The organism is Salipiger pentaromativorans, from assembly GCF_024721115.1.
GTDB lineage: Bacteria > Pseudomonadota > Alphaproteobacteria > Rhodobacterales > Rhodobacteraceae > Salipiger > Salipiger pentaromativorans.
Genome location: NZ_JAMDHK010000022.1, coordinates 1 through 55,579, shown reverse-complemented (window position 1 = coordinate 55,579; position 55,579 = coordinate 1). Strand labels below are relative to the sequence as shown.

At 66.8% G+C, this 55,579-nt stretch carries 53 protein-coding genes and 1 riboswitch (1 of these 54 cut by a window edge); of the genes, 32 read left to right on the top strand and 21 right to left on the bottom strand.

Features of this window, described 5'->3' with window-relative positions:
• Positions 1-527, top strand: the final stretch of a protein-coding gene (locus M4578_RS23400) for a D-alanyl-D-alanine carboxypeptidase family protein (RefSeq protein WP_258095577.1). It extends 901 nt beyond the left edge of the window; the window shows 527 of its 1,428 coding nt (coding positions 902-1,428); the start codon falls outside the window, past its left edge; its stop codon occupies positions 525-527.
• A 100-nt stretch (positions 528-627) separates the two neighbouring features.
• Here the strand turns inward: M4578_RS23400 and hemC are convergent, their stop codons facing one another.
• Positions 628-1,587, bottom strand: coding sequence for a hydroxymethylbilane synthase (gene hemC / locus M4578_RS23395; RefSeq protein WP_258095556.1), 960 nt, complete (start codon positions 1,585-1,587; stop codon positions 628-630).
• Between the two features lie 89 nt (positions 1,588-1,676).
• On the opposite strand from hemC, the gene hemE reads away from it, so the two are divergent.
• Complete coding sequence (gene hemE / locus M4578_RS23390; protein ID WP_258095555.1) at positions 1,677-2,708, top strand: uroporphyrinogen decarboxylase; 1,032 nt, start codon at positions 1,677-1,679, stop codon at positions 2,706-2,708.
• A 51-nt stretch (positions 2,709-2,759) separates the two neighbouring features.
• Here hemE and M4578_RS23385 read toward each other — a convergent pair whose 3' ends face one another.
• The gene (locus M4578_RS23385) at positions 2,760-4,247 is read right to left on the bottom strand and encodes a phospholipase D family protein (RefSeq protein WP_258095554.1); all 1,488 of its coding nucleotides are present in this window, start codon (positions 4,245-4,247) and stop codon (positions 2,760-2,762) included.
• Positions 4,248-4,257: 10 nt separating this feature from the next.
• Positions 4,258-5,805 (bottom strand): murein biosynthesis integral membrane protein MurJ, encoded by a 1,548-nt coding sequence (gene murJ / locus M4578_RS23380; protein ID WP_258095553.1) that lies wholly within the window; start codon positions 5,803-5,805, stop codon positions 4,258-4,260.
• 429 nt (positions 5,806-6,234) lie between these two features.
• Between murJ and M4578_RS23375 the strand changes: the two genes are divergently transcribed.
• On the top strand, positions 6,235-8,868 hold the full coding sequence (locus M4578_RS23375) for a Hint domain-containing protein (protein ID WP_258095552.1): 2,634 nt from the start codon (positions 6,235-6,237) through the stop codon (positions 8,866-8,868).
• Positions 8,869-8,884: 16 nt separating this feature from the next.
• On the opposite strand, the gene M4578_RS23370 is transcribed toward M4578_RS23375, so the two are convergent.
• Positions 8,885-11,632, bottom strand: coding sequence for a [protein-PII] uridylyltransferase (locus M4578_RS23370; protein ID WP_258095551.1), 2,748 nt, complete (start codon positions 11,630-11,632; stop codon positions 8,885-8,887).
• A gap of 19 nt (positions 11,633-11,651) precedes the next feature.
• Positions 11,652-12,848, bottom strand: coding sequence for a penicillin-binding protein activator (locus M4578_RS23365; protein WP_258095550.1), 1,197 nt, complete (start codon positions 12,846-12,848; stop codon positions 11,652-11,654).
• A gap of 89 nt (positions 12,849-12,937) precedes the next feature.
• On the opposite strand from M4578_RS23365, the gene rsmI reads away from it, so the two are divergent.
• From rsmI to M4578_RS23345, 4 genes are all read left to right on the top strand, one after another.
• Positions 12,938-13,813 carry a 16S rRNA (cytidine(1402)-2'-O)-methyltransferase gene (gene rsmI / locus M4578_RS23360; RefSeq protein ID WP_258095549.1) on the top strand — a complete coding sequence of 292 codons (876 nt, stop codon included), beginning with the start codon at positions 12,938-12,940 and terminating at the stop codon, positions 13,811-13,813.
• A gap of 15 nt (positions 13,814-13,828) precedes the next feature.
• Complete coding sequence (locus M4578_RS23355) at positions 13,829-14,272, top strand: YraN family protein (RefSeq protein WP_420854827.1); 444 nt, start codon at positions 13,829-13,831, stop codon at positions 14,270-14,272.
• A gap of 62 nt (positions 14,273-14,334) precedes the next feature.
• The gene (gene gshB / locus M4578_RS23350) at positions 14,335-15,270 is read left to right on the top strand and encodes a glutathione synthase (RefSeq protein WP_258095548.1); all 936 of its coding nucleotides are present in this window, start codon (positions 14,335-14,337) and stop codon (positions 15,268-15,270) included.
• Positions 15,267-16,166 (top strand): alpha/beta hydrolase, encoded by a 900-nt coding sequence (locus tag M4578_RS23345; protein WP_258095547.1) that lies wholly within the window; start codon positions 15,267-15,269, stop codon positions 16,164-16,166. Before gshB ends, M4578_RS23345 begins: the two co-directional genes overlap by 4 nt.
• On the opposite strand, the gene M4578_RS23340 is transcribed toward M4578_RS23345, so the two are convergent.
• Positions 16,136-17,650: a YifB family Mg chelatase-like AAA ATPase gene (locus M4578_RS23340; RefSeq protein WP_258095575.1), complete on the bottom strand. Its 1,515-nt coding sequence runs from the start codon at positions 17,648-17,650 to the stop codon at positions 16,136-16,138. The two genes, M4578_RS23345 and M4578_RS23340, sit on opposite strands and share 31 nt — an antisense overlap.
• A 167-nt stretch (positions 17,651-17,817) precedes the next feature.
• On the bottom strand, positions 17,818-18,684 hold the full coding sequence (locus M4578_RS23335) for a glutathione S-transferase (RefSeq protein ID WP_258095546.1): 867 nt from the start codon (positions 18,682-18,684) through the stop codon (positions 17,818-17,820).
• Positions 18,685-18,922: 238 nt separating this feature from the next.
• On the opposite strand from M4578_RS23335, the gene M4578_RS23330 reads away from it, so the two are divergent.
• The 9 genes from M4578_RS23330 to M4578_RS23290 all read left to right on the top strand — a co-directional run bounded on the left by M4578_RS23330 (position 18,923) and on the right by M4578_RS23290 (position 27,748).
• Positions 18,923-19,801 (top strand): RNA polymerase factor sigma-32, encoded by an 879-nt coding sequence (locus tag M4578_RS23330; RefSeq protein WP_258095545.1) that lies wholly within the window; start codon positions 18,923-18,925, stop codon positions 19,799-19,801.
• Entirely contained in the window at positions 19,798-20,616 is an 819-nt protein-coding gene (locus tag M4578_RS23325) for a ChaN family lipoprotein (RefSeq protein ID WP_258095544.1), read from the top strand. The genes M4578_RS23330 and M4578_RS23325 overlap by 4 nt, the downstream gene beginning before the upstream one ends.
• Before the next feature lie 58 nt (positions 20,617-20,674).
• Positions 20,675-21,874 carry a bifunctional phosphopantothenoylcysteine decarboxylase/phosphopantothenate--cysteine ligase CoaBC gene (gene coaBC, locus M4578_RS23320; protein WP_258095543.1) on the top strand — a complete coding sequence of 400 codons (1,200 nt, stop codon included), beginning with the start codon at positions 20,675-20,677 and terminating at the stop codon, positions 21,872-21,874.
• 61 nt (positions 21,875-21,935) lie between these two features.
• Entirely contained in the window at positions 21,936-22,373 is a 438-nt protein-coding gene (dut, locus tag M4578_RS23315; protein ID WP_258095574.1) for a dUTP diphosphatase, read from the top strand.
• Positions 22,373-23,410 (top strand): HesA/MoeB/ThiF family protein, encoded by a 1,038-nt coding sequence (locus tag M4578_RS23310; protein ID WP_258095542.1) that lies wholly within the window; start codon positions 22,373-22,375, stop codon positions 23,408-23,410. The genes dut and M4578_RS23310 overlap by 1 nt, the downstream gene beginning before the upstream one ends.
• Before the next feature lie 61 nt (positions 23,411-23,471).
• Complete coding sequence (locus M4578_RS23305) at positions 23,472-24,260, top strand: transporter substrate-binding domain-containing protein (protein ID WP_258095541.1); 789 nt, start codon at positions 23,472-23,474, stop codon at positions 24,258-24,260.
• A gap of 49 nt (positions 24,261-24,309) precedes the next feature.
• A complete protein-coding gene (locus tag M4578_RS23300) occupies positions 24,310-25,104 on the top strand; it encodes an amino acid ABC transporter permease (protein ID WP_258095540.1) in 795 nt (264 codons plus the stop codon).
• 29 nt (positions 25,105-25,133) lie between these two features.
• Entirely contained in the window at positions 25,134-25,628 is a 495-nt protein-coding gene (locus M4578_RS23295) for a cell wall hydrolase (protein WP_258095539.1), read from the top strand.
• A gap of 98 nt (positions 25,629-25,726) precedes the next feature.
• Positions 25,727-27,748: a M3 family metallopeptidase gene (locus M4578_RS23290; protein WP_258095538.1), complete on the top strand. Its 2,022-nt coding sequence runs from the start codon at positions 25,727-25,729 to the stop codon at positions 27,746-27,748.
• 6 nt (positions 27,749-27,754) lie between these two features.
• Here the strand turns inward: M4578_RS23290 and M4578_RS23285 are convergent, their stop codons facing one another.
• The gene (locus tag M4578_RS23285) at positions 27,755-28,747 is read right to left on the bottom strand and encodes a TraB/GumN family protein (RefSeq protein ID WP_258095537.1); all 993 of its coding nucleotides are present in this window, start codon (positions 28,745-28,747) and stop codon (positions 27,755-27,757) included.
• Between the two features lie 83 nt (positions 28,748-28,830).
• Here M4578_RS23285 and M4578_RS23280 point away from each other — a divergent pair, with 83 nt between their 5' ends.
• The gene (locus M4578_RS23280) at positions 28,831-29,490 is read left to right on the top strand and encodes a DUF2161 domain-containing phosphodiesterase (protein ID WP_258095536.1); all 660 of its coding nucleotides are present in this window, start codon (positions 28,831-28,833) and stop codon (positions 29,488-29,490) included.
• A gap of 1 nt (position 29,491) precedes the next feature.
• On the opposite strand, the gene M4578_RS23275 is transcribed toward M4578_RS23280, so the two are convergent.
• Positions 29,492-30,472 (bottom strand): DMT family transporter, encoded by a 981-nt coding sequence (locus tag M4578_RS23275; protein WP_258095535.1) that lies wholly within the window; start codon positions 30,470-30,472, stop codon positions 29,492-29,494.
• 275 nt (positions 30,473-30,747) lie between these two features.
• On the opposite strand from M4578_RS23275, the gene M4578_RS23270 reads away from it, so the two are divergent.
• The 7 genes from M4578_RS23270 (at position 30,748) to M4578_RS23240 (ending at position 39,123) form a co-directional block, all read left to right on the top strand.
• The gene (locus M4578_RS23270; protein WP_258095534.1) at positions 30,748-31,041 is read left to right on the top strand and encodes a co-chaperone GroES; all 294 of its coding nucleotides are present in this window, start codon (positions 30,748-30,750) and stop codon (positions 31,039-31,041) included.
• A 72-nt stretch (positions 31,042-31,113) separates the two neighbouring features.
• Entirely contained in the window at positions 31,114-32,754 is a 1,641-nt protein-coding gene (gene groL, locus M4578_RS23265) for a chaperonin GroEL (protein ID WP_258095533.1), read from the top strand.
• Between the two features lie 221 nt (positions 32,755-32,975).
• Positions 32,976-33,605 carry a ribonuclease HII gene (locus tag M4578_RS23260; protein ID WP_258095532.1) on the top strand — a complete coding sequence of 210 codons (630 nt, stop codon included), beginning with the start codon at positions 32,976-32,978 and terminating at the stop codon, positions 33,603-33,605.
• 90 nt (positions 33,606-33,695) lie between these two features.
• Positions 33,696-34,808 carry a site-specific DNA-methyltransferase gene (locus tag M4578_RS23255; protein ID WP_258095531.1) on the top strand — a complete coding sequence of 371 codons (1,113 nt, stop codon included), beginning with the start codon at positions 33,696-33,698 and terminating at the stop codon, positions 34,806-34,808.
• 198 nt (positions 34,809-35,006) lie between these two features.
• A complete protein-coding gene (locus M4578_RS23250; RefSeq protein WP_258095530.1) occupies positions 35,007-36,188 on the top strand; it encodes a hypothetical protein in 1,182 nt (393 codons plus the stop codon).
• A gap of 88 nt (positions 36,189-36,276) precedes the next feature.
• Positions 36,277-37,146 carry a DMT family transporter gene (locus M4578_RS23245; protein WP_258095573.1) on the top strand — a complete coding sequence of 290 codons (870 nt, stop codon included), beginning with the start codon at positions 36,277-36,279 and terminating at the stop codon, positions 37,144-37,146.
• Between the two features lie 105 nt (positions 37,147-37,251).
• A complete protein-coding gene (locus tag M4578_RS23240; RefSeq protein ID WP_258095529.1) occupies positions 37,252-39,123 on the top strand; it encodes a methyl-accepting chemotaxis protein in 1,872 nt (623 codons plus the stop codon).
• Between the two features lie 115 nt (positions 39,124-39,238).
• Here the strand turns inward: M4578_RS23240 and aroC are convergent, their stop codons facing one another.
• Positions 39,239-40,339 (bottom strand): chorismate synthase, encoded by a 1,101-nt coding sequence (aroC, locus tag M4578_RS23235; protein WP_258095528.1) that lies wholly within the window; start codon positions 40,337-40,339, stop codon positions 39,239-39,241.
• A gap of 96 nt (positions 40,340-40,435) precedes the next feature.
• Positions 40,436-40,535, top strand: a riboswitch (TPP riboswitch).
• Between the two features lie 37 nt (positions 40,536-40,572).
• On the opposite strand from aroC, the gene thiB reads away from it, so the two are divergent.
• Genes thiB through M4578_RS23220 form a run of 3 tightly spaced genes read left to right on the top strand, consistent with a single transcriptional unit; the run spans position 40,573 to position 43,785 of the window.
• Complete coding sequence (thiB, locus tag M4578_RS23230) at positions 40,573-41,553, top strand: thiamine ABC transporter substrate binding subunit (protein WP_258095527.1); 981 nt, start codon at positions 40,573-40,575, stop codon at positions 41,551-41,553.
• The gene (locus tag M4578_RS23225) at positions 41,529-43,100 is read left to right on the top strand and encodes an ABC transporter permease family protein (RefSeq protein ID WP_258095526.1); all 1,572 of its coding nucleotides are present in this window, start codon (positions 41,529-41,531) and stop codon (positions 43,098-43,100) included. The genes thiB and M4578_RS23225 overlap by 25 nt, the downstream gene beginning before the upstream one ends.
• On the top strand, positions 43,087-43,785 hold the full coding sequence (locus tag M4578_RS23220; protein ID WP_258095525.1) for a thiamine ABC transporter ATP-binding protein: 699 nt from the start codon (positions 43,087-43,089) through the stop codon (positions 43,783-43,785). Before M4578_RS23225 ends, M4578_RS23220 begins: the two co-directional genes overlap by 14 nt.
• Before the next feature lie 96 nt (positions 43,786-43,881).
• Here the strand turns inward: M4578_RS23220 and M4578_RS23215 are convergent, their stop codons facing one another.
• Genes M4578_RS23215 through petA form a run of 3 tightly spaced genes read right to left on the bottom strand, consistent with a single transcriptional unit; the run spans position 43,882 to position 46,622 of the window.
• Positions 43,882-44,670, bottom strand: a complete 789-nt coding sequence (locus M4578_RS23215; RefSeq protein WP_258095524.1) for a cytochrome c1 — start codon at positions 44,668-44,670, stop codon at positions 43,882-43,884.
• A 20-nt stretch (positions 44,671-44,690) separates the two neighbouring features.
• Positions 44,691-46,034: a cytochrome b gene (gene petB / locus M4578_RS23210; protein ID WP_258095523.1), complete on the bottom strand. Its 1,344-nt coding sequence runs from the start codon at positions 46,032-46,034 to the stop codon at positions 44,691-44,693.
• A 12-nt stretch (positions 46,035-46,046) separates the two neighbouring features.
• Positions 46,047-46,622, bottom strand: coding sequence for a ubiquinol-cytochrome c reductase iron-sulfur subunit (gene petA / locus M4578_RS23205; RefSeq protein WP_258095522.1), 576 nt, complete (start codon positions 46,620-46,622; stop codon positions 46,047-46,049).
• Positions 46,623-46,843: 221 nt separating this feature from the next.
• Here petA and M4578_RS23200 point away from each other — a divergent pair, with 221 nt between their 5' ends.
• The gene (locus tag M4578_RS23200; RefSeq protein ID WP_258095521.1) at positions 46,844-47,506 is read left to right on the top strand and encodes an outer membrane protein; all 663 of its coding nucleotides are present in this window, start codon (positions 46,844-46,846) and stop codon (positions 47,504-47,506) included.
• Positions 47,507-47,663: 157 nt separating this feature from the next.
• On the opposite strand, the gene M4578_RS23195 is transcribed toward M4578_RS23200, so the two are convergent.
• The 6 genes from M4578_RS23195 to M4578_RS23170 all read right to left on the bottom strand — a co-directional run bounded on the left by M4578_RS23195 (position 47,664) and on the right by M4578_RS23170 (position 51,863).
• Positions 47,664-47,960 carry an alkylphosphonate utilization protein gene (locus tag M4578_RS23195; protein ID WP_258095520.1) on the bottom strand — a complete coding sequence of 99 codons (297 nt, stop codon included), beginning with the start codon at positions 47,958-47,960 and terminating at the stop codon, positions 47,664-47,666.
• 59 nt (positions 47,961-48,019) lie between these two features.
• Positions 48,020-48,775 carry a CDP-diacylglycerol--serine O-phosphatidyltransferase gene (pssA, locus tag M4578_RS23190; protein WP_258095519.1) on the bottom strand — a complete coding sequence of 252 codons (756 nt, stop codon included), beginning with the start codon at positions 48,773-48,775 and terminating at the stop codon, positions 48,020-48,022.
• Positions 48,765-49,445, bottom strand: coding sequence for a phosphatidylserine decarboxylase (locus M4578_RS23185; RefSeq protein ID WP_258095518.1), 681 nt, complete (start codon positions 49,443-49,445; stop codon positions 48,765-48,767). The genes pssA and M4578_RS23185 overlap by 11 nt, the downstream gene beginning before the upstream one ends.
• Before the next feature lie 76 nt (positions 49,446-49,521).
• Positions 49,522-50,127, bottom strand: coding sequence for a glutathione S-transferase (locus M4578_RS23180; protein ID WP_258095517.1), 606 nt, complete (start codon positions 50,125-50,127; stop codon positions 49,522-49,524).
• Positions 50,128-50,229: 102 nt separating this feature from the next.
• Positions 50,230-51,156, bottom strand: coding sequence for a tyrosine recombinase XerC (locus tag M4578_RS23175; protein ID WP_258095516.1), 927 nt, complete (start codon positions 51,154-51,156; stop codon positions 50,230-50,232).
• Positions 51,153-51,863, bottom strand: a complete 711-nt coding sequence (locus M4578_RS23170) for a DUF484 family protein (RefSeq protein WP_258095515.1) — start codon at positions 51,861-51,863, stop codon at positions 51,153-51,155. Before M4578_RS23170 ends, M4578_RS23175 begins: the two co-directional genes overlap by 4 nt.
• Before the next feature lie 213 nt (positions 51,864-52,076).
• Between M4578_RS23170 and M4578_RS23165 the strand changes: the two genes are divergently transcribed.
• Positions 52,077-52,397, top strand: a complete 321-nt coding sequence (locus tag M4578_RS23165) for an antibiotic biosynthesis monooxygenase family protein (protein WP_258095514.1) — start codon at positions 52,077-52,079, stop codon at positions 52,395-52,397.
• A gap of 82 nt (positions 52,398-52,479) precedes the next feature.
• Here M4578_RS23165 and M4578_RS23160 read toward each other — a convergent pair whose 3' ends face one another.
• Positions 52,480-53,175, bottom strand: a complete 696-nt coding sequence (locus tag M4578_RS23160; protein WP_258095513.1) for a winged helix-turn-helix domain-containing protein — start codon at positions 53,173-53,175, stop codon at positions 52,480-52,482.
• A 264-nt stretch (positions 53,176-53,439) separates the two neighbouring features.
• On the opposite strand from M4578_RS23160, the gene M4578_RS23155 reads away from it, so the two are divergent.
• Entirely contained in the window at positions 53,440-53,847 is a 408-nt protein-coding gene (locus M4578_RS23155; RefSeq protein ID WP_258095512.1) for a universal stress protein, read from the top strand.
• A gap of 18 nt (positions 53,848-53,865) precedes the next feature.
• Here the strand turns inward: M4578_RS23155 and M4578_RS23150 are convergent, their stop codons facing one another.
• Complete coding sequence (locus M4578_RS23150) at positions 53,866-54,477, bottom strand: hypothetical protein (protein ID WP_258095511.1); 612 nt, start codon at positions 54,475-54,477, stop codon at positions 53,866-53,868.
• Positions 54,478-54,630: 153 nt separating this feature from the next.
• On the opposite strand from M4578_RS23150, the gene M4578_RS23145 reads away from it, so the two are divergent.
• Together M4578_RS23145 and M4578_RS23140 are read left to right on the top strand one after the other, a co-directional pair.
• Entirely contained in the window at positions 54,631-55,257 is a 627-nt protein-coding gene (locus tag M4578_RS23145) for a hypothetical protein (protein ID WP_258095510.1), read from the top strand.
• 232 nt (positions 55,258-55,489) lie between these two features.
• Positions 55,490-55,579 (top strand): GTP-binding protein (locus tag M4578_RS23140; RefSeq protein WP_258095572.1); only part of this gene is annotated, 90 nt, incomplete at its 3' end.

The following is a 55,579-nucleotide window of genomic DNA, read 5'->3' as shown; positions in this document are numbered from 1 at the left end:
CCAAGGCCCGTCCGGGTGTGTCGGGCACCGAAGTGGCGCCCCTGGTGGCCAAGGTCGAGGAAGACATCGAATCCGTGCTTGCGGTGGTGCAGACCGCCGAGGCCGCCAAAGCCGCAGAGGTCGAAACCGTGGCCGATGCCTCGAACGTGGCGCCGGACGTTTCGGTCAAGCCGGTGCGCCGGCCCAAGGGGATCGTGCTGGCCAGCGCCTCGGCCGCCGCGCCTGTGACGCAGGCCGCGGCGGAACCCGTCGAGGAACAGGAGGTCGTGACCCGTCTGTCCACCTCCGGCGGGCGCCACTGGGGCATCAATGTCGGGCGCTATCCCAGCCGCTATGCCGCCGAGAAGGTGCTGCTGAAGACGGCGCTGATGGAAACCAGCACGCTTGACGGATCGCTGCGCAAGGTGGTGAACCGCAAATCCGGTTTTGACGCCAATTTCATGGGCCTGTCCCGTGAAACCGCCGATCTGGCCTGCCGTCGCCTACAGGCGCGCCAGGTGACCTGTTTCATGATCGGACCGAGCTGACGGAACCAAGACCGCACCGGCGAAAACGCCGGGCGGACCTCCAGAAACCTGCCCCCGGACACCTCGCCGGGGGCTCTTCTTTTTTCAGGTAGGAGAGACGTCAGCCGCGCCAGTCGAAAAAGCCGGGGCCGGCCTTGCCCAGAAGCTCGCGGGCGAGCTGGCGGCCCAGCACCGGGCCATCAGCGATGGCGCCTGAGATCTCGCCGGCATAGGCCGCTGCACCGTCGGGCGAAAGGATCTCGCCGCGCAGGCGCAATCCCGTCCCGTCGAACTCAGCAAGGCCCGCGATCGGGGTTTCGCAGGAGCCGTCCAGCTCTGCCAGAAAGGCGCGTTCGGCGGCAAGCCGGCTGGCGGTGTCGCCGTCGTGGATCCGCGCCAGCATCTGCTGGGCGCGGGCATCGTCGCGGCGGCGTTCGATCCCGATGGCGCCCTGCGCCACCGCCGGCAGCATGTCCTCGGGCGCAATCGGAGTCTTCGGCACGGCGGTCATGTTCATGCGGTTGAGCCCGGCCATGGCAAGGAAGGTGGCGGCGGCCACCCCGTCGGCGAGCTTCTGGAGCCGGGTCTGGAGATTGCCGCGGAACTCCACCACCGTCAGATCGGGCCGGCGATGCAGAAGCTGCGCGCGGCGGCGCAGCGAGGACGTGCCCACCACGGTGCCGACGGGCAAGGCGGCCAGCCCGTCATGACCCGGCGAGATGAAGGCGTCGCGCACGTCTTCGCGCGGCAGGTAGCAGTCGAGGATCAGCCCCTCGGGCTGCAACACCGGCATGTCCTTCATCGAATGCACGGCGATGTCGATGCCGCCGGCGAGAAGCTGCTCTTCGATCTCCTTGGTGAAGAGCCCCTTGTTGCCGATCTCCTTGAGCGGACGGTCGGCGGCGATCATGCTGCGGTCGTCGCCGGTGGTCCGGATCACCACGATCTCGAACGCCTCTTCCGCCAGCCCGAAGGCGGCGGCGAGCCGGTCGCGGGTTTCATGGGCCTGGGCCAGCGCCAGCGGCGAGCCGCGGGTGCCGATTTTCAGCGGCTGGTCGGGGGTCGGGAGCGTGATCGTCATGGGGCGAAGCTTTATGTCGCGGGATTGCTTGTGGCAATGGGGCGTGAATTGACATATTGCCGCCTGCACGACGATTGGGAGGCCGCAATATGACAAAAACCATCCTACGGGCGCTGGCCGGTGAGGTTCTGCCCACCCCGCCGATCTGGATGATGCGGCAGGCCGGGCGCTATCTGCCGGAATATCGCGCGACCCGCGCGGAGGCGGGCGACTTCCTGTCGCTCTGCTACAACCCCGAACTGGCCGCCGAGGTGACGCTTCAGCCGATCCACCGCTACGGCTTCGACGCGGCGATCCTTTTCGCCGACATCCTGCTGCTGCCCCAGGCGCTGGGTCTCGATCTGTGGTTCGCCACGGGCGAGGGGCCGCGCATGTCGACGGTCACCACCGAGGCGGAGTTCGACAAGCTCGGGCAGGGGGACATGATCCACGCCACGTTGTCGCCGATCTACGAGACGATCCGCATCCTCAGGCGAGAGCTGCCCTCCGAGACCACGCTGATCGGGTTCGCGGGGGCGCCCTGGACCGTGGCGACCTATATGATCGCCGGGCGCGGCACCAAGGATCAGGGGCCGGCGCATGGGCTCAAGGCCGAGAACAGGCCGGTCTTCGAGAAGATCATCGAACGGCTGACCGAGACGACGATCGAATATCTCTCGGCGCAGGTCGAGGCGGGCGCCGAGGTGGTCAAGCTGTTCGATAGCTGGGCGGGCTCGCTGAAGGGCGAGGATTTCACCCGCTACGCGCTGGAGCCGGCCCGGATCATCACGCAGGAGCTGAAGGCACGGCATCCGGGACTGCCGGTGATCCTTTTCCCGCGCCAGGCGGGGCAGGGCTATATCGGCTTCCACGAGGCCACCGGCGCCGATTGCGTCGCGGTGGATGACAGCGTGACGCCGGAATGGGCGGCGGCCAATGTGCAGGTCTCGGGCTGTGTGCAGGGCAACCTCGCCTCGTCGCATATGGTAACGGGCGGCGACGCGCTGGTGGCCGAGACGCGGCGGGTGGTGAAAGCCTTCTCCAACGGGCCGCATATCTTCAATCTCGGCCACGGCATCACCCCGGACGCGGATCCGGAGAATGTCCAGCGCATGATCGACACGGTGCGCGCGGGCGTCTGAGCGCTTTGGGCCGGTACTGGCCCGAGCGGATACGCGCAGGCCCCAGGGGGTTCAGAACATGTCCGCCGGCAGGATCGGCAGGAAGCGCGAGAACCGCCGCGCCTTCGCCACGGGGTAGGGCAGGGCAAAGCCCTCGCGCTCTTCCGGCGGCTTAGCGGCATTGGCAAGCGCCGCCTGACGCCAGCTCCGCGCCTGCACCGTGCTCTGCACATCGAGGCGTGGCCCTAGCCATTTCCGGGCCAGCCGCTCGCGCAGGGCCTGCACGTCGGCGGGGCGGCGGAAGAGGACCGAGGCCTCGGTGTCCCAGCGCAGCGAGCGCCCGTTGAGATTCGCCGACCCGACCATCCCCACCCGGTCATCGACCAGGATCACCTTGGAATGCACATAGATCGGCCCGGCCCCGAGAATGTCCGGGGCTCCGGGCTTGGCGGGGCGGGTCTGGCCGGGCGAGATCAGCGCCAGCCGGTTGCCATAGGCATGCCGAAGCCGTGCAACCGCGTCGGTTTGCAGCGCGTGGCCATGGCGGGCGTCCCAGCCGATGTCGCTGTTGAACAGCACCCGCTCGGCGGCGGGCGGCAGGACCATCACCAGTTGCAGATCGGTGCGGCGCGCGGCGGCCCTTGTGAGGGCGTCGACAACGGGACGGTGCCGCAGGAACTGGGTTTCGATGTAGAGATGCCGCTCGGCAGCGCCGATCATTGCGATCAGCGCTGTCTCGTGATCCCGGACCTGCGCCCTCGGAGCAAGCCGCGCGGCGCCGCGGCAGGGGGCCGAGACGGTGCGGATCAGCCGCAGATCGGCGGGGGGCTGCGGACGGACGCGGGTGTCCATCGGCGTGGCGGTGCCGCTCAGCGCGCGGGTGCCGCAGGACAGTGCGGAGTTCCAGGTTTCCGCGAAATGCAGCCGCAGCGCGGCGGCGAAATCCGCATCCTCCACCTGCATCGAGACATCGTGCCAGGTGTCCTCCGGCGGGCGGTCATGCGCGGGCGTGTCGAAGCGGCGCTCGTTGACGTCGAGCCCGCCGATGATGCAGCGCGTGCCATCGGCGACGGCGAATTTCTGGTGCAGCGTGACCGGGCGCAGCCGCACCGGCCCGCTGAGCAATGCCCGCTGCACCGGGGTGAGCAGGGTGGGTTTCTGGGCGTTCAGATGCCGCAGGTTCTCGGCGATCCGCCGCCGCATGGCCAGGCGCCAGAGCGGCCCGGCGATCTGCCCGTGCGGCGCGCAAAGCACCTGCGCGTCGCCCCGCATCGCGTCGGTGAAACCGCTGGCCGAGGCCCAGGCGAGCCGATGCAGATCCGAAGTGAAGACCGGGTCGAAATCCGACAGGATCAGCCGCAGCCGGACACCCTTGCGTGCGACGAAGGCGAGCAGATCGGCCCAGGTGGCAAGGCCGCGGTCGGTCAGGTCGGGGCTGCGCAGGCGGGTCTTGGGCTCCAGGATCCGGAACGACATGACCAGTTCGCCGCGCGCGGTTGCGGCAAGGCGCTCGAGGGCCGGAAAGCCCTCGGCGGCAGTGATGAGCGGGGTCAGCGCCATCGGCCTACGATCAGCCGCGTTTGCGGCGCAGGGCGTCGCGGAACTCGGCGAGGCGGAAGGCGCCCAGACCCTGCCCGGCCAGCCCGTAGGAGACCAGGCCCGCGATCAGCAGCAGCAGCAGGGCGGGGTAGCGCCAGTAACTCATGCCAAGGAACGGCGCGAGCAGCAGATAGGTTCCCCACAGGACCGCGCCCATAAGCAGCGATGCGGCGCAGATGCGCCAGATCCGCCGCCGGAACCGGTCGTCGAAGCGGGCGGTGTCGCCGATGGCGCGGCCGCCGATGGCGAGCATCGCCACCATCACCCAGCCCGCGACCGAGGTCGCCACCGCCGGCGCGATCCAGCCCAGCACCGGCACCAGCCCCACCGCCAGCGCGGCGTTCACGATCATCGACCAGACCGCGTAGCGAAACGGGGTGCGGGTGTCTTCGCGGGCGAAGAACAGCGGTTGCAGCACCTTTTGCAGCACGAAGGCGGGCAGCCCCAGACCGTAGAGCGCCACCGCCGCCGCAATCGCGGCGCTGTCGTCGGCACCAGTGGCGCCGCGTTCGAACAGCACCGAGACCATGGGCAGCGGGATCACCACAAGCGCGACCGCGGCGGGCACGGTCAACGCCAGGGCCATCTCGCCCGCGCGGGAAAACGCGTGGCGCGCGCCATCGCCGTCCTCGGCCTTGAGCCGGCGCGAGAGATCGGGCAGCAGCACGATCCCGACGGCGATTCCGACCACGCCCAGCGGCAGTTGATAAAGCCGGTCGGCGGCATAGAGCCAGCCCACCGCCTTGTCGAATTGCGAGGCGACCTGCTGGCCCACCAGCAGGTTGATCTGCATGACGCCGCCGGCCAGCGCCGCGGGCACGGCAACGCGCACCAGCCGGCGCATGTCGGGGGTCAGACGCGGGCGGCCGGGGCGCACGCGGATGCCGGCGCGCCCGGCGGCGGTCCAGACCAGCGCAAGCTGCGCCACACCGGCCAGCGGGATGGTCCAGATCAGCCACAGAATGACCTCTTCGCCCAGCCAGGCGCCGATGGACATGGCCAGGATGACGAAGATGTTCAGCAGCACCGGCGCGGCGGCGGCGGCGGCGAAATGCCCGGTGGCGTTGAGCGCGCCGGAAAACAGCGCGGCCAGCGAGACGAAGAGGATATAGGGAAAGATGATCCGCCCATAGGCCACGGTCAGCGGAAAGCGGGCATCGTCGGTAAAGCCTTCGGCGGTGGCCCAGACCAGCGCCGGCATGAAGATCAGCGCCAGCGCGGTGAGGATCATCAGCACGAAACCGAGCCCGCTCAGCGCGTCTCGGGCAAAGACGAGCGGATCTTCCTCGCCTTCGTATTTCTTCGAGAAGATCGGCACGAAGGCGGCGTTGAACGCGCCTTCGGCAAAGAAGCGGCGGAACATGTTCGGCAGGCGGAAGGCGGCGACGAAGGCATCCATCACCGGGCCCGGGCCGATATAGGCCAGAATGAAGATCTCGCGCACGACACCGAGAACGCGGCTGGCCAGCGTCCAGAATCCGACGGTGACGATGCCGGAGATAAGGCGGATGGGTTTCATGTCTGCTCGGCCCTTTGCGCCCTGTGGGCTCTGGCAGCAGTAGACTATCGCAGGGAGAGGCGGAAGAGGGCAGATCGGGGCGTCGGGCGGGCCTGTGCCACTTGCCGTTTCCGGCGCGGCCTGGCCCGGCTGGCGGCCCTTTGCGGGGCGATCCCGGAGGGGCGCCGGGGGCGTTCCTTATTTTGGCCTTATTTTGAGCGCATCGAGGTGGGACAGTCCGGTTCGAGACGTAGAAAATAAGGTCGGCCGCGCTTTCGGCGCAGGATCGACCACCGAGGTAGTAGAGTAGGGTGGCAGACATGAATGAATTGACGGGGGGAGTCCCTCTGCGGGTCATTGCCGTGCGGGTGCATGGCAGATCTCGTGCGATGGCGGTCGCGATGATGCCGATCCGGCGGGAGGGCAGTTTTTCGGACGTGAGGGGCTGACATGGCAACCTCGTTCGATGTTTTCTACCTGGGGACGGTTTCCTCGCTCGATCCGACCGAGGGCAACAGCAGCGCCGAGAACGCCAGCTCGATCGTCGGGACGACATTCGGCGGCACGACCGACCCGCTTCACGACCATATCCAGGCGTTCTCTGCCGGAAGCTATTCGGGGGGCGACAGCAGCAGCTACGACAGCAACAACCAGTTCTCCAACGATACGTTCAGGATCGACGGCGGGTCGCTGCACACCTTCGACACGCTGGTCGAATACAACGCCACAATCACCTATGTGGACGGCAGCACGGCGACGATCACCGCGCTGGTCATGCAGGACACCAGCGGCAACCTCTATCTGGTGCCCGAGACGTCCTACAACGCCGACCAGGCAGCGCTTCAGGCCGGGCCGATCCAGTCTCTGACCCTCGATAGCGTCAGCATCGACACGGCGAACATGTCGGCGAACCGCTACGCGCCCGATTATGTCAATGTCGTCGGCGGCACCACGGGCGACGACAGCATGGGCGTCGGCTATACCGATGCCGATGGTGACCAGATCACCAGCGGCGCGGATGTGATCGACGCCGGCGAAGGCGCGGATACGGTCAGTGCCGGCTCTGGCAACGATACGGTCTATGGCGGTGGCGGCAACGACGTGATCGACGCCGGGACCGGCAACGATCTGGTCGTGGGCGGCGAGGGCGACGATACCGTCATGCTCTCCAATTCCTGGGGCGATGACACCGTCTACGGCGACGAAACCGACGGGACGGGCGGCGGCAACAACGACTGGCTCGATTTCAGCGCGGTCACGGCCTCGGTCACGGTCACTTTCAGCGGATCCGAAGACGGCACCGCGACGGATGGCACCAACACCCTGACCTTCGACAATATCGAAGGCATCGTCGGCAGCAGCCGGGGCGACACGATCGACGCCTCCGCCGACGGGTCGGGCCTGTATCTCGCCGGCGGGGCCGGGGCGGATTCGATCACCGGCGGCACGGATGCCGACGAGATCCATGGCGACAGCGGGAACGACAGGATCTTTGCCTCTGGCGGCGCAGATACGATCTGGGGCGGCACCGGAAGCGACTCGCTGCGCGGCGAGGACGGCGACGACAGTTTCATTCTGGAAACCAATTTCGGCAACGACACCATCATCGGCGGGGAGACCGGCGAGACGGCGGGCGATACGCTCGATCTGTCCGCCGGCGCGGATTCGGTCAGCCTGATCTTCAGCGGTGACGAGGCCGGCACGATCACCGACGGCACCTGGACTGCCCGGTTCTGGCAGATCGAGCATATCACCCTCACCGACCAGAACGATTCGATCGACGCTTCGGCCAGCACGGGCGGTGTCGATGTCGATGGCGGCGGGGGGGCGGATACCTTCATCGGCGGCTCGGGGGCCGACACGTTCCAGGCCGGCGACGGTGCCGATATCCTCTGGTCGAACGAGGGCGACGATTCCGTCGATGCCGGCGCGGGGAACGATACGGTCTGGGCCGGGGCCGGGGCGGACACGATCCTCGGGGGCGAGGGCGACGACCTGCTGGGCGGCGACGAGGGGGCCGACAGCCTCTCGGGCGGCGGTGGCAATGACGAGATCTGGGGCGGTCTGGACAACGACACGATCGACGGCGGGCTTGGCGACGATCTGATCGGCGGCGACACGGGCAACGACCTGCTCACCGGCAGCGACGGCAACGACACCTTCAGCTACAGCCCGGGCGACGGCGCCGACACGATCACCGATTTCAACGCGGGCAACACCGGCGGTCTTCTGGATGGCGACCTTGCCAACAACGATTTCATCGACCTGTCGGGGTTCTATGACAGCCTGTCCGAGCTTTACGCCGACCAGCTAGACGACGGGATTCTCAACCAGTCGAACACGACCGACACCGAGGGCCGCTCCACCGATTATTCGGACAACGAACAGTTCGGCACCGGCTCGCTGACCTTCACCGGGGCAAGCGCCGACAGCTCCTTTTACACCAACGAGAATACCGGCGTGACCTGTTTCACCTCGGGCACGCCGATCCTGACCCCGTCGGGCGAGGTGGCGGTCGACAAGCTGCGGGTCGGCGATCTTGTCGCCACCGCGGATCATGGCGCGCAGCCGATCCTGTGGATCGGACGCAGCGACTTCGATGCCGAGGAGCTGGCGCGGTGCCCGAACCTGCGCCCGGTGCTCATCCGAGCCGGGGCGTTCGGGAACCGGCACGACTTGCTGGTTTCGCCGCAGCATTGCATGGCTCTCACGGTTCCCTCGGGCAAAGAGGTCTTTGCGCGGGCCAGCCATCTTGTACTGACGCCCCTGGCCCGCATTGCAAACGGGCGCCGGACGGTAAGCTATTTCCACATCCTGCTGGGCCGTCACGAGGTGCTGTTTGCCGATGGCGCGCGGACCGAGAGCTTCTATCCCGGCCCGCAGGCGCTGGCGGCGATGCCGACCAAGGCGCGCGACCAGCTTTTCGCGGCGCTGTCGGTGTCCCGGTCGCTTCCGATCGAGCGGGCCCTCGGGCGGCGCGCGCGCCCGGTTCTGACGAAACAGGATGTCCTGCGCCATTTGCGGCAGCCGAAGGGGCGCCGCCGGTCGCTCTGGGCTACGCAGCCCTGCGCCATGGCGGCGTGAGGCGGGCCGGAGGGATCTATCCCTTGGCGGCCCGCTCCGTGCCTTCCGCGATGGCGTCGCGCAGGCGTTTCTCCAGCGTCTTCTGCTTCGAGGGGGTGTAGAACTTCAGCCCGAACATGTCCTTCACATAGAAGGTATCGACCACCTGTTCGCCGAAGGTCGCGATGACCGCCGAGGCGATGTAGACGTTGCTTTCGGCCAGCGTGCGCGTCAGGTCGTAGAGCAGGCCGGGACGGTCGCGGGTGTCGACCTCGATGATCGTGTAGATCTCCGACCCTTCGTTGTCGAAGGCGATCGAGGTCGGCACGGTGAAGGCCTTTTCCCGCTTCTTGAGCTTCTGCCGCGAGAAGATCGCCTCGCGCGGCTTGACCTCGCCCATCAGCGTCTTGCGGATCATCTCGCGCAGGCGGGGGATGCGCCGGTCCTCATAGGGCGAGCCGTCGGAATCCTGAATCCAGAAGGCGGCGGTGGCATAACCGTCCTTGGAGGTGAAGGTCCGCGCGTCCACCACGTTGGCGCCGACCAGCGACAGCGCCCCCGCGAGGCGCGAGAAGATGCCCGGATGATCCGACAGCGCGAAACACACTCGGGTGGCGTCGCGTTCTTCGTCCGGGTGGATGTCGATCTTGATCTCGTCGTTCTGGATGTCGCGTAGGAGCTGCGCGAAGACCACCTGCGCGGTGACGTGCAGCCCCTGCCAATAGGGATCGTAATGGCGGCTGGTCTCGGTGCGCAGATCCTTTGGATCCCAATCGGCAAGTGCGTCGCGCAGCGCCTTCTTGGCCTCGGCGCCGCGGTTCTCGCGGTTGAGCGCCTCCATGCCGTCTTCCAGGGCCCGCCGCGTCTGGCGGTAGAGCGCCCGCAGTAAAGCAGCCTTCCAGTTGTTCCAGACGCCCGGGCCCACGCCGCGTATGTCGCAGACCGTGAGCACGGTCAGCAGGTCGAGCCGTTCGACGCTCTGCACCGCCTTGGCGAAGTCGCGCACGGTGCGTGGGTCGGCGATGTCGCGTTTCTGCGCCATATCGGACATCAGCAGGTGATAGCGTACCAGCCATTCCACTGTGGCGCATTCCGTCTTGGTGAGCCCCAGGCGCGGCGACACCTTGCGGGCGATCTTGGCGCCCAGAACCGCGTGATCCTCCTGCCGGCCCTTGCCGATGTCATGCAGCAGCAGCGCCACGTAAAGCACCTTGCGGTTGACGCCTTCCTTGAGGATCGTCGAGGCGACCGGCAGTTCCTCGACCAGATTGCCGTGTTCGATTTCCGACAGGTTGCGGATGCACTGGATGGTGTGCTCGTCCACCGTATAGGCGTGATACATGTTGAACTGCATCATCGCCACGATGGGCTCGAATTCCGGAATAAAGGCGCCGAGTACGCCCAGCTCGTTCATCCGCCGCAGCGAGCGTTCCGGATTGCCGTGCTTGAGCATCAGGTCGAGGAAGATGCGCCGCGCTTCCTTGTCGTTGCGCAGCTCCTCGTCGATGAGGTGTAGGTTCGCCTTGATCAGCCGCATGCCGTCCGGGTGCAGAAGCAACCCGGTGCGCAGCCCCTCCTCGAAGAACCGCAGCAGGTTCAGCTTGTCCGCCAGAAAGCTCTCGTCATCGACGATGGAGAGGCGGTTGTGCACCACCTCGTAGCCGTCCTTCACATGCGGTCCGCGCTTGAACATGCGCATGATCAGCGGGGCGTCCTTCTGGTGCTCGGCTTCCAGCGAGGTCAGGAAGATGCGCGTCAGGTCGCCCACCGCCGTGGCGTGCAGGAAGTAATCCTGCATGAACCATTCCACCGCGCGCCGGCCGCCCTTGTCGGCATAGCCCATGCGCGCGGCAACCTCGACCTGCATGTCGAAGGTCAGTTGCTCCACCGCGCGTCCGGCGGCCAGATGCAGGTGGCAGCGCACCGCCCAGAGGAACTCCTCGGCGCGCATGAAGGTGGTGTATTCCTCGCGCCGGAACACGCCCAGCCGCACCAGTTCCTCGGCATCCTCGGTCTGGTGGATGTATTTGGTGATCCAGTAGAGCGATTGCAGATCGCGCAGCCCGCCCTTGCCCTCCTTCACATTGGGCTCGACCACATAGCGCAGCCCCTGCTTGCGGTGGCGCTGGTCGCGCTCTTCCAGCTTGGCGGCCACGAAAGCGCGTTCCGAGCCCTTGAAGAGATCGGACCAAAGCCGGGTTTCCAGCTCCCGCGCCAGCGGTTCGTGGCCGATGACAAAGCGGTTCTCCAGCATCGCGGTGCGGATCGTATAATCCTCGCCGCCAAGCCGCAGACAATCCTTCACCGTGCGCGAGGCGTGGCCGACCTTCAGCTTCAGATCCCAGAAGATGTAGAGCATCGACTCGATGACGCTCTCGGCCCAGGGGGTGATCTTCCAGGGCGTCAGGAACAGCAGGTCGACATCCGAGAACGGCGCCATCTCGCCGCGCCCGTAGCCGCCGACGGCCATGACGGTCAGGCGTTCGCCTTCGGTGGGGTTGTGCAGCGGGTGCAGGCGCCGGGTCGCCAGCTCGAAGACCAGCCGCACCACGCAATCGGTCAGCCAGGCATAGGCTTCGGTTGTCGGGAAGGCGGCGCGGGGATGCGCGGCGAAGGCCCGGGCGATGGTATCGTGCCCGTCCTTCATTGCCTGCGACAGAATGCGCACGGCGGCTGCGCGCACCTCGGCCTCGGTCTGCGCCTCGGCGGCGGCGTCGAAAAGCGCTGTGCGCAGCGCGGGCAGGTCGAAAATATCCGATGCCGGCGCGATCAGGTCGTCCGGCATCGGGTCTTGTGTCGCTCGCTCAGAAGCCTGCGCCGGAGAAGCTTGAGGGGGCAGGGTCAAGGATCACCATCTGGTTGTTTCGCACGGTTGCGACGGCGAGCCCACGTTCGTTGGTGCCATCGGATTTCAGGCGGAATACACCGCCTGTGCCCTGGAAACCAGCGGATTGCGTGAGCGCCCTTCCGGTGAGAGCGTCGTTGCGGCCCTGTTCGACCAGCGCGCCGATGGCGGCGATGCCGTCAAAGGCCAGCCCCGCCAGCGGGTGCGGCGCGGCGCCATAGGCGTTGCTGTAGCGCGCCGAGAAATTCCGCTGCATGGCCTGGTTGGGCAGGGTGAACCAGGCGCCCTCGGCGCCGGGGTAGCTGAACAGCTCGGGCTTCACGTCCCAGCGGGTGAGGCCGATATACTGCACCTGCGCCGGGTTCAGCCCGTTTTCGGGCATCACCTGAAGCAGGATCGGCATCGCGGCATTGGTCGCGTCGGTGGTGATGAAGACCGAATCGGCACCCGAGGTCGCGGCGACCCGGCCCATGCTTTGCGCGGCGGTGGTCACGCCCTCGATGCTGAGCGGGTAGGGCTGGATTGCCGCCACGCGCACGCCGTTCTGCGATGCGGCCTGCTGGATCGCGGCCTTGCCGAACTGGCCCGGTACGTCGTCGGAATGCAGGATGGCGACGCTGTTGCGGCCCTGGCGATGGGCGTAGCCGAGCAGCCGGTCGGCGGTGTTCACGAAGGTCGGGCCGAGCACGAAGAGATTGCCGCCGGCGATCGACGGGTTGTTGGAGAAGGAGAGCATGTTGACGCCCTCGTCGGCCACCACCTTGCTGGCCTCGACGGCGGCCTCGCCGCGCAGCGGCCCGAGGATGATCTTGGCGCCCTCATCGACGGCGCGCTGGGCCTGGGCCGCGGCAGTCGCCGGCGAACCGGCGGTGTCGTAGACCGCGAGGTCGATGGGCACCCCGCCGAGATCGGCGATGGCGAGCCTTGCGGCGTTTTCCATGTCGCGCGCGATGCTGGCGGCGGCGGGGTCGCTCTGCGGCACCAGAAGCGCCACCCGCACCGGCTTGTTCGGGTCGATCCGTGGCCCGCCGCCGGCAGCCGTGCTGCCGCCCAGATCGGAAATCATGCTGGCGTCGCAAGCGGCTAGCAAACCGGCCGTTGCCACGATGGCAACGGTGCGGAGCGCCTTGCGGGCGCTGGACAAAACGGCGAACATGGTCACGAAACTCCCTCGATGACGGGCACGGGTTCGCTCCCGCGCGGTATTGCGGGCAATCATAGACAAGCGGGGAGGCGGGTCCAGTGATGAATCCGGCCGGGGGCGGATTGACGCCGGGTCTTTACATGGTGGCAGTGCCGATCGGCAATGCCCGCGACATCACGCTTCGCGCGTTGGACATCCTGCGCGATGCAGAGGTGCTGGCGGCGGAAGACACGCGCAGCTTGCGGCGGCTGCTGGAGATCCATGGCGTGCCGCTGGGCGACCGGCCCTGCCTCGCCTATCACGACCACAACGGCGAGAAGATGCGGCCCCGGCTGCTCGAGGCGCTGGCGGCGGGGCGGTCCGTCGCCTATGCCTCCGAGGCGGGGACGCCGATGATCTCGGATCCGGGGTTCGATCTGGTGCGCGCGGCGCGCGAGGCGGGCCATCCGGTGACCACGGCGCCCGGGGCCTCGGCGGTGATCGCCGCGCTGACCATCGCGGGGCTGCCCACGGACCGCTTCCTGTTTGCAGGGTTTCTGCCCAGCACCAGCGCCGCGCGGCGCAAGGCGCTCGAGGAGTTGCGGACGGTGCCGGCGACGCTGGCCTTTTACGAATCGCCGAAACGGCTGGGCGCGATGCTGGCGGATGCCGTCGCGGTGATGGGCGCCGAGCGCCCCGCCGCGATGTGCCGCGAACTGACCAAACGTTTCGAGGAATGCCGAAGCGGCAGTCTTGGCGACCTCGCCGCGCATTATGCGGGCGAGACGCCGAAAGGCGAGGTGGTGGTGCTGATCGGCAAGGGAGATTCGGAAAAAATTAGTGAGTCTGATTTAGACGGTTCCCTGACCGAAGCGCTGAAGACGATGTCGGTGCGCGATGCGGCGGATGCGGTTTCGGGGATGTACGGCGTGAAACGGCGCCCGGTCTACCAGCGTGCGATGGCGCTGGCAAAGGAGCGGGACCGGAACGAGGGATAGGCAAAGGGAGCGGTCATGGCACGGCAACTGGCGTTTGATTTCGAGGGGCCCGTGGTTCAGGCCGAGGTTCCTGAGCGGCGGGTGCCGCAGGAGGATGCGCGCCGTATGCGCGGCGCGCTGGGCTATCGGGCCGGGATTTCCGCAGAGATGCGGGTGGCGCAGGATTACGAGCGGCGGGGCTATGCGGTGGCGCGGCGGCGCTGGCGGGGTCGTGGCGGCGAGATCGACCTGATCCTGCGCGACGGTGCCGGGCTTGTCTTTGTCGAGGTCAAGAAAAGCCGCAGCTTCGACCGTGCTCTCGAACGCCTGTCGTCGCGGCAGGTGTCCCGGCTGATGGTTGCGGCCGAGGAATTTGCCGGCGGCGAGCCCATGGGCTCGCTGACCGAGATGCGGTTCGATGTGGCGCTCATGGATGCGCAGGGCATGATCCGGGTCATCGAGAACGCCTTCGGTCCCTGAGCGGGCATTGCCCTCGGGCGGTCTCTGCGCCATGTATGGCGAAAGACAGCGCGGGAGATCCCATGAAAATCGCCTTTCAGATGGACCCGATCGGTCCGGTCAACATCGACGCCGACAGCACGTTCCGCCTTGCGGAAGAGGCGCAGGCCCGGGGGCACGATCTGTTCTATTACACGCCGGATCACCTGTCTTTCGAAGAGGGGCGGATCACCGCGCGGGGGCATTCGCTGCGGGTGCAGAGGGTGCAGGGGGATCACGCGCAGCTCGGGCCGCTGGAGCTGGTCGATCTGGCCGATTTCGACGTGGTCTGGCTGCGTCAGGACCCGCCCTTCGACATGCATTATATCACCACCACGCATCTGCTCGAGCGGCTGACGCCGGGCACGCTGGTGGTCAACGATCCGTTCTGGGTGCGCAATTCGCCGGAAAAGCTGCTGGTGCTGAACTTTCCCGAGCTGACGCCGCCGACCACCATCGCGCGCGACCTCGAGACCATCCGCGCGTTCAAGGCGCGCCATGGCGACATCATCCTCAAGCCGCTTTACGGTAACGGCGGTGCCGGGGTGTTCCGCCTCGACGAGAACGACCGCAACCTCAGCTCGCTTTACGAGCTGTTCACCGGTTTCTCGCGCGAGCCGCTGATCGTGCAGAAATACCTGCCCGCCGTGACCAAGGGCGACAAGCGGGTGATCCTTGTGGATGGCGAGCCGGTGGGCGCGATCAACCGGGTGCCTGCAGCGGGTGAGGTGCGCTCGAACATGCATGTGGGGGGGCGACCCGAGAAGGTGGAACTGACCGAGCGCGACCGCGAGATCTGCGCCAAGATCGGCCCGGTGCTGCGCGAGAAGGGGCAGGTCTTTGTCGGTATCGACGTGATCGGCGAGTGGCTGACCGAGATCAACGTGACCTCGCCGACCGGCATTCAGGAGCTCGAGCGCTTCGACGGGGTCAATGTGGCCGAAAAGATCTGGCAGGCGGTGGAAGCGCGCCGGGGATGAGCCGGCGGCTTGCCGCGCTGACCGTCTTTCTGCGCCTGTTCGTCAAGCCGCGCCTGGCCCGCCTCGCGGGGCCCGACGTGGCGGCGCGTGATTTCGAGCGGATGGCGGCGCTGGCGCTGCGGGCCCCGCCCTATCTGCGGCGGTTGGAGCGGCCGGGCGGGCTGCACTGGATCAGCGCCGGGCGCTGTCAGGCGGGGCGGGTGATCCTCTATTTCCACGGCGGCGGCTATGTCGCGGGCAGCCCGAGGACCCACCAGGGCATGCTGGGGCGGCTGTCCAAACTCTCGGGGGCCGAGATCTGCGCGCCGGCCTATCCGCTGGTGCAGCAGGCGCCGTTCCCCGCTGCTTTCGAGGCCGCGCAGGCGGCCTGGCGGCAGTGCCGCAGACTGGGCTATGCGCCGGGGCAGATCGTGCTGGGCGGCGATTCCGCCGGCGGCGGGTTGGCGCTGGCGCTTCTGGCCTGGTGCTGCGATCAGCGCGAACCGCCAGCGGCGGCGCTGGCCTTTTCCCCCTGGACCGATCTCGCGATGACCGGCGAGAGCCTGCGCAGCAACCGGAGCGCCGATCCGTTCCTGCCGGTGTCTCGCATCGGCGAGCTTGTGCGCCTGGTGCTGGGCCGCGCCCCGCGCGACGACCCACGGATTTCGCCGCTTTATGCCGATTTTCCCGGCTGCCCGCCGGTGATGATCCAGTTTTCCGAAACCGAGATCCTCGCCGATGATGCGCGGCGCATGGCGGCACGGCTGCGTGCCCAGGGGGCCGAGGTTACGCTGGAGAGCCTGCCCGATGCCCCGCATGCCTGGCCGCTCTACGACGGCTGGATCCCCGAGGCCCGGCAGACGCTGCGGCGGGCAGCGCGCTTCGTTCAGGCGTCCTTTGCCGAGACCAGCCGGTAGCTCAGCGCCTCGGCCACATGTGGACGGCGCAGCGCCTCCTCCCCGGCCAGATCGGCGATGGTGCGCGCGACGCGCAGAATGCGGTGGTAGCCCCGCGCCGAGAGGCCAAAGCGATCGGCGGCCCGCAGCAGCAGGTCGCGGCTTTCGGCGTCGGGTGTGGCGATGTCTTCCAGCAGCCGGCCCTCGGCATCGGCGTTGGTGCGGATCGCGGGGCGGTCGGCAAAGCGCTGGGCCTGACGGTCGCGCGCGGCGGCGACGCGGGCGGCGACGGTGGCAGAGCTGTCGCCCGAGGCGGGCAGGTCGAGATCGGTGAAGGCGACGGGGGGCACCTCGATGCGCAGGTCGAACCGGTCCATCAGAGGGCCCGAGACGCGGCCCAGATAATCCTCTCCGCAGATGGGCGCGCGCGAGCAGGCGCGCGCGGGATCGGTGAGATAGCCGCATTTGCAGGGGTTCGCCGCGGCCACCAGCATGAAGCGGCAGGGATAGGTGATATGCGCGTTGGCGCGCGACACCATCACCTCGCCGGTTTCGACCGGCTGGCGCAGCGTTTCCAGCACGGTGCGGGGAAATTCCGGAAATTCGTCCATGAACAGCACGCCGTTATGGGCGAGGCTCACCTCGCCGGGCTTGGCGCCGCGCCCGCCGCCGATGATCGCGGCCATCGAGGCGGTATGATGCGGTTCACGGAACGGGCGCACGCGCGAAATGCCGCCTTCATCCAGCAGCCCGGCGAGCGAATGGATCATCGAGGTTTCCAGCGCTTCCTGCGCGGTGAGCGGGGGGAGAAGTCCGGGCAGCCGCGCGGCGAGCATGGATTTGCCCGATCCGGGCGTGCCGACCAGCATCAGGTGATGGCGCCCGGCGGCGGCGATTTCCAGCGCGCGCTTGGCGCGTTCCTGCCCCTTGACGTCGCGCAGGTCGCGCAGCGCGGGCGGCGGATGCAGCTCGCCCGGCTCGGAGGGCTGGATGGGCGCGTCGCCGGCGTAATGGCGGACCACATCGACCAGGCTTTGCGCGCCGAGCACGCGGCAGGCGCCGACCCAGGCGGCCTCGGCGCCCGACGCGCGGGGGCAGAGCAGGACGCGCTCTTCCTCGGCGGCGGTCATCGCCGCGGGCAGGGCGCCGGGCACGGGGACCAGCGCCCCGTCGAGCGCGAGCTCCCCCAGCGCCATCGTCTGGGCGATCTCGTCGCGCGGCAGGATGTCCAGCGCCGCCAGCAGGCCAAGCGCGATGGGCAGGTCGAAATGCGAGCCTTCCTTGGGCATGTCGGCGGGGGAGAGGTTGATGGTGATGCGCTTGGACGGCAGGGCGATCGCCATGGCGGTCAGCGCCGCGCGCACCCGTTCGCGCGCCTCCGACACCGCCTTGTCGGGCAGGCCGACGATGGAGAAGCCCGGAACCCCGGCGGTGACGGCGCATTGCACCTCGACCGGGCGCGCCTCGACCCCTTCGAAGGCCACCGTATAGGCATGTGCAACCACGTCCCACCTCATCTCCAGTCTCCGGCGAGACTGCGCGCAGGATGGTTAGGGAAGGGTTAACGGGCGCGTTCGAGATTAAGGAGCCGGACTGCCGCGATTGTCCCCTGCGCCTTGGAGCCGGCGGCTCCAGGCGCGGTTCGGGACGCCTGGAGTATGGGGGCTCGGGGTCAGAGCAGCGCGGTGAAGGCGGGCCAGGCGGTCGGGTCCGCGACGGTCTTGTCGCGGCAATAGGCGTTGCAGAAACCGAAGATGCGGCCGTCGATCTCCATCAGATGGGTGACGGGATCGCCGGAATAAGGGCAGGTCGCGTTTTCGGGCGTGCCGCTGGCGACGGCAAGTGCGGGATGCGGTGCCGGCCCGGGCCAGCCGGTCTTCGGATAATCGCGTTCGTACCAGGGCAGATGCTCGCCATGGGCGATCCCCATCGCGCGCCAGCGGCGGAAGGCCGGATCGGCGAGATGGGCGGTGACATAGGCCTGGGCGGTTTCGCCGACAGCCAGCCCGTAGCCCGCGATTCGCGCGGCAACCGGGGCAAAGACCGCATCCGCCGCGGTATAGGCGCCGAAAAGCCAGGGGCCGGCGGCGCCGTAGCGGTCGCGGGCGAAGCTCCACAGCGTTTCGATGCGGGCGAGATCGGCGCGGGTCCGGTCCGAGGGCTCGAACCCGGTATAGGCCGATTGCAGATTCATCGGGCACTGATCGCGCAGCGCGGCAAAGCTGGAATGCATCTCGGCGGCCATGCTGCGGGCGGCCGCGCGTGCGGCCGGATCGGCGGGCCAATGCCCCGCCTCGGGATGGCGGCTGGCCAGTTCCTCGGCGATGGCGAGGCTGTCCCAGATCACGGCGCCGTCTTCGGTGACAAGGCTCGGCACGGTGCGCGAGGGCGCGATTTCGGCGACCTGTTCGGCGACGGGACCGTCGAGAAAGCTGATACGCCGGATCGCGAAGGGCAGGCCGAAGCGCTCCAGCAGCAGCCAGCCGCGCAGCGACCAGCTTGAATAGGTGTAATCTCCGAGGATCAGTCGATAGTCCATCACGCTCTCCGCAAGATCGGGGTCTTTCAGGGGGTTAGCGTAGTTTCGACCATCAGGGAAATTCCGTTTTGTGGGCGGGCGCATCACCGGATGTCATGAAATCGAGACCGTTTCGGGCCAAGCTCACAAAAAAATGCGCCTCTTGGGGAAACCAATTGTGATCCCGCTGCGTTCTTCACCCGTAGTACTGTGCAAGAAGACGGGGTCCTCCCGTCCACATATCCGATGGGGAGTGCGAATGACATCCGAGTCCTTCAACGACCAGACCCTGTCCCGCAAGGCCATGAAGGCCGAGCTTCTGGATGCGGAAACCGAATTGCAATTGGCCTACGCCTGGCGCGATCACCGCGACGAGGCGGCGCTGCACCGGCTGATCACCGCCTATATGCGGCTGGCGATCTCGATGGCGGCGAAATTCAAACGGTATGGCGCGCCGATGGGCGATCTGATCCAGGAGGCGGGTCTGGGGCTGATGAAGGCCGCGGACAAGTTCGACCCCGATCGCGGGGTGCGCTTTTCCACCTATGCGGTCTGGTGGATCAAAGCGAGCATTCAGGACTATGTGATGCGCAACTGGTCGATGGTGCGGACCGGCTCGACCTCGTCGCAGAAATCGCTGTTCTTCAACATGCGCCGGGTGCAGGCGCGGCTGGAACGCGAGGCCGCCGCCGAGGGCCGGGTTCTGGAGCGCCATGTGCTGCACGCCGCCATCGCCGAAGAAATCGGCGTGCCGCTGGCGGATGTGGAGATGATGGAGGGCCGGCTCTCGGGGTCGGATTTCTCGCTGAACGCGACGCAATCCTCGGAGGATGAGGGGCGGGAATGGATCGACACGCTTGAGGATGAGGGCGAGCACGGGGCGGTGCTGGTCGAGGGCCGGATGGACAATGCGCAGCTGCGTGAATGGCTGCTGGTGGCGCTGACCTCGCTCAACGACCGCGAACGGTTCATCGTGCGCGAGCGCAAGCTGCGGGACGAGACGCGCACGCTGGAGAGTCTGGGGCAGGAGCTGGGGCTTTCGAAGGAGCGGGTCAGGCAGCTCGAGGCGGCGGCCTTCGTGAAAATGCGGAAGTCGCTTGAAGCCCAGTCGCGGGAGGTGCAACAGTTCCTCGCATGATGCGATCCCGCCTGCTTTTTGCCCCGCTCGTTGCCCTGTCTCTCTCTGCTCCCGCGGCTTTTGCCGAAGGGAGCGTTTTCGATGGCGCGCAGGTTCTCTTCCTGGGGGAGACCCACGACAACCCGGCGCATCACGCGCGGCAGGCCGAGCTTGTCCGCGAGCTTCAGCCGGTGGCGCTGGTGTTCGAGATGCTGACCACGGACCAGTCGGCGCAGATCCATCCCGAGCATCTGGCGGATGAGGCGGCGCTCGCAGAGCTGTTGCAGTGGGAAGACAGCGGCTGGCCGGATTTCGCGATGTATTATCCGATCTTCGAGGCCGCACCCGAGGCGGCGATCTTTGGCGCCGCATTGCCGCGCGAAGAGGCGCGGCGGGTGTCGGGTGAGCCGCTGGACAAGGTCTTTGGCGCCAGCGCGGGGTTTTACGGGCTCGACCAGCCGCTGCCGGCGGAAGAGCAGGGCTTGCGCGAAGAGATGCAGATGGCGGCGCATTGCGACGCGCTGCCGGTCGAGATGCTGCCGGTGATGGTGGGCATCCAGCGTCTGCGCGACGCGCGGTTGGCCGAGACCGCGCTCGAGGCGTTGTCGATGCATGGCGCACCGGTGGTGGTGATCACCGGCAATGGTCATGCGCGCACCGATTGGGGGGCGCCGGCGCTGATTGCGCGGGCGGCACCGGAGGTGAAGGTGGTGTCTTTGGGGCAGGGCGAAGCCGGCAAGGGCGCGCCGGACGGATCGTTCGATCTGGTCGAGGAGACAGAGGGGGTCGAGCGCGAGGATCCCTGTGCCGCCTTCCAGAAAACGCCGGGCAATTGAGTTTTTCCCGCCTGCGCCGTAACAGGAGGGGCACAGGGGCAAGGGAAAGGCGCGCGACATGCTGGCCGGCAAACGCATCCTTCTGATCATCGGCGGCGGGATCGCCGCCTACAAGGCGCTGGAGACGATCCGGCGCCTGCGCGAGCGCGGTGCGGCGGTGACCCCGGTGCTGAGCGCGGCTGCGCGGGAATTCGTGACGCCGCTCTCGGTGGGCGCGCTGGCGGGGGAGAGGGTCTATAGCGATCTTTTCGACCTGACCGACGAGGCCGAGATGGGCCATATCCAGCTTTCCCGGGTGGCGGATCTGGTGCTGGTGGCGCCGGCGACGGCGGATCTGATGGCCAAGATGGCACAGGGGCTGGCGGGGGATCTTGCCTCGACGCTGCTGCTGGCCACCGATACGCCGGTGATGATCGCACCGGCGATGAATGTGCGCATGTGGGAGCATCCGGCCACGCAGCGCAATCTCCGGACGCTGATCGGCGACGGGGTGACGGTGGTCGGTCCCGATGCGGGCGACATGGCCTGCGGCGAATACGGGCCGGGGCGGCTGGCGGAGCCCTTGGAGATCGTGGCGGCGGCCGAGCGGGCGCTGAGCGACGGGCCGCTGAAGGGGCGCCGCGTGCTGGTGACCTCGGGCCCCACGCATGAACCCATCGACCCGGTGCGCTATATCGCCAACCGCTCCTCGGGGGCGCAGGGCACGGCGATTGCCGAGGCGCTGCGCGATCTGGGCGCCGAGGTGGTGTTCGTCACCGGGCCGGCGGAAGTGGCGCGGCCCGCGGGGGTCGAGGTGATCGAGGTGGAAAGCGCGCTTGAGATGCGCGCGGCGGTGCTGGGGGCCCTGCCGGTCGAGGCCGGGGTGTTCGCGGCGGCGGTGGCCGACTGGCGGGTGGAAAGCGCCTCGGGCTCGAAGATCAAGAAAGAGGTGGGCAGATTGCCCACCCTACGGTTTACCGAGAACCCCGATATTCTGGCGGAAGTGTCGGCGCTGGCCGAGGACCGGCCCGGGCTGGTGGTGGGCTTTGCCGCCGAGACCGACGATGTGGTGGCCCATGCCACGGCGAAGCGGCTGCGCAAGGGCTGCGACTGGATCCTGGCCAATGACGTGAGCCCGGCGACCGGGATCATGGGCGGATCGGAGAATGCGGTGGTGCTGATTTCCGACGCAGGCGCCGAGGCGTGGCCGCGCATGGGCAAGCGCGCGGTGGCGCAGCGGCTGGCCGAGCGCCTCGCCGCCGCGCTGGGCGCGGGCTGAGAGGGCGGAATTTGCGTATTTGGAAAGAGAAGAAGGGTACGGCGTGGTCACGATAGCTGTCATGTGGGACGAGGGGGCCGACAGGTCTTTGGGGCTGCCGTCCTATGCGACCGACGGGGCGGCGGGGGCCGATCTGCGGGCGAATTTCTCCGATCGCGGCGAGATCGTGCTGGCGCCGGGGGCGCGGGCGCTGGTGCCGACCGGGCTGCGGCTGGCGATCCCCGGGGGCTGGGAGGTGCAGGTGCGGCCGCGCTCGGGGCTGGCGCTGAAACACGGGATCGTGCTGCCCAACAGTCCCGGAACGATCGACAGCGATTATCGCGGCCCGCTGGGGGTGATCGTGATGAATGCCGGGCAGGCGGCGTTTGTGATCGCGCATGGCGACCGGATCGCGCAGATGGTGGCGGCGCCGGTGGCGCGCGCCCGGTTCGACGTGGTCGAGGCCCTGCCGGAGACGGTACGCGGGGCGGGCGGTTTCGGCTCGACGGGGATCGGCTGATGCTGCTGGTGCTGGCGCTGGCGGCGGGGCTCTGGGGGCTCGGGGCGCTCATGGGGGCCTCGCGCATGGCGCGGGCCTATATGCTGGGGCTGCTGTATGTCGCGGTGCTGGCACTGCATGTGGTGTTGCCCGAGGGCCATCCGGCGCGTCTGGCGACCGGCGGCAGCGCGGCGCTCTGGCTGATCGTCGGCGGGTTCGGGGGGCTGGGCGCGGCCTATGCCTTTGTGCTGCGCCGTCTGAAGGCGCGGGCGGAGGCGAAGGCGCCGGTGCAGGCGCCGCCGCCGGGGCGGTTTTCCGGCGCCGAGCTGGAGCGCTATGCGCGCCATATCGTGCTGCGCGAGCTGGGCGGGCCGGGGCAGAAGGCGCTGAAGGAGGCGCGGGTTCTGGTGATCGGCGCCGGCGGGCTGGGCGCGCCGGCGCTGCAATATCTGGCCGCCGCCGGGGTGGGCACCATCGGGGTGATCGACGACGATGTGGTGGAGAACGCCAATCTCCAGCGGCAGGTGATCCACACCGATGCGCGGATCGGCATGCCCAAGGTGTTTTCCGCCCAGGCGGCGATGGAGGCGCAGAACCCCTATGTGACGGTGCGGCCCTATCACCGGCGGCTGGAGGCGGAGGGGGCCGAGGCGCTGTTCGCCGACTACGATCTGATCCTCGACGGGACGGACAATTTCGAGACGCGCTATCTGGCGAACAGGGCCGCCGTGGCGGCGGGCAAGCCGTTGGTCTCGGGGGCGCTGTCGCAATGGGAAGGGCAGCTTTCGGTCTTCGATCCGGCGAAGGGCACGCCCTGCTATCAGTGCCTCTTTCCCGAGGCGCCGGCGCCGGGGCTGGCGCCTTCCTGTGCCGAGGCGGGGGTGCTGGGCCCGCTGCCCGGGGTGGTCGGCGCGATGATGGCGGTGGAGGCGGTGAAGCTCGTCACCGGGGCGGGCCAGCCGCTGCTGGGAGAGATGCTGATCTACGATGCGCTTTGGGGCGAGACGCGGAAGATCGCGCTGAAGCGCCGTGCCGGCTGCCCGGTCTGCGGCGGCTGATCCTTGCGCTTGCGCGGGCGCTGGTCATACTGCCGGAAACCCTGATCCGGAGTCTTTTGTCATGAAACAGTTTTTCCAGAGTGCCGCGCTGCTGCTGCTGGCGGCGACGCCGCTTGCCGCGCAGGATCTGCCCGATCTGGGCGGGCGTGAGGTGGTTGTGGTGACCGAGAACGCCTATCCGCCGCTGCAATTCGTCGATCCCGCCAGCGGTGCGGCGATCGGCTGGGAATACGACGCCATGGCGGAGATCGCCGCGCGGCTGAACATCGCGGTGGTTTACGAGACCATCTCGTGGGATGCGATGATCCCGGCGGTTTCGGAAGGGCAATACGATATCGGCATGACCGGGATCACCATTCGCGAGGACCGCGCGGAGATGGTGGATTTTTCCGATGCCTATATGCGTTCGGAAATGGTGATGCTGGTGCGGGGCGACGAGACCCGTTTCGACGATGCCGCGAGTTTTGCCGCCGATGACGATCTGCTGATCGCCGCCCAGCCGGGGACGACGCCCTTCTACGTGGGGGTCTATGACGTGCTGGACGGCGACGAGGCCAACCCGCGCATCAGGCTGTTCGAGACCTTCGGGGCCGGTGTGCAGGCGCTGAAGACCGGCGATGTGGATCTGGTGCTGACCGACGGGACCGCGGGTGAGGGCTATGTGGCGGCCTCGGAGGGCGGGCTGAAGATCGTGGGCGAGAAGCTCGGGACCGAGGATTTCGGCTTCATCTTCCCGAAGGGCTCGGATCTGGTGGCGCCGGTGAACGCGGCGATTGCGGCGATGCGGGCGGATGGCACGATCGACGCGCTGAACAAGACCTGGTTCCTCGACTACAAGATGGGCGAGTGAGCCCGCGCGCTCGTCAAGCCCGCGCGGGCTTTCCTCGCGGGAGCTCTGTGTGAGCGCGGCACCGGAGCGCGAGTTTCCCTGGTGGCTTGTGGCGGCGGCGGCGCTGGGGCTGGCGAGCTTTGGCGTCGTGCTGGCGGACGAGATGCAGGCGCGCATCCTGTGGACGCTGCTCAAGGGCGTGCAGGTGACCGTCTTCGTCACGCTGGTGGGGTTCGCGCTGGCCTCGGCGCTGGGGATGGGTGTGGCGCTGATGTCGCTTTCGGGCAGCCGACTGCTGCGGCAAAGCGCGCGGTTCTATACCGAGATCGTGCGCGGCGTGCCGATGCTGGTGCTGCTGCTCTATGTGGCCTTCGTGCTGGCGCCGGGGCTGGTGGAGCTGCGGAACTGGCTGCTGGGCTGGCTGGGTGTCGAGCCGGCGCGGGTGCGGGATTTCCCGCTGCTCTGGCGCGCGATCCTGGCGCTGACCATCGGCTACTCGGCCTTTATCGCCGAAGTGTTTCGCGCCGGGCTTCTGGCGGTGGAGGAGGGCCAGATCGAAGCCGCCAAGGCGCTGGGGCTGAACCGGATACAGAGGTTCCGCTTCATCGTGCTGCCGCAGGCGATCCGCACGATCCTGCCGCCGCTGGGCAATGATTTTGTCGCCATGGTGAAGGATTCCAGCCTGGTCTCGGTGCTGGGGGTGCTGGATGTCACGCAGCTTGGCAAGGTTACGGCCGCCGGCAATTTCCGCTATTTCGAAACCTATAACGTGGTGGCGCTGGTCTATCTGACGATGACGGTCACGCTGTCGCTGGGGTTGCGGCGGCTGGAGCGGCACATGAGAGAGCGTCCGGGCGGGCCATGAGCCCGGCAGCAAGAGGAGATCGCAGGGGCATGAGAACGGTACGGTCATGGACGGGGATTGCGGCGTTGCTGGTGGCGGCGGGATGCGCCGCGGCGCCAAGGGCGCAGCGTGTCGATGCGGAGGAGCTGAACTGCATGGCGCGGGCGATGTATTTCGAATCCCACCGCTCGAGCCGGGAGGGAATGATCGCGGTCGGCACCGTGGTGATGAACCGCGTCGACTCCACCGAGTTCCCCGCGACGGTCTGCGGGGTGGTCGGGCAGCGCAATCAGTTCGCCCCGGGGGTGATGAGCCGCGACATGAACAGCCGGAGCCTGCCGCTCGCGCTCGAGGCCGCCGGAGCGGTTTTGCAGGGCGAGCGCCATCCGCAGGTCGAGACGGCGCGCTTCTTCCATGCCGCCAGCTATCGTGCAGGCTATAACAATATGCATTACGTGGCGACCGCCGGTGGCAATGCCTTTTACGAGAAACGCCCGCCCGCGATGGTGACCCAGCCCGTTCCGCTGCCGCCTTCGGGCGGCTGACGCCGCTCCTTCCGGGGGATTTGGCGGGGCCGGAGCGCCGCAGCGGGATTGCGGCGGGCGTCTGCCGGGCATAGCTTTGGGAAAAAGGAGGCTTGTCCATGACCAACCCGCTGCTCGACGATTGGGAGACGCCGTTTCGGATCGCCCCGTTCGGCCGCATCTCCGACGCGGATTTCGCCCCGGCCTTCGAGCTGGCGCTGACCAAGCATCTCGATGAGATCGAGGCGATCGCGGCGAATGCCGCGGCGCCCAGCTTTGCCAATACGATCGAGGCCATGGAGGGCGCGGGCGAGGCGCTGGACAAGGTGCTGTCGGTGTTCTTCTCGGTCGCAGGCGCCGACAGCAATGCAGAGCGGCAGGCGCTGCAACGGGCGTTTTCGCCGAAGCTCGCGGCACACAGCTCGGCGATCTATGCCAACAAGGCGCTGTTCGCACGCATCGCGGATCTGTGGGAGCGGCGCGATGCGCTGGGCCTGTCCGAAGAGGAAGCGCGGGTGCTGTACCTGACCCATCGCGGGTTCGTGCGTGCGGGCGCCGGGCTGGAGGGGGCCGAGGCGGAACGGATGAAAGAGGTGAAGTCGCGGCTGGCGGTGCTGGGCACCGAGTTCACCCAGAACCTGCTGAAAGACGAAGCGGATTGGTTCATGCCTCTCGCGGAAGAGGATCTGGACGGGCTGCCGGAGTTTGTCGTGGACGCGGCCCGTTCGGCGGGCGAGGCACTGGAGCAGGACGGCCCGGTGGTCACCCTGTCGCGCTCGCTGATCGTGCCGTTCCTGCAATTCTCGCCGCGCCGGGATCTGCGGGAAAAGGCGTTCCGTGCCTGGGCGGCACGGGGCGAGAACGGCGGCGAGACCGACAATCGGGGTATTGCCGCCGAGGTCCTGGCGCTGCGCGAGGAACGCGCCAAGCTGCTGGGCTACGAGGATTTCGCCCATTTCAAGCTCGAGACCGAAATGGCGGGCACGCCCGAGCGGGTGCGCGACCTGCTGATGCAGGTCTGGGCGCCGGCGCGCACGCAGGCGCTGCGCGATGCCGAGGAAATGGCCGAGATGCTGCGCGCCGACGGGATCAACGACGCCTTGCAGCCCTGGGACTGGCGCTACTATGCCGAGAAGCGGCGCAAGGCGCTGCACGATCTCGATGAGACGGAACTCAAGCCCTATCTCCAGCTCGACAAGATGATCGAGGCGGCCTTCACCTGTTCCAGCCGGCTGTTCGGGCTGGTATTCGCGCCGCTGGACGTGCCGCTCTACCACCCGGATTGCCGTGCCTGGGAGGTGACGCGGGACGGCAAGCATGTGGCGGTCTTCATCGGCGACTACTTCGCCCGCGCCTCGAAACGCTCCGGCGCCTGGTGTTCGGCGATGCGGAGCCAGGCGAAACGGCCGCGGGTCGAGACGCCGGTGGTGATCAATGTCTGCAACTTCGCCAAGCCGCCGGCGGGCAAACCGGCGCTCCTGTCCTATGACGACGCGCGCACGCTGTTCCACGAGTTCGGCCATGCGCTGCATCAGATGCTGTCGGATGTGGAGTTCGGTTCGGTCTCGGGCACCTCGGTGGCGCGCGATTTCGTAGAGCTGCCGAGCCAGCTTTACGAGCACTGGCTGGAGGTGCCGGAGGTGCTGGAGGAATTCGCCACCCATGCGGAGACCGGCGAGCCGATGCCCAAGGCGCTGCTCGACAAGGTGCTTGCGGCGGCCACCTTCGACATGGGGTTCCAGACGGTGGAATACGTGGCCTCGGCGCTGGTGGATCTGGAGTTCCACAGCGGGGCCGCCCCCGCCGATCCGATGGCGAAACAGGCGGAGGTGCTGGAGAGTATCGGCATGCCGGCGGCCATCACCATGCGCCACGCCACGCCGCATTTCGCTCATGTCTTCTCGGGGGACGGCTATTCCAGCGGCTATTACAGCTACATGTGGTCCGAGGTGATGGACGCGGATGCCTTTGCCGCTTTCGAGGAGGCGGGCAGCGCCTTCGATCCGGCGACGGCGCAGAAGCTGGAGGCGTTCATCCTGTCGAAAGGCGGCTCGCGCGAGGCCGAAGAGCTTTACACCGCCTTCCGGGGGCGCATGCCCGGCGTCGAGGCGCTGCTCAAGGGACGCGGTCTGGCGGCCTGAGACCGGTCAGAACGGCTCGCGCGTGAGGGTGAACCCTGCGCGCGCGAGCAGGTTCAGAACGCCGTCTTCGCCCGGCAGATGCGCCGCGCCGAAGGCGGCGACGATCGGCTTTTCGGTGGTTTTCGCCGTTTGCAGAATGACCTCGATCCAGGCGTGGTTGCGCTGGCTCAGGATCGCATCGCCCGATTCCTGCATCATCTGCGCGGCCTCTTCGGGAGTATACAGCCCGCTACGGGCAATCTGGATCTCGGAGAATTTCCACATCTCGCCCGCGGCCTCGTCGAAATAGGCGGCGATGGTGGTGGCCATGCCATCCGCATCCTCGCCCTGCGTGGTGAGCGAAACCGACATCATCTCGATCTGTTCGTCGAGCGGCTCGGCGTTGAAGATGCCGAAGGTGGTGTCGAAGGATTCGAGCGCGACGGTCGGCACGCCCTGCGCCTCGGCCAGCGCCTCGATCCGGAAATCCAGCCCGTCGCGAGAGTCCAGCGCGGATTTCGCGCAGGCCGGCAGCGCCAGCATCATCGACAGATACCAGGGCCGAAATTTTGCCGCCATGAAGGGCGGAATCCCATGCGCCTCCGCGGCCTCGGCCAGCGCCGCCCAATCCTCCTCGGGCATCAGCTCGGGCAGGGTTTTGTCGGTAAGCAGAAGCAGGCCGGGTTGGCTGGAGATGGCCTGCATCAGCTTGGCTTGTTCGGCCCGGGGCATTTCCAGCAACACGGCGCCGGAGGCGGCGACGACCGGGCGCAGCCGTTCGAGCGGCGCGCCGAGGCGGGGATCGCTGAGGTGAATGGTGCCCACGAGATGGATGATCTCGCCGTCCCTTTCGGCGCGCCAGCGGTTGCCGGAGGCATAGGGCACATCGGCCATCAGCAGGTCGAGCCGTGCGCGTTCCTCGGGGTTGAGCGTCTGGCGCAGATCCTGGCCGACACATTGTGCCGCGCCGGCGGCGGCAAGGCTCAGCCAGAGCGAGAACGCAAGCAGGGTTCGAAACATGTGGGGCCTTTCGGGCAGGGGATCGCCGCGCAGGCTAGGGCAAGGGATGGACAGCGGCAACCGCTGCCGCCACTCTCGGCGGCATGGAGCGGGAAAGCGATCTTTATGCGCCGGTCAAGGCGCTGCTGACGGGGCAGGGCTATGACGTCAAGGGCGAGGTCGGCGCGGCCGATCTGGTGGCGGTCCGCGACGGCGGCGAACCGGTGATCGTGGAGCTCAAGCTAAGGATTTCGCTTGCGCTTTTCCACCAGGCGGTGGCGCGTCTGTCAGTGACCGAGGCGGTCTATATCGCGGTGCCGAAGCCCGCCGGGCGGACGGCGCGGCGGGCGCTCAAGGACAATCTGGCGCTGTGCCGGCGGCTGGGGCTCGGGTTCATCACGGTCAAGGCCGGGCGCGCCGAGGTGCTGTGCGATCCGGGGCCCTATGCGCCGCGCCGGAACAAGGTGAAACGGGCGCGGCTGCTGCGCGAGTTCCAGCGGATCTCGGGCGATCCGAACGATGGCGGGGCGACGCGGCACGGGATCGTGACCGGCTACCGGCAGGATGCGCTGCGCTGCGCGGCGCATCTGGCCGAGCATGGGGCATCGCGGGGGCGCGACGTGGCGGCGGCCACCGGGGTGGCGGTCGCCACCCGGATCATGCGCGACAACCATTACGGATGGTTCGAAAGGCTGGGCACCGGGGTCTATGGGCTGACCGAAGCGGGCCGGGCCGGTCTGACCCATTGGGCCTATAGCTGGTAGGTCAGATCTCTTCGGTGCGTGCTGCGGCTTCGGCGGCGTTTGCGGCTTCGGCAGCGGCCCGATCCTTTTGCCGGCGCGCGGCGATGCGTTCGCGGTTCAGCGTGTAGAGCCCCGAGGCGACGATGACGCTGCAGCCCGCAAGCGTCCAGAGGTCCGGCAGGTCGGCGAAGAGAAGAAAGCCGTAGAGCGAGCTCCACAGGATCATGGAATATTGCAGCGGCGCGACCACGACCGCCTGCGCGATGTCGAGCGCGCGGATGATGAGGATCTCGCCCACGCCGGCACAGGTCGTCATGGCGAGGGCGACAAGCCAGATCCAGGCGGCGGGGGGCGTCTCCCAGACCAGCAGCAGCGGCACCGTCAGCAGGGCGGTTGAGGTGGCTGAGGTATAGGCCACGGTCGTGGCGATGCTGTCGTCGCCGCTCAGCACTCTCGACAGCACTTGCCGTGTGGCAAAGGCGCTTGCAGCCACGACGACCATGAAGATCGCCGGGTGAAAGACACCCATTCCGGGGCGGATGACGATCAGCATGCCGGCGAATCCGGCGAGGACCGCCAGCCAGCGCCGAATGCCCACCGTCTCGCGCAGGACGAGTGCGCCGATGGCCGTCACGATGAAGGGCGCAATGAAGGAGACCGCCGTTGCGTCGGCCAGCGGCACATAGCGCAGCGCCAGGATGAAGAAGGTCGCGGAGGCGGCGGCCATCACCCCGCGCAGGATCTGCACCAGCGGGTGGCGGGTGCGCAGCAGATGCGTACCGCGCAGCCCCAGCATGATCACGACACCGGAAAACAGCCCGATCTGGCGAAACCACGCCACTTGCAGGGGGGGCAGCTCGGTTGTCAGGAGCTTGGCCAGCGCGTCGGTGGCACCGAAGCAGACGAACCCCAGGGTGATCAGGAGAATGCCCCGCATATTGTCGGGGGTGGCAGGCTGGGGGGCGTGCTGGGACGGAATCGTGACAGCGGAGGGAAGGGGCATGAAGGGGGTCTCGGTCTGAGGGCGAAGGCGCACCCGCGCGAAGAAAGCACAGATGCCGGCGAGTTGCCATGCCCCAGGGCCCGCGCCAGGGGCGGGGCGCCCCGGGCGATGCGCGCTCTGGCCGTTATTCGGGCGGGTGGTCTTTTCGTTCCGGTGCTGTTGACACGACTCGGATCTGTGCCTAGCTATGCGCCGTTAGCACTCGACGACGATGAGTGCTAACGGTCCCGTTCGGGACCGTTACAGGGACAACCTTTGAGCTAGGAGACTCGAAGATGGCATTCAAACCGCTTCATGACCGCGTGCTGGTTCGCCGCGTTGAGAGCGACGAGAAGACCAAGGGCGGTCTGATCATCCCCGATAGCGCCAAGGAAAAGCCCGCCGAGGGCCTCGTTGTGGCTTGCGGCGAAGGCGCGCGCAAGGACAGCGGCGAGCTGATCGACATGGCCGTCAAGGCCGGCGACAAGATCCTGTTCGGCAAATGGTCGGGCACCGAAGTGACGATCGACGGCGAAGAGCTGCTGATCATGAAGGAATCGGACATCCTCGGCATCACCGAGGCGGCCTGATCCGCTGATCGCTCCGGGCCCGTTGCGGGCCCGCTTCGCAACAAATCCATATCTATTCAGGAGAACTGACAGATGTCTGCAAAGGACGTGAAGTTCGATACCGACGCCCGCACCAAGATGCTCAAGGGCGTGAACATCCTCGCCGACGCGGTGAAGGTGACCCTCGGCCCGAAAGGCCGCAACGTGGTGCTCGACAAATCCTTCGGCGCCCCCCGCATCACCAAGGACGGTGTGTCGGTGGCCAAGGAGATCGAACTGGAAGACAAGTTCGAGAACATGGGCGCGCAGATGGTGAAGGAAGTCGCTTCCCGCACCAACGACGAAGCCGGTGACGGCACCACCACCGCGACGGTTCTGGCCCAGGCCATCGTCAAGGAAGGCATGAAGTCGGTCGCAGCGGGCATGAACCCGATGGATCTCAAGCGCGGCATCGAAGCGGCCACCGCCAAGGTCGTCGAAGCGATCAAGGCAGCCGCCCGTCCCGTCGAGGACAGCAACGAGGTTGCGCAGGTCGGCACCATCTCGGCCAACGGCGAAGAAGAAATCGGCCGTCAGATCGCGGACGCGATGCAGAAGGTCGGCAACGAAGGTGTCATCACCGTCGAAGAGAACAAAGGTCTGGAAACCGAGACCGATGTCGTCGAAGGCATGCAGTTCGACCGCGGCTACCTGTCGCCCTATTTCGTCACCAACGCCGACAAGATGATTGCCGAGCTGGATGACTGCATGATCCTGCTGCACGAGAAGAAACTCTCGTCGCTGCAGCCGATGGTGCCGCTGCTCGAGTCGGTGATCCAGTCGCAGAAGCCGCTGCTGATCATCGCCGAGGACGTGGAAGGCGAAGCGCTGGCGACCCTCGTGGTCAACAAGCTGCGCGGCGGCCTGAAAATCGCAGCCGTCAAGGCACCGGGCTTCGGCGACCGCCGCAAGGCCATGCTGCAGGACATCGCGATCCTGACCGGCGGCCAGGTGATCTCGGAAGATCTCGGCATGAAGCTCGAGAATGTCACCGTGGACATGCTGGGCACCGCCAAGAAGGTCACCATCACCAAGGACGAGACCACCATCGTCGATGGCGCTGGCGAGAAGGCCGAGATCGAAGCCCGCGTGGCACAGATCCGCACCCAGATCGAAGAAACCACCTCGGATTACGACCGTGAGAAGCTGCAGGAGCGTGTTGCCAAGCTCGCCGGCGGTGTGGCCGTGATCCGCGTCGGCGGCATGACCGAAGTGGAAGTGAAAGAGCGCAAGGACCGTGTGGACGACGCTCTGAACGCCACCCGCGCAGCCGTTCAGGAAGGCATCGTGGTCGGCGGCGGCGTCGCTCTGGTTCAAGGTGCCAAGGCACTGGAAGGCCTGGAAGGCGCCAACAGCGACCAGAACGCCGGCATCGCCATCGTGCGCAAGGCGCTCGAAGCGCCGCTGCGTCAGATCGCCGAGAACGCCGGTGTCGACGGCTCGGTTGTCGCTGGCAAGGTCCGCGAATCCTCGGACCTCAAGTTCGGCTACAACGCTCAGACCGACCAGTATGGCGACATGTTCGCTTTCGGCGTGATCGACCCGGCCAAAGTGGTGCGTACGGCTCTGGAAGACGCGGCCTCGGTTGCCGGCCTGCTGATCACCACCGAAGCGATGGTGGCCGACAAGCCGCAGAAAGACGCTCCGGCCGGTGGCGGCATGCCCGACATGGGCGGCATGGGCGGCATGATGTAATCACACCTGCCTTGCAGGTGTGAGGACTGCGACAGGCGTCGGCACCCCGGGTGCCGATGACACGCGCAGAGTCGTCAGGACAACGGCAAAGGGGCCTTCGGGCCCCTTTGTTCCGTTTTGGAAGGGCTCTGTTTGGGCCGGGGGCAAGAGTTTTGGAAAAACTCTTGCAAATTCCTTGAAGGAATTTGCGCCGCGCGGGGTTTTGCGCTTTCAAGGGCGGCATGAGCGGACCGGATTCCTCCTACGAAGCGCCCTTGTGGCAGACGGGCATGCTGGTGGCCGGGGTCGATGAGGTGGGCCGCGGACCGCTTGCCGGACCGGTGGTGGCGGCTGCCGTCTGTCTCGATCCGGGGCGCATTCCCGAGGGGTTGAACGATTCCAAGGCGCTGACCGCCAAGCGGCGCGAGGCGCTGGAGCCGCTCATCCGGGCGGCTTGCCAGGTGGGGATCGGCGAGGCCAGCGTCGCGGAGATCGACCGCATCAACATCCTCCAGGCCACCTATCTCGCCATGCGCCGCGCCGTGGCCGCGTTGCCGCAGCCGCCCGGGCATCTGCTGATCGACGGCAACCGCCTGCCGCCCGATCTGCCCTGTCCGGCCACAGCCATCGTCAAGGGCGACGGCCGTTCGGTGAGCATCGCGGCGGCCTCGATTGTGGCTAAAATATGGCGTGACCGGATCATGCGGGATTTGGCGCAACACCATCCCGGATACGGCTGGGAAACCAACGCGGGATATGGATCGAAAAGCCACAACGAGGCGCTTCGAAATCTTGGTGTAACCCCTCACCATAGGCGATCCTTCAAACCGGTACACAATATCTTGTGGCAAGGGAAATCCACAAGTGACTGATTCAAAAAAGAAATTGACCGCGAATCACCTTTGACTCATCTTTGTTCCCAACCAGTGAGTGCGAAAACGCACCAGGGACAGAGGCAGAGAATGAACGCGATGACCACGGATAAGAGCACCCAGGTGCTCCCTCTCAACACGATTCTTTCCGGCGACTGCATCGAGATGATGAACAGTCTTCCGGCGGAATCCGTCGATCTGATCTTTGCCGACCCGCCCTACAACCTCCAGCTCAAAGGGGAGCTGCACCGTCCCGACAATTCCCGCGTCGATGCGGTGGACGATCACTGGGACCAGTTCTCTTCTTTCGCCGCCTACGACGCATTCACCCGTGAGTGGCTCGCCGCCGCCAAGCGCCTGCTGAAGCCCAACGGCGCGATCTGGGTCATCGGCTCCTACCACAACATCTTCCGCGTCGGCGCGGCGTTGCAGGATGCCGGCTACTGGATCCTGAACGATGTGGTCTGGCGCAAGGCCAACCCGATGCCGAATTTCCGTGGCAAGCGCTTTACCAACGCGCATGAGACGATGATCTGGGCGTCGAAATCGGAAGGTGCGAAATACACCTTCAACTACGAGGCGCTGAAAGCGCTGAACGAGGGCATCCAGATGCGCTCGGACTGGGTGCTGCCGATCTGCAACGGCGGCGAGCGGCTGAAGGACGCCAATGGCGACAAGGCGCATCCGACCCAGAAACCCATGAGCCTGCTGCACCGGGTTCTGGTCGGCTCCACCAACCCCGGCGACGTGGTGCTCGATCCGTTCTTCGGCACTGGCACCACCGGCGCCGTGGCCAAGATGCTGGGCCGCGACTGGATCGGGATCGAGCGCGAGCCGGCCTATCGCGAGGTCGCGACCGCCCGCATCGCCGACATCCGCGCCTTCGACCGGTCTGCGCTGGAAGTGACCAAGGCGAAGCGCGCCGAGCCGCGCATTCCCTTCGGCCAGCTTGTCGAGCGCGGCATGCTGCGTCCCGGCGAAATGCTGGTCTCGCCCTCGGGCAAATATGCCAAGGTGCGGGCCGACGGCACGCTGGTGGGCGATGACGTCAAGGGCTCGATCCATCAGGTCGGCGCGCATCTGGAAGGGGCGCCCTCCTGCAACGGCTGGACCTACTGGCATTTCCGCAAGGACGGCAAGACCGTTCCCATCGACGTGCTGCGCCAGCAGATCCGCGCCGAGATGTCGGACCGCCCGAACTAAGCACCGAATTCCGAATTCACGAACACCGCCGGTGCCTGTGATGACAGGCACTAACTGGCCCCGCCTGCGCTGTGCAGGCGGGGCATTTTCCATGTGGAGGGTCCGGATTTCCGGAATGGACGGAGAGGCGGGAGGGGCGCAGCATCGGGGGCACTTCAGAGATTTTCAAACCGTCCCTTTCCATCAAGGATTCTTGCCATGTCCCGTCCTTCCAGACGATTCACTACCCTCCCGGGTCGTCCCCTCGCCACGGCGGCGCTTTGCGCGCTCGCGCTTGCCGCTGCGGGGCCCGCCGCCGCGACCGATCTGAAATTCTCAGGCTGCGGTCCCGGCATGAAACGCGAGATCGCCACTGCCTATGAGTTCCTGCTGCACCGGGCGAAGAGCCAGCGTGCCCGGCTGATCGACTGCATCGACCGCGCCTATCTGGTCGAGCACAGCCGCAAGAGCCCGACCAAGATCGTCAACGATCTGACACGCCCCAATGTGACCAAGTTCAAATGCACCCATCTGCCCGGCGCCAATGCCAATGCGCACAAGGTCTATCGCAAGGCCGGCGTCATGAATATCGACCGGGATTTCATCCGCGATCTCAAGGATCAGACCGAGAATGATTACGGCGTGCGCCGGCTGGCCTCGGTCATCGGGCACGAGCTGATGCACAATGCCGGCTACAAGCACACGGGCAATCCCGTCGATACCACGCTGTACCAGAACACCGTGCCCGAGCAGATGGAGGCCTGTCTCCTCAACCTGCATCCCAACGATTACGAGGGTATCGGGAAGCCCGAGTTCATCGCCTCCGAGATGGTCGGTTTCGGACTCGACGGAGAGACCAACGAGGTCTTCGCCTGGTCGGAGGGCAAATTTGTCACCGCCGGGTCGACCACGCGGATGCACAATTTCCGCCATCCCCGCAACTTCACCGTGGCGCCGGGCACGGCCGAGACGGCCATCGTCGGCATGGGGCTCGACGGATCGACCAACATGGTCTTCGCCTGGCTGCGCGACGGCCGCGTGATCGCCGGGTCGAGCGAGGATCTCGACAGCAAGCGCGCGCCCTACCGCTACCGGCTGCCCGCGGGCTATACGCCGGGCGACATCGTCGGCATGGCCGTGGATGGCGAGAACAACTACAATTTTGCCTGGTATCGCGACGGCAGGGTGTCGGCGGGCACATCGGACGATCTCGGTAAGTTCCGCGCGCCCTATCGCTATAGCCTCGCCCCCGGATACACGCCGCAGGACGTGGCCGGGATGGCGCTCGATGGCGAGAACAACATGGTGTTCGTCTTCTACAAGGACAACATGGTCTCGGCCGGAACCACGGACGATCTCGACAGGTTCCGCGCGCCGGCGCGGGTGATCACCGGGCGCTGATCCCGGTCGGGAAAACGCCGACAGCTTCGCGGCTTGCATCCGGGCCGCGAAGGCTGTTTCTCTGCGCCGGCTGGCAATGGGGAACATGATGGATCTGCGCGCGATATTGATGGGGCTGGCCTTTGTGGCCATGTGGTCCTCGGCCTTCACCTCGGCGCGGATCATCGTCGGGGTCGCGCCGCCGCTGGGCGCGCTGGCGCTGCGCTTTCTGATCTCCGGATTGCTGGCGGTGATCCTCGCGTGGCTGATGGGCCAGAGCTGGCGGCTCACCCGGGCGCAGTGGCGCGCCACGGGGATCTTCGGGATCTGCCAGAACGCTCTGTATCTCGGTCTGAACTTCGTCGCCATGCAGACCGTCGAGGCATCGCTTGCGTCGATCGTCGCCTCGACCATGCCGCTGATCGTGGCCCTGGCAAGCTGGCTTTGGCTGGGCGAGCGGCTGCGCCCGATCGGATATGCCGGGCTTCTGGCTGGGGTGATCGGCGTGGCGCTGATCATGGGCGCGCGGCTTCAGGGCGGCGCCGACCCGCTGGGCGTGCTGCTATGCGTGCTGGGGGTGCTGTCGCTGGCGGCGGCCACGATGTCGGTGCGCGGCGCGGTTGCCGGGGGCAATGTCATGATGATCGTCGGGCTGCAGATGCTGGTGGGCAGCGTGCTGCTCTGGCCGCTGGCGCTGGCCTTCGAGACGCCCGAGATCACCTGGTCCTGGTCGCTGGTGATCGCCTTTGCCTATACGGTCCTGATTCCGGGCGTCGCGGCCACCTTCGTCTGGGTTCTGCTGGTCGAGCGCATCGGCGCGATCCGGGCCGCGACCTACCATTTCCTCAACCCGTTCTTCGGGGTCGCCATCGCGGCGCTGTTCCTGGGCGAACCGCTGGGGCCGCTCGATGTGGTGGGCGCGGCAATCATCGCATTGGGGATCCTCGCGGTGCAGCGGTCGCGCGTGCGGCTGCAATGATGCGCGGTTTTCCGCGAGAAGCCGAAGGGTTTGTTTACACCTCTCTGATAGCCAACGCGCTAGCCGGTCCTGTCGTCCGGCGCAAAGAAGGAGCGCGTGTCGGAAATGAGAAGGTTTTCCATCAGGTTTCAGGTCTTGGCGCTGGGCATGGTGTTCGTCGTGCTGCTGCTGGTCAGCGGTCTGCTGTCCTGGAACGTGCAGAACGGGCTGGCGCGCGATGTCCGCTACACATTCGACATCTTCAAGCAGAACGAGTTGATCGCGCTGATCCGCGAGGATCTGGAGCAGGCCCGGGCGGAACTGTTGCGCATCGCGGATGGCGAGGTGGATGCGAAGGACGGGGTGCTTGGCAATCTTGCCGAGGTGACGCGCGACATCGGCGAGAAGGCGATGATCTTTGTCGAAACGGAAAGCGCGCGGGCGCGCAACCCGGATTATCTGGACGCGCTGCGCGAGATTTCGGTCTCGGTCGCGGCGCTGTCGGCGGATGTGGCAGCGCTGCCCGACGCCAAGGATGTGACGCCGTTCCAGATGCATCTCGCGCTTGGCGATCTCTATGATCGTCTCAAGGCCGAGATCGGGCGGATCGACACGATCCAGGAGGTGCTCCGCGAGGAAACCGCCAAGACCGAGGTGCTGGCGGAAAGCGCGGTGACCGACAGCAAGACGATGCTGACCGCCTCGCTGGCGGCGGTCACGGCGATCTCCTTCGTTCTGGTGCTTGTCTTCGGGCGGTTGCTGGCGCGGCCCTTCCAGACCGCGGCCGGGACGGTGCAGCGGATCGCGGAGGGCGATTATGCCCGCGAGATTCAGGGAACCGAATACGGTGACGAGGCCGGCACGATCTCCCGCAATCTCAAAGACCTGCGCGACAAGCTGATGCATGCCGAACAGGCGGATGCGCAGGAACGCGCCGCCAACGAACGCCGGGTGGCGCTGTTCGAGGCGCTTGGGGGCGCGATGGGGCAGCTTGCCCAAGGGCAGGTGGATGAACGGCTCGATCCCTCGGAATGGCGGGATCTCGGGCAGAACTACGAAGGGATCTGCCAGGATTTCAACGATCTGTCCGAGCAGATCGGGGATCTGATCGCCTCGCTGCGCGATTCCGCGCAGATGGTGCAGCGCAATTCGCAGGAGCTGTCCTCGATGTCGACCGAGATGTCGCGGCGCTCGGAGGTGCAGGCGGCGACGCTGGAGGAATCCGCCGCCGCGCTCGAGGAAATGTCGGGCAGCGTGCGGGCTGCGGCAGCGCGGGCCGAAGAGGCCGACAAACGTGTGGGCGACGGTCGCCGGCGGGCCGAGGAAGGCGGCGCGGTGATGGAGCGGGCGTTGGCGGCGATGAGTTCGATTGCGGCCTCCTCGGATCAGATCACCCAGATCATTGGCGTGATCGACGACATCGCCTTCCAGACCAACCTGCTGGCGCTGAACGCCGGGGTCGAGGCGGCACGCGCCGGCGAAAGCGGCAAGGGGTTCTCGGTGGTCGCCTCGGAGGTGCGGTCGCTGGCGCAGCGCGCCTCGGAATCGGCGCGCGAGATCAAGACGCTGGTTTCGAACAGTTCGCAGCAGGTGAAGGATGGCGGGCAGCTTGTCGAGCAGACCGGCGAAACGCTGTCGGATATTGTTCGCTACGTCACCGAAGTGTCCGAGATGGTCGCCGAAATCGCCGCTGCCTCCAAGGAGCAGGCCGCGGGCTTGCAGGAGATCAATGTCGGGGTGGCGGAGCTGGACAAGGTCACGCAGCAGAACGCCGCGATGGTGGGCGAAACCAGCTCGGCCAGCCAGCAGCTCAGCAGCGAGGCGGACCGTCTCACAGCCCAGCTGAACCGTTTCGGCTCTGCCGACGGTCTGGAGATTGGCGAGGTGACACCGGTCTCGGCGCCGATCACCGAGATCCCGCTCGGCGTGCCTGAACGGTCTCAGGAGCCGATGCGCCGCGCCGCCGGCGAGAGCGCCGCGCTATGGGAGGATTTCTGAACCCGGTCGCGCAGACAGGCAGGTCTTGGCGCGGCGCCCTCTGACGCGCTGGCCAGATCCCACTTGGAGAGGGACCGTCAGAACGGTGGCCGCCTCTCAGGGCAAGGATGGGCTTTTAGCCGATCTGGCCGCGGTTGCCGCCGGTCTGGCCGCGATGCAGCAGCAGGTGGTCGAGCAGCACACAGGCCATCATCGCCTCGCCCACCGGCACGGCGCGGATGCCGACACAGGGGTCATGGCGGCCCTTGGTGATGATCTCGGTTTCCTCGCCCGATTTGGTGATCGTGCGGCGCGGGGTCAGGATCGACGAGGTCGGTTTCACCGCAAAGCGCAGCACGATGTCCTGCCCGGTGGAAATCCCGCCCAGGATGCCGCCCGCGTGGTTCGAGCTGTAGACCGGCCCGTCCGGGCCCATGGTGATCTCGTCGGCATTCTCCGAGCCGCGCAGCGCCGCCGCGGCCATGCCCTCGCCGATCTCCACCGCCTTCACGGCGTTGATCGACATCGCTGCCGCCGCCAGATCGGTGTCGAGCTTGCCATAGATCGGCGCCCCCAGCCCGGCGGGCACGCCGCGCGCCACCACCTCGATCACCGCGCCGACGCTGTCGCCGGATTTGCGCAGCCCGTCGAGGTAATCGGCCCAGCTCTCGGCGCTCTCCGCATCCGGACACCAGAAGGCGTTGCGCGCCACCTCGTCCAGATCCATGCGCGCGCGGTCGATCCCGTGCGGCCCCATCTGCACCATATAGCCGAGGATCTCGATCCCCGGCGCCAGCGCGGCGAGTGCCGCCCGCGCCAGACCGCCGGCGGCGACCCGCGCCGCCGTCTCGCGCGCCGAAGACCGCCCGCCGCCGCGATAATCGCGAATGCCGTATTTCTGCCAATAGGTGATGTCCGCGTGGCCGGGGCGGAATTTCTCGGCGATCTCGCCGTAATCCTTCGACCGCTGGTCGGTGTTCTCGATCATGAGCTGCACCGGCGTGCCGGTGGTCTGGCCTTCGAACACGCCCGACAGGATCCGCACCGCATCGGGTTCGCGCCGCTGCGTGGTGTATTTGTTCTGCCCCGGCTTGCGCTTGTCGAGCCAGTGTTGAAGCATCGCCTCGTCCACCGGCACGCCCGGCGGGCAGCCGTCCACCGTGGCCCCGAGCGCGGGACCGTGGCTTTCGCCCCAGGTGGTGACGCGGAACAGATGGCCGAATGTGTTCATGCTCATGGGCGCGGGTCTCCTTGTCCGCTGGTGTCCTAGGGCAGTGCGCGCGCTGTCTCAAGGGATTTCACCTTGCAAGCCGCATCGCGCGCGGCTACGACTCGCCCTACCTCGGGGTGCCCGCAAGGGCTGAGATGCAGCACGCGAACCCGTTGAACCTGAACCGGTTAACACCGGCGGAGGGAAGGTGACGGCGATCCGCCCAGTCTTGCCCTCTCGCCGCAAGTATGGAGGATGCCATGAAGGCCACCATCTTTGCAGCGGGACTTCTTTCAGCCAGCGCCGCGCTGGCGGAGACCCCTGTTCTCACCGTTTATGCGGGCGATTCCATCGTCTCGGAATGGGGCCCAGGCCCCAGGATCGAGGAGATGTTCGAGGCCCAATGCAACTGCGACCTGCAGTTCAAACCGGGCGATCTGTTGCCCCGGCTGCTGCTGGAAGGCGACCGCACCGAGGCCGACATCGTTTTCGGCCTGAACACCGATGTGACCAGGAAGGCGCGCGAAAGCGGGCTGTTCGCGCCGCATAATGTCGATCTCTCGCCGCTGACCCTGCCCATCGCCTGGGAGGACGAGATCTTTCTGCCCTACAATTACGGACACACGGCCTTTATCTACAACACCGAGCGGCTGCCCGAGCCACCCGCCAGCTTCGACGCGCTGCTGGAGGCGCCCGACGATCTGAAGATCGTCATTCAGGACCCGCGCAGCTCGGTCTCGGGTCTGGCGACGGTGCTCTGGATGCAGGCGGTCTATGGTGACAAGGCGGAGGAGGCCTGGGAGAAACTGGCGCCGAAGATCCTGACGGTGACCAAGGGCTGGTCGGAAAGCTACGGGCTTTTCACCGATGGCGAAGCGGATATGGTGATGAGCTACACCACCTCGCCCGCCTATCATATCATCGCCGAGGGCGACCGCAGCAAAAAGGCGGCGATCTTTCCCGAGGGGCATTACTTCATGGTCGAACTGGCCGCGAAGGTGGCGAGCACCGATCAGCCGGAATTGGCGGATCAGTTCATGGCCTTCCTTCTGAGCGAGCCGTTTCAGGAGATGATCGCGACCGGCAACTGGTCGATCCCGGCGGCGCTGCCGCGCGAGAAATGGCCCGAAGGGTTCCAGGAGCTGGAACTGCCGGAAAAGGTGCTGTTCTACTCCGAGGACGAGGCCGCCGCGCTGCGGGATGAGGCGATCGAGGCATGGCGCCGCGCATTGTCGCGCTGACCGCGGCAGGTCAAGGTGTCGCGCTGATCGTGGCACCTCGTGTCGTCGCGCTGATTGCCGCGCTGGCCGTGGCCGGGCTGACGCTCGGCCCGGTCGGGGCGGTGCTGCTGCGCGCGGGAGGCTGGGGCGCGCTGGGGCCGGGCGATGGGCAGGCGCTGCGGTTCACGCTGGTTCAGGCGCTCTTGTCGGCGGGGGTGAGCGTGGCGCTTGCAATGCCGGTGGCGCGGGGGCTGGCGCGGAGGCGCTTTCCGGGACGCGGCGCGCTGGTGGCCCTCATGGGCGCGCCCTTCATCCTGCCGGTGATCGTTGCGGTGCTCGGCCTCATTGCCGTTTTCGGCCAGAACGGGCTGGTGAACGGGGCGCTGCGCGCGCTGGGCCTTCCGGAGATGACGATTTACGGCATCCACGGCGTGGTGCTGGCGCATGTGTTCTTCAACCTGCCGCTGGCGGTGCGGTTGTTGCTGCAAGGCTGGCTGGCGATCCCGGCGGAGCGTTTCCGGCTGGCGGCATCGCTGGGGCTGACGCGCGGAGCGCTGTTCCGGGTGCTGGAACTGCCGATGCTGCTGCGCATTGCGCCGGGCGCCTTTGCGGTGATCTTTGTGATTTGCCTGTCGAGCTTTGCCGTTGCGCTGACGCTGGGCGGCGGGCCGAAGGCGACGACGGTGGAGCTGGCGATCTACCAGGCGGTGCGCTTCGATTTCGATCTGGGCCGGGCGGCGCTGTTGTCGGTGATCCAGCTTGCCCTGGCGCTGAGCGCCGGGCTGGTGGCGCTGAAACTGGGCGCGGGCAGCGGCTTTGGTGCGGGGCTCGACCGGGGGGTGACGCGCTGGGACGGGCAGGGCGTTTGGGCGCGGAGTGCAGATGCGCTTTGGATTGTCCTCGCCGCGCTGTTCCTGCTTGCACCGCTGCTGATGGTCGGACTGCGCGGGCTGACTGGGCTGGTGCTGCTGGGCCCAGGCACCTGGATCGCGGCGGGGCATTCGGTGAGCGTGGCGCTGGTCTCGACGGCGCTTTGCATCCTCTGGGCGTTGCCGCTCGCGACGCGGCGGGGCGAGCTCCTGGGGCTCGCGGGGATCGCGCTGTCACCGCTGGTTCTGGGCACCGGGCTGTTCCTGATCGTGCGGCCCTTTGCCAACCCGTTTGCGCTGGCGCTGCCGGTGACGGCGCTGGTCAATGCGCTGGTCTCGCTGCCTTTTGCCTTGCGCATCCTGCGGCCCGAGGCCGAGGCGGTGCGCGCCGATTACCGCCGTCTGGCGCAGGCGCTGGGACTGACGCCGCTTGCCTGGCTGCGGCTGGTACTGCTGCCCCGGCTGCGCCGTCCGCTGGGCTTTGCCGCAGGTCTCACGGCGGCGCTGTCGATGGGCGATCTTGGGGTGATCGCGCTGTTTGCCGATCCCGATCGGGCGACGCTGCCGCTGCAGGTCTACCGGCTGATGGGATCCTACCAGATGGCGGCGGCGGCGGGGGCGGCCTTGCTGCTGCTGATCCTGAGCTTTGGCGCCTTCTGGATGTTCGACCGGGGAGGGCGGGTGAATGCTGACACTTGAGGGGCTGGTCTTTCGTGCGGGCGCCTATGCGCTTTCCGCCGATCTGGCATTGGCGCCGGGGCGGCGAGTGGCGGTGATCGGGCCGTCGGGGGCGGGAAAATCCACCCTGCTCGATCTCATTGCGGGGTTCCGCAGGCCGGAACGCGGGCGGATCCTGTGGCTGGGGCAGGACATCACCGGCGCCCCGCCCGACCGGCGCCCGGTGGCGATGCTGTTTCAGGAGAACAACCTTTTCCCGCATCTCGACCTGCGGCGGAACCTCGGTCTGGCGCTGCGCCCCGATGGCGGGCGGCTGCGGCGGGGCGAGGATATCGCCGTCGAGGAGGCGCTGGCCCGTGTCGGACTCGACGGGATGGCGGAGCGGCGGCCCGGGGCTCTGTCGGGCGGGCAGCAGAGCCGCGCGGCGCTGGCGCGGGTGCTGTTGCAAGCCCGCCCGATCATCGCGCTGGACGAGCCCTTTGCGGCGCTGGGGCCGGCGCTCAAGGCCGAGATGCTGGATCTGGTGCGCGACGTGGCTGGAGAGCTGGGGGCGCTGGTGCTGCTGGTGAGCCACGATCCGCAGGATGCGCGGCGCTTTGCCGAAGAGGTGGTTCTGGTGGCGGAGGGCGCGGCGCAGGCGCCGGTGGCGACGGAGACGCTTTTCGCCGATCCGCCCGAGGCGTTGCGGGCCTATCTGGGCGGGTAGGCGGCGCGCTCATCGAGCCCTTGCGGGCTTTCTTCGCCACATGCAAAAAGCCCCGCCGGTTGGCGGGGCTTTTCCATGTCGCGAGGCGCGGGCCGGTCAGCTTTCCTTGTGCTTGATCGGGCGCCAGATGCGCTTGTTGGTGAGGTAGAGCAGCACCGAGAGCACGGTGAGGAAGATCACGCCGACGAAACCCGCCTGCTTGCGCGCCATCATCTTCGGCTCTGCCGCCCACATCAGGAAGGCAGCGATGTCCTGCGCCTCGTGATGCAGCGTGTTGGGGTGGCCGTCGGCATATTCCACATCCTCGCCGATCAGCGGCGGGGCCATCGAGATCCAGCCGGTCGAGAAGGCGTGGTTCTCGTAGAACAGCGTGCCTGCTTCTTCCTTTTCCTCGCCGGTATAGCCGGTGAGGATCGAGGCGATGTATTCCGCGCCGCCCATGCCGTTGAAAAGCTGGCTCAGGCCGGTGCCGTAGGGGCCGTGAAAGCCCGCGCGGGCCTTGGCCATCAGCGACAGGTCGGGCGCGCCGGCCGAGGTGTTGGCCGGGAAGTGGTCGGTCGGAAGGGCCGGGCGGAAATCTTCGAGCTCGTTGTCATAGACCTCGAAGTTTTGCTCGGCATAGGCGCGGACCTCATCCTCGGAGAAATGCGGGCCGCCTTCGTCACCCAGGGTGCGGAAGGGGACGAACTTCATGCCGTGGCAGGCCGAGCAGACCTCGGTGTAGATCTGCAAGCCGCGCTGGAGCTGCGCCTGGTCGTAGGTGCCGAAAGGGCCCTCGAAGGAGAAGCTGAAATCCTCCACATGGCCGCCTTCTCCGGCGGCATAGGCGCCGCCGGTGGCCAGGCCGAGCGCCAGTGCGGTCGAAAGGGCAAGTTTCTTGAACATTTTCATTTGTCCTTTCTCTGTCACTCGGCCGGGGTCGCCGCAGAGGCGCCGGTTTCCGAGGACTTGCCGTAATGGGCGTCGAAATCTTCCTCGATGGTCGCGGGCACCGGCAGCGGCTTTTCGAAGACGCCGAGCAGGGGCAGGATCACGAAGAAATAGCCGAACCAGTAGGCTGCCCCGATCAGCGAGAAGCTGGCATAGGGCTCTTCCGCCGGCATGGCCCCGAGCCACATCAGCGCGATGAAGTCGATCACCAGCAGCCAGAACCACCATTTGAACTGCGGGCGGTACTTGCCCGAGCGCACCGAGGAGGTGTCGAGCCAGGGCGCCAGAGCCATGGCGATGATGGCGCCGAACATGGCCAGCACGCCGAAGAACTTGGCGTCGATGATGCCGCCGGTCAGGAAGGAGGCGATCTGCACCACCCAGACTTCGGAGGTGAAGGCACGCAGGATCGCGTAGAAGGGCAGGAAGTACCATTCCGGCACGATATGCGCGGGGGTCGAGAGCGGGTTGGCCTCGACATAGTTGTCGGGGTGGCCGAGGTAGTTCGGCATGAAGCCGACGATCGCCCAGAACACCGCCAGGACAACCGCCAGGGCGAAGATGTCCTTGATCACGAAATAGGGCCAGAAGGGCAGGGTGTCCTTCTCGGCCTCGGCTTTCGAGCCGCGGCGCACGTCAACACCGGTGGGGTTGTTGTTGCCCGTGGTGTGGAAGGCCCAGATATGCACGGCCACGAGGGCGGCGATCACGAAGGGCAGCAGGTAGTGCAGCGAGAAGAAGCGGTTCAGCGTGGCGTTGTCCACGGCGGGTCCGCCCAGCAGCCAGGTCTGGATCGGTTCGCCGATGAAAGGGATGGCGCCGAAGAGGCCGGTGATCACGGTCGCACCCCAGAAGGACATCTGGCCCCAGGGCAGAACGTAGCCCATGAAGGCGGTGCCCATCATGCAGAGATAGATCAGCATGCCGATGATCCAGGTCACCTCGCGCGGCGACTTGTAGGAGCCGTAGTAGAGACCGCGGAAGATGTGCAGGTAGACCGCAACGAAGAACAGCGAGGCGCCGTTGGCGTGCAGGTAACGCAGCATGAAGCCGCCGTTCACGTCGCGCATGATGTGCTCGACGCTGGCGAAGGCCAGGTCCACATGCGGCGTGTAATGCATCACCAGCACGATGCCGGTGGCGATTTGCAGCACAAGGCAGAAGGTGAGCACGATGCCCCAGATCCACATCCAGTTCAGGTTCTTGGGGGTGGGGATCATGATCGTGTCATAGAGAAGACCGACGATCGGCAGGCGCTTGTGCAGCCAGGTCTCGGGCGCGGTCTTGGGTTCGTAATGGTCGTGCGGAATACCGGACATATGCGCGCTTCCTTATCCCAGCAGAATGGTGGTTTCTTCGACGAATTCCGCGACGGGAACCGGCAGGTTTTCGGGCGCCGGGCCTTTGCGGATCCGGCCGGCGGTATCGTAGTGCGAGCCGTGGCAGGGGCAGAACCAGCCGCCGACGCCGCCGGCGGTGAAATCGCCGGCATTGCCCAGCGGAACGCAGCCGAGATGGGTGCAGACGCCCATCATCACCAGCCATTCGCCGGCTTCGTCCAGGGTGCGGTTCTGGTCTTCCGCGTCGGCGGCGCTATCGACATTGGCGTTGCGCGCATTCGCGTCCACGAGCTGGTCCATCGTGACCGCGCGGGCATCTTCGATCTCGGCTTCGGTGCGACGACGGATAAAGACCGGCTTGCCGAGCCATTTCACGGTGAGCTGGGTGCCCGTATCGACGCCGGACACGTCCACGCGGATCGTGCTGAGCGCCCGGACATCCGCCGAGGGGTTCATCTGGTTCACCAGCGGCCAGACGGCCGCGCCTGCGGTGACGGCGCCGGCGCCGGCTGTGGCGTAGTAGAGGAAATCCCTCCGGGTGCCTTCGTGATCTTCTGCTTGTGTCACGGGGTGTACTCCATTCCTCGGGGCCGTGAGGGTGGCCGGATGGCTAGATAGCCGCGGCCCGGCACGGCGTTTCCGATGGCGTGTTTAGCGGTCTGTCATCTGCCCGTAAAGCAATCAAAAGCGGCGCTAGCGCAAGAAGTGCCGTTCTGTCGCAATTGAAACCCATGTGGGGGAATGCTTATGTAGGTCCGAAAAGGCCTTAACGTGCCTGGAGCGAGCTTATGAAAACACTGATTCTCTCCGCGACCGTCTCGGTCGCCGCCCTCTCGTCTTTGCCGGCATCGGCACAGGAGTTCGAGATCTCGGGCTATACCGGCTGGCAGACCGCGCCGCATAGCCGTGTTTCGGGGGACTATCCGGGCACCGGGGCGAGTTACGACGCGCTGATCGGCTGGGAAGGCAAGAGCTTCGAGATGCCGCCCTATTACGGGATCCGCGGCACCTGGTGGCGGAGCGAGACCTTCGGTCTGGCGCTGGAGCTGACCCATACCAAGGTCTATGCGCCCGATGACGAGCGCAAGAAGCTCGGCTTCGACCGGATGGAGTTCACCGACGGTCACAATATCCTCACGGTGAACGCGATGAAGCGCTGGCCGGAATACTGGGGCTCTGCCACGCCTTACGTGGGCGCGGGTCTGGGGATCGCCGTGCCGCATGTGGACGTCGAGACCACGGCGGGCGACAAGACCTATGGCTATCAGCTCACGGGTCCGGCGGTGAAGCTGCTGGCGGGGCTGAGCTATCCGATCAACGACCGGTTCTCGGTCTTCGGGGAATATCAGTTCACCTATTCCAGCAACGAGGCCGATCTCGAGGGCGGCGGCTCGTTGAAGACCGACATCAAGACGAACGCGCTGAACTTCGGTGTGTCGCTGAAATTCTGAAAAGCGGCGGTATGACCGTCGGGAAAAGCGCCCGCGATGCGGGCGCTTTTTTCGTGCCGGGCGATGGGGGGGATTGCGGCGTGGTGGGCAGATTGCCCACCCTACTTCGCCTGACGGTTCCCGGATCGTGTAGGGTGGGCAATCTGCCCACCATCCGTCAGCGCTTCTTGACGAACTCTGTGCGCAGCACCAGGCCCTTGATCGTGTCGTGGCGGCAGTCGATCTCTTCGGGATTGTCGGTCAGCCGGATCGACCGGATCACCGTGCCCTGTTTCAGCGTCTGGCCCGCGCCCTTGACCTTCAGATCCTTGGTCAGCACCACGGAATCCCCGTCGCTCAGGATATTGCCCGCCGCATCGCGCACCTCGACGGCCTGGTCCGCCGCCACCTCCGAGGCCGGGCGCCACTCGCCGCTGGCCTCGTCATAGATCCATTCGTCGCTTTGATCGCTCATCGGGTCGTCCTTTCTTGCGGCGCTGTCGCCGGTGCGGCGCCTGGTCTTGTCTTGGGGCTTCAGGTGTCCGGCGGGGACATGCGCCGGCGCGGCAGCATGACGATCACCGTCGCCACATAGGCGATGCAGAACAGCACCAGTGTGATCCAGGCATAGGTCACGGCGGCGGCGAGGGCAAAGGCCACGCCGACCAGGAAGAACTTGGCGCTCTTGCGGGGGATGCGGGTGGTCTTGAACGACCAGGTGGGAATGCGGCTGATCATCGAAAGACCGATCAGCACCATCCAGATCGCAAGCACCGCGTCCGGCAGGAAGGGCCCCGAGGCAAGCGCGAAGCTGAGGAACATCGGCAGCATCACCAGCATGGCCCCGGCGGGCGAGGGCACACCGGTGAAATAGGCGTTGTCGTGGCTCTTGTCCTCGGATTTGCGCTGCACGTTGAACCGCGCCAGACGCACGACCGAGCAGATCGCAAAGACCAGCACCGCCAGCCAGCCGAAGCCGCGGCTGTCTTCCAGCGCCCAGGTGTAAAGCAGCAGCCCCGGCGCCACCCCGAAATTCAGGAAATCGGCAAGGCTGTCGAGCTCGGCCCCCATACCGCTTTCGGATTTCAGCGCGCGGGCGAGGCGGCCGTCCATGCCGTCGAGCACGGCGGCCAGCAGGATGAGCTGGACCGCATATTCGTAAGAGCCTTGCAGCCCCATGCGGATGGCGGTCAGCCCGGCGCAGATCGCCACCACGGTCAGCATGTTGGGCAGAAGCTGGATCAGCGTCAGCTTTTCCGCGCCGCGCTCGTCCCTCGGCTCAGAGTCCATCGCCGGCGCCTTCCGTGAGATCGGCAATCACCGTTTCCCCGGCGATCATGGTCTGCCCCAGCGCCACCTGCGGCGCCACGCCTTCGGGCAGATAGACGTCCAGCCGCGAGCCGAAGCGGATGAGACCGAAGCGCTCGCCCCGGTCGAGCCAGTCGCCCTCGCGCTTCCACCACATGATGCGGCGCGCCACGAGCCCGGCGATCTGCACCACGGCGATCTCGCGCCCGTCTTCCATGCGGATGCGCAGCGCGTTGCGCTCGTTGTCTTCCGACGCCTTGTCGAGCGAGGCGTTCAGGAACTTGCCGGGCCGGTAGGCAAGGCGGACAAGCTCGCCCGCCACGGGCGCGCGGTTCACATGGCAGTTGAAGACCGACATGAAGACCGAGACCCGGGTCAGCGGCTCGGGGCCCATGCCCAGCTCCACCGGGGGTACGGCGGGTTCGATCAGCGAGACCACCCCGTCGGCGGGGCTGATGATCAGACCGGGACGGGTGGGGGTGACGCGGTCGGGATCGCGGAAGAAATAGTAGCACCAGACCGTGAGGCCGAGGCCGATCCAGCCCAGCGGATCCCAGATCATGAAGAGGAACAGGCTGACGGCCGCGAAGGCGGCCACGAATTTGCGGCCTTCGGGGTGCATCGGTTTCAGGAAGGTGTCGCGCATCCGCATGGGGTGGCGTCCTCTCGGTTGGAATGGGGTTGCCGCCGCTTACGGGGCAACGGCCCGCCGCGCAAGCCCCGCGGCGTCAGGCCGAGGGCGCGGTGGCTTTCATCGAGGGCCGTTCGGCAAAGCCCGCATACCACTCGGCCAGCGCGTCGCGTCCGGTGCGCCATTTGCGCACGTCATGACGGAAGTCGAGATAGCCGAGGGCGCAGCCGATGGCGAGATGGCCCATATCCGTGCGTCCGTGCAGGTGGCCCATCCAGCGGGTGTTGAGCGCGTCGAGGGCGCGCGCGACCTTGGTCCACTGGCCTTCGATCCAATCCATCGAGACCGCCTCGACCGGGCGGAAGCGCTCTTCGTAGACGATGAGCACGGCCGCCTCCATCATCGCGTCGGCGGTGGCCTCGAGCGTGAGCGTGTCCCAGATGCGGGCCTCGGGGTAGAGGCCTGTGCCGGCGCGGTGATCGAGATAGCGACAGATCACCCGGCTGTCGTAGAGCGCCGGCGCATCGCTGCGGATAAGCGCGGGGATCTTGCCGGCGGGGTTGGCCGCGGCCACGGTGGGATCGGGCTGCAGGGGGGTGTTGTGGACGTCGATCATCTCGACCTCGTCCATCTGGCCGGTTTCGTGCAGCGTGACGAGCACCTTGCGCACGAAGGGGGAGGCCGCGGATTTCAGCAGTTTCATGGCACCGCTCCTTGTCGTTCGGGGGCAACCTAGGCGCGGGCCGGGGGCGGGGCAAATCTTTTCGAAAAGATTTGCAAATCCCCTGGAAGGGATTTGCCCGCGTCAACCTGCCTTGGGATGGGTGGCCTCGTAGACCTTCATCAGATGCACCGTGTCGACCGCCGTATAGGCCTGGGTCGTCGACAGCGAGGCATGGCCCAGAAGCTCCTGGATCGCGCGCAGGTCGCCGCCCGCGGCCAGCAGATGGGTGGCGAAGCTGTGGCGCATCGCATGTGGCGTGGCCGTCGCCGGCAGGCCGAGTTGCAGGCGGGCCTTTTCGGTCACCTTCTGGATCAGCCGGGGGTTCAGCGCCCCGCCGCGCTTGCCGCGAAACAGCGGTGCGTCGGTGCCCATTTCGTATGGGCAGAGCCGCAGATAGGTGGCAACGGCGGAGCGGGCCACCGGCAGCACCGGCACGATGCGTTCCTTGCCGCCCTTGCCGAGGATGCGCAGCGTCTCGCCCATCGGCCAGTCGCGCCCCGTGAGCCCCAGCGCCTCGGAAATCCGCAGCCCGCAGCCGTAGAGCATCGTCACCACCGCCGCGTCGCGGGCGCCGATCCAGCCGTCCGTTGCCTGCATTCCCACCGTGTCGATCATCGCGCGGGCGGCGTCTTCGGCCAGCGGGCGGGGCAGCTTTTTCTGGAACTTCGGCGCACGGGCAGACAGCACGGCGGTCGGTTCGAACCCCTCGCGCTCGGCCAGCCAGCGGTAGAAGCTCTTGACCGCCGAGAGCTTGCGCGCCATCGAGCGGGGCGCCGCGCCGCCGCCGCGCAGATGCGCCATGAAGGCACGCATGTCGGGCGTCGTCACCCGCGCCAGCGGTGCGAGCCCCTGCGGCTCGGCGTGATGCGCCGTCAGGAAGGCGATGAACTCGACCACGTCGGCGCGATAGGCGGTGAGCGTGTTCTCGGCGGCGCCTTTCAGCGCCCGCGCGGCCGTCAGCCAGCCCTCCAGCGCGTCACGCGCGGCGGGCGAGATCTCAAGCGTCACGACAGCCAGCGCCGCATGGCGCGTTCGAAGACCCCGGCGAAGAAGGCCAGCAGGTCGGTGCCCTGCTGCGGTGTGAAGAGATGCGGGTCTTCGGACCCCATCACCAGCAGGCCGGGCAGACGGCCCGGGCCGAAATCGAGCTTCAGGCAGGCTTCGGAACGCATCCAGTCGGCCTTGTCGCCATAGATCCGCGTGTCGCCGCCGCTGAGCTGTCGCAGCGTGACCTGGCGCAAGGGCGATTCCCGACCGTCCGAGATATAGCGCTCGATGAAGCCCGGCTCGGCGACCGACAGAACGTCGCCCAGCCGCCGGACTGCCGGGTCGCTGTCGTTCTGGGCCGATTCCAGCACCAGACGGACCATGTCCACCCGCAGGATCTCGGCCACCTCGCCGCCCAGATCGTGCAGGAAGGGTTCGAACTCGACGGGGTCGAGCATCCGCAGGATCGCGCGGTGAATCTGGTTGGTGCCGGCGAGGTTCTCATAGGCTGCGGCAATGACGCTGCGGTGGGTGTCCTCGAGCCGGTCGAGACGGGCTTCGAGCCGTTCCATGGCGATGCCGCGCAGATCGACGATATTGCCGCCCATCGCGCGTTCGTTCGCGGCGATCAGCGCCTGCATCAGATCCCGGTCGTCGAGGATCATGTCGGGGCGCGAAATGATCTCTTCGCGCAGGGACTCGTCAATCGTCTGGGAACTGCGGTTCATGCCTGTCTCGTCATTCTCTTTTTTCGCGACCCTAGCAGGTCGCGGGCGGCTTTGCGCCTGTTTTTTCGATTTGGGCGCCTGTTTCGCCCCGCTGTTGCGCTTCTGTCAAGCGCGGCGGGGGACAGGCTCGGAAAGGCGTGGATTTCGCGCATCTTTGGAAAGGTTTGGCGCTGTCCCGGTTCCGTGCCAGACTGGGTGCATGGAGGAGGAGCCATGCCAAAAATCACCAGCCCGAGCGCGTGTCAGACCGTGATCACCACATTCGAGACGACCCCCGGCACCTGCCAGGATCTGCTCGATGCGTTGCGCGACGCCTATGAATGCTTCATTTCGAAACAGCCCGGTTTCATCGCCGCCGGGCTGCATGTGAACGATGCGCAGACGCGCATCGCGAATTACTCGCAATGGACCCGGCGCGAGGATTTCCAGGCGATGCTGCGCAGCGATGAAATGCGCAACCGCAACCGCAAGATCAACGAGCTCTGCCGGAGTTTCGAGCCGGTGATGTACGACGTGGCAGCGGTCTTCGGATAGCGTAACGGGCGCGCTGGTCTCTGCCGCGCGCCCGCTGCCCGGTTGTGCCGTTTCGCGCCTACGGCGCTTCGCAAGGATGGCCTCAGGCGGCCAGGGCCCGCGCGGTCTTGCGCCGTTCGGTCACTTCGAGCCGGTAGCCCGAGCCACGCACCGTGTCGATCCGCAGCGCGCCGGCGATGCCGTTCAGATGGGTGCGCAGATTGCACATATAGACGTCGAAGACGCGCGGTGCCGGCTCGTTCTCGAACCCGTAGACATGGTTGAGCAGCGCCTCGCGCGAAGCCAGCCGTCCGGGGCGCAGCGCGAGAAATTCCAGGATCTCGTAGAGCTTCGGCGACAGCGACAGGGTGACCTCGCCCACATGCACGCGCCGGGCCGCGAGATCGAGGTATAGCGGCCCGCGTTCGAGCGTGGGCTGCGCAATGCCATGCGCCCGACGCGCCACCGCCGCCAGCCGACCGAGCATCTCGGGCAGCGGGGCGGCCTCGTCGATCACCGTATCCGCGCCGGACATCAGCCAGGTCGCGATCTGCTCGGGCTCGGGCTTGCGGGCGATCAGGCAGATCGGCGTGTCGGGTCTCAGCTCGCGCAGCCGGGTGAGCGAACAGTGGCGCCGCAGTTGCGCGGCATCCAGGACGATCAGGTCGTGTTCGCCCATCTGATGGAAATCCTCGATCTCCTCGCCGGCGTCGCACCGGGTTCTCAGGGTGCCGCTGTCGGCAACCGCTTTCGACAGACTCACCAGCTTCCAGGTCGTTTCGGCAATCAGGTACCGCATGGGCTCGCTCCTCGCTCCTTATGTTTCGGGATGGGCGGCGCGGCCGGATCGGGCCGCATCGCATGGCTCCGGTCGCATGCCGGCGCAGAGGGGGGTGGTCTGCGGGCAGGGATCGGTGCGGCGCGTTCTGCGGCCTGGGGGAAGATTATTGGCGGATTGTGCCCGAAATGTGATGCAAAACAGGTTCGTGGCGGGTGATATGGATCAAGGTGCTATCCTTTCGGATAGGGCTACTTTGCGGAAGGAGAGGAAAGGAGGCCGCAGATGTACAAGAATATTCTGGTCCCCATCGCATTCGACAGCGACGCCAAGGCCGAGGCGGCCATGGCGGTGGCTCGGACATTGGCAGCGGAGGATGCAAATATCACGCTGCTGCATGTCATGGAGCATATTCCGGGCTATGCCATCAGCTACATGCCGCCGGATTATCTGGCGCAGTCGCAGGTGGCGATACAATCCGAGCTCGACGCGATGGCGGCGAAGCTGGGCCATGCCACCGGGCTGGTGGTCGAGGGGCATTCCGGCCGGACCATCCTCGATTGGGCCGAGGAGAACGGTGTCGATCTGATCGTGATCGCCTCGCACCGGCCGGGCATGGGCGACCTGCTCATGGGCTCTACCGCGACGCAGGTCGTGCGCCACGCCAAATGCGCGGTGCATGTGCTGAGATAAGCGATGGGGGCGGCGCGGTCAGCGTGCCGCCCTTTGTTGTTTCTGATATTTGCGGGCAAACACCTCCTGCCGGGGCAGCCAGGGGTATTTGTGGTCCTGCGTGACCGGCCCCCAGTACAGCACCCCGCCATTGCGCCAGGGGTCGAGCACGAGCCCCTGATACATTCCGTCGCCCGGTGCGCTGACGATGACCGTGCTGTGTTCGATGCGCAGCGGGTTCTCGGAATTGGCGATGGCGCGGTGCAGGGACAGGGTGGCAAAGCCCTCCTGCCGCAGCCGCGCCTCGAGATCGTCGGCCCATTGATAGCAAAGCCCGCGCGGCTTCAGCCCCTGGTTCACCTTGATATTGTGGATATAGGGCGGGTCGGTGATCTGATAGGTCAGCGCCAGCCGGCGCGGATATTCGATCGAGACTCGCGCCGCGCGCACCGCCTCGGCTGGGTCGATGCCGGGGCCGAGGGCCTGGATCTCGCGGGCCAGCGCGGCGATCTCGGCCTCGCTCGGCGGCGGCAGCCGGTCCGGGGGCGTGGTGGCGCAGCCCGCGGTCAGCAGGAGTGACAGGACAAGCAGGACGGGGGCGAAGAAATTGCGGCGGGTCACGGTGCTGCGGATCGTTGCGGAAGCGGGCACGAGTGTCGGCAATGCGCCGCGCGGTGACAAGCCCGTCCGGCCCGGCGCTCGCGGCGATGTGACAATCTCTCCGCACTCTCTGCCGGGCAAGATTGCGCGGCGGCGCGCGCTGGGCTATCCCTGAACGGACCCGCTGCGACCCTCGGAGGCCCCATGTTCCGCCTGTTTCCCGTCCTCGGTCTGGTGCTGGGCCTTGCCGCCTGCGCCAACGGCCAGTCCAACCTGCAAAAGCCCGCCGAGCCGCTGGGGAACTTCAAGCTCGGGTTCGCCGAGGTGGTGGCGCCGAATCTGGTCAAGGGGCCGGTGTCGCGCGATGCCAGCGCCGAGGAGTGGATTGCCGAGGTGGACAAGGCGCTGGAAGAGCGGTTCCGCCGGCAGGCGGGGGACAAGTACTATCACCTGGGCGTCAGCGTCGAAGGCTATGTGCTGGCGCAGCCGGGCATTCCGCTGGTCTTCAGCCCGAAATCGGCGCTGATCGTGCGGGTGACGGTCTGGGACGACGCGGCCAGCAAGAAGCTGAACGAAGAGCCCGAGCAGATCACCGCGCTGGAATCCTTCTCGGCCGAGACGGTGGTGGGGTCGGGCGTGACCCAGTCCAAGGCGCAGCAGATGCGCAACCTGTCGGCCAATGTGGCGCTACAGATCGAGAAATGGCTGCGGCGCATGCAGGAGGAAGAGGGCTGGTTCGGCGGCCCCGAGGCCAACCCGCCCGCAGCCGATCCCGAGACGGCGGTCACGGATTCGGCAACGGCCTCCGACAGCACCGGCGACTCGGCCTGATCGTGCCATCGCACGGGGCTTTCGAAGCAAGGCCGAAATGCGGCAATATGCCTGTACGATCAAGGGTTTTGGCGATGCCGGCCAGGCTTTGTGTTCCGGGGGCCGCGAGGCGGGTGCTCTCGCGCGCCGGGGCGCATCATTAGCTTGATTTTCCCGTTTCAAGACACTAAACGGCCCGCGATGCGAAACCGGGTCACTTGGGGCCCCTGAAAAGGCGAGGCGTCTTTAAGAGATGGCAAAGGAAAAGTTTGAGCGCGGCAAACCGCACTGCAACATCGGCACGATCGGTCACGTTGACCACGGGAAGACGACGCTGACGGCG

Coding starts and splice junctions, on each gene's coding strand:
- hemC (WP_258095556.1), bottom strand. CDS start 1,587: ATGACGATCACGCTCCCGACCCCCGACCAGCCGCTGAAAATCGGCACC.
- hemE (WP_258095555.1), top strand. CDS start 1,677: ATGACAAAAACCATCCTACGGGCGCTGGCCGGTGAGGTTCTGCCCACC.
- M4578_RS23385 (WP_258095554.1), bottom strand. CDS start 4,247: ATGGCGCTGACCCCGCTCATCACTGCCGCCGAGGGCTTTCCGGCCCTC.
- murJ (WP_258095553.1), bottom strand. CDS start 5,805: ATGAAACCCATCCGCCTTATCTCCGGCATCGTCACCGTCGGATTCTGG.
- M4578_RS23375 (WP_258095552.1), top strand. CDS start 6,235: ATGGCAACCTCGTTCGATGTTTTCTACCTGGGGACGGTTTCCTCGCTC.
- M4578_RS23370 (WP_258095551.1), bottom strand. CDS start 11,632: ATGCCGGACGACCTGATCGCGCCGGCATCGGATATTTTCGACCTGCCC.
- M4578_RS23365 (WP_258095550.1), bottom strand. CDS start 12,848: ATGTTCGCCGTTTTGTCCAGCGCCCGCAAGGCGCTCCGCACCGTTGCC.
- rsmI (WP_258095549.1), top strand. CDS start 12,938: ATGAATCCGGCCGGGGGCGGATTGACGCCGGGTCTTTACATGGTGGCA.
- M4578_RS23355 (WP_420854827.1), top strand. CDS start 13,829: ATGGCACGGCAACTGGCGTTTGATTTCGAGGGGCCCGTGGTTCAGGCC.
- gshB (WP_258095548.1), top strand. CDS start 14,335: ATGAAAATCGCCTTTCAGATGGACCCGATCGGTCCGGTCAACATCGAC.
- M4578_RS23345 (WP_258095547.1), top strand. CDS start 15,267: ATGAGCCGGCGGCTTGCCGCGCTGACCGTCTTTCTGCGCCTGTTCGTC.
- M4578_RS23335 (WP_258095546.1), bottom strand. CDS start 18,684: ATGGACTATCGACTGATCCTCGGAGATTACACCTATTCAAGCTGGTCG.
- M4578_RS23330 (WP_258095545.1), top strand. CDS start 18,923: ATGACATCCGAGTCCTTCAACGACCAGACCCTGTCCCGCAAGGCCATG.
- M4578_RS23325 (WP_258095544.1), top strand. CDS start 19,798: ATGATGCGATCCCGCCTGCTTTTTGCCCCGCTCGTTGCCCTGTCTCTC.
- coaBC (WP_258095543.1), top strand. CDS start 20,675: ATGCTGGCCGGCAAACGCATCCTTCTGATCATCGGCGGCGGGATCGCC.
- dut (WP_258095574.1), top strand. CDS start 21,936: ATGTGGGACGAGGGGGCCGACAGGTCTTTGGGGCTGCCGTCCTATGCG.
- M4578_RS23310 (WP_258095542.1), top strand. CDS start 22,373: ATGCTGCTGGTGCTGGCGCTGGCGGCGGGGCTCTGGGGGCTCGGGGCG.
- M4578_RS23305 (WP_258095541.1), top strand. CDS start 23,472: ATGAAACAGTTTTTCCAGAGTGCCGCGCTGCTGCTGCTGGCGGCGACG.
- M4578_RS23295 (WP_258095539.1), top strand. CDS start 25,134: ATGAGAACGGTACGGTCATGGACGGGGATTGCGGCGTTGCTGGTGGCG.
- M4578_RS23290 (WP_258095538.1), top strand. CDS start 25,727: ATGACCAACCCGCTGCTCGACGATTGGGAGACGCCGTTTCGGATCGCC.
- M4578_RS23285 (WP_258095537.1), bottom strand. CDS start 28,747: ATGTTTCGAACCCTGCTTGCGTTCTCGCTCTGGCTGAGCCTTGCCGCC.
- M4578_RS23280 (WP_258095536.1), top strand. CDS start 28,831: ATGGAGCGGGAAAGCGATCTTTATGCGCCGGTCAAGGCGCTGCTGACG.
- M4578_RS23275 (WP_258095535.1), bottom strand. CDS start 30,472: ATGCCCCTTCCCTCCGCTGTCACGATTCCGTCCCAGCACGCCCCCCAG.
- M4578_RS23270 (WP_258095534.1), top strand. CDS start 30,748: ATGGCATTCAAACCGCTTCATGACCGCGTGCTGGTTCGCCGCGTTGAG.
- groL (WP_258095533.1), top strand. CDS start 31,114: ATGTCTGCAAAGGACGTGAAGTTCGATACCGACGCCCGCACCAAGATG.
- M4578_RS23260 (WP_258095532.1), top strand. CDS start 32,976: ATGAGCGGACCGGATTCCTCCTACGAAGCGCCCTTGTGGCAGACGGGC.
- M4578_RS23255 (WP_258095531.1), top strand. CDS start 33,696: ATGAACGCGATGACCACGGATAAGAGCACCCAGGTGCTCCCTCTCAAC.
- M4578_RS23250 (WP_258095530.1), top strand. CDS start 35,007: ATGTCCCGTCCTTCCAGACGATTCACTACCCTCCCGGGTCGTCCCCTC.
- M4578_RS23245 (WP_258095573.1), top strand. CDS start 36,277: ATGGATCTGCGCGCGATATTGATGGGGCTGGCCTTTGTGGCCATGTGG.
- M4578_RS23240 (WP_258095529.1), top strand. CDS start 37,252: ATGAGAAGGTTTTCCATCAGGTTTCAGGTCTTGGCGCTGGGCATGGTG.
- aroC (WP_258095528.1), bottom strand. CDS start 40,339: ATGAGCATGAACACATTCGGCCATCTGTTCCGCGTCACCACCTGGGGC.
- thiB (WP_258095527.1), top strand. CDS start 40,573: ATGAAGGCCACCATCTTTGCAGCGGGACTTCTTTCAGCCAGCGCCGCG.
- M4578_RS23225 (WP_258095526.1), top strand. CDS start 41,529: ATGGCGCCGCGCATTGTCGCGCTGACCGCGGCAGGTCAAGGTGTCGCG.
- M4578_RS23220 (WP_258095525.1), top strand. CDS start 43,087: ATGCTGACACTTGAGGGGCTGGTCTTTCGTGCGGGCGCCTATGCGCTT.
- M4578_RS23215 (WP_258095524.1), bottom strand. CDS start 44,670: ATGTTCAAGAAACTTGCCCTTTCGACCGCACTGGCGCTCGGCCTGGCC.
- petB (WP_258095523.1), bottom strand. CDS start 46,034: ATGTCCGGTATTCCGCACGACCATTACGAACCCAAGACCGCGCCCGAG.
- M4578_RS23200 (WP_258095521.1), top strand. CDS start 46,844: ATGAAAACACTGATTCTCTCCGCGACCGTCTCGGTCGCCGCCCTCTCG.
- M4578_RS23195 (WP_258095520.1), bottom strand. CDS start 47,960: ATGAGCGATCAAAGCGACGAATGGATCTATGACGAGGCCAGCGGCGAG.
- pssA (WP_258095519.1), bottom strand. CDS start 48,775: ATGGACTCTGAGCCGAGGGACGAGCGCGGCGCGGAAAAGCTGACGCTG.
- M4578_RS23185 (WP_258095518.1), bottom strand. CDS start 49,445: ATGCGGATGCGCGACACCTTCCTGAAACCGATGCACCCCGAAGGCCGC.
- M4578_RS23180 (WP_258095517.1), bottom strand. CDS start 50,127: ATGAAACTGCTGAAATCCGCGGCCTCCCCCTTCGTGCGCAAGGTGCTC.
- M4578_RS23170 (WP_258095515.1), bottom strand. CDS start 51,863: ATGAACCGCAGTTCCCAGACGATTGACGAGTCCCTGCGCGAAGAGATC.
- M4578_RS23165 (WP_258095514.1), top strand. CDS start 52,077: ATGCCAAAAATCACCAGCCCGAGCGCGTGTCAGACCGTGATCACCACA.
- M4578_RS23160 (WP_258095513.1), bottom strand. CDS start 53,175: ATGCGGTACCTGATTGCCGAAACGACCTGGAAGCTGGTGAGTCTGTCG.
- M4578_RS23155 (WP_258095512.1), top strand. CDS start 53,440: ATGTACAAGAATATTCTGGTCCCCATCGCATTCGACAGCGACGCCAAG.
- M4578_RS23145 (WP_258095510.1), top strand. CDS start 54,631: ATGTTCCGCCTGTTTCCCGTCCTCGGTCTGGTGCTGGGCCTTGCCGCC.